This window comes from Marinobacter sp. EVN1 (genome assembly GCF_000475375.1).
Classification (GTDB): Bacteria; Pseudomonadota; Gammaproteobacteria; order Pseudomonadales; family Oleiphilaceae; genus Marinobacter; species Marinobacter nauticus.
Genome location: NZ_AXCB01000020.1, coordinates 112,490 through 169,247, shown reverse-complemented (window position 1 = coordinate 169,247; position 56,758 = coordinate 112,490). Strand labels below are relative to the sequence as shown.

Sequence of the window (56,758 nt, the reverse complement as noted above, 5' to 3'; positions counted from 1 at the left end):
AAGCTGTGCTGTCGGCCGTACCCTGGTTGCAGGTCGGCCTGGGCGCAACGGTGGTACTTCTGGCCGCCATGGTGCCCTGGGCAACGGACCGGATGCTGACCGCCATGGATCAGCAGATACTGGCGGTGGATGTGCGGGGCGAATTTGTTGGCGACAGCCAGACGGCTATTGAGCGAGCGGCCGGCGCCTGGATTGGCAAAAGCTATTTCGCCACCGATCTGGCTGACATCAAGGCTGAACTGGAACGGCGCCCCTGGGTGGCGTCGGCAGCGATAAAGCGAGTCTGGCCAGGCCGTCTTGAAATCGATATTCGGGAAAAGAAGCCACTGGCCTACTGGACCGATGGTCGACTGGTGAGCCGTTCAGGCGAACTGTTCTCGCCGCCGAATCCGGAGGTGGCCGGAAAGCTGCCCCGTCTGGCTGGGCCGGATGAGCGGGTCAGGGACGTGATCGGTATGGCCCGGACCATGAGCGAGCAGTTGGTGGGATATGGCCTGGGTTTTGCCGGACTGGCGCTGGAGCAACGTGGCGCCTGGACCCTGACTCTCAGCAATGGCATCGAAGTGGTGCTGGGGCGAGATCAGGTAGAACAACGGTTTGAACGCTTTATCACCGTTTATGAGAACCGTCTGGCCTCGCGGGTTGATGAGGTCAGCCGGATAGATGTCCGCTACTCGAACGGGGTGGCGGTGCAGTGGAAGACGGACGTGGCTCAGGCTGCTCCGAAATCCTGATAACGATTACTACGAACCTGGGGTTTGGTGAAACACATGTCATCGGTTGAAACGGAAAACATGATTGTCGGCCTGGATATTGGAACCTCCAAGGTGGTGGCGATAGTCGGCAAGCGCAAGATGGATGGAACCATCGAAGTGGTCGGTATCGGTTCACACCCGTCCCGGGGGCTCAAACGCGGTGTTGTGGTGAACATTGAAACCACGGTACAGGCCATTCAGCGCGCGGTTGAAGAGGCCGAACTGATGGCGGGTTGTCGCATTCATTCGGTGTACGCCGGTATTGCTGGCAGCCACATCAAGAGCCTCAATTCCCACGGCATCGTGGCGATCCGGGACCGGGAAGTCACCCAGGCGGATATTGACCGGGTGATTGACGCTGCCCAGGCGGTGGCGATTCCGGCGGACCAGAAAATCCTGCACATCCTGCCTCAGGAGTTCGTCATCGATAACCAGGAAGGTATCAAGGAACCGATGGGGATGTCCGGTGTGCGGCTGGAGGCCAAAGTTCACCTGGTGACCTGTGCCGTGAATGCGGCCCAGAACATCGAGAAGTGTGTCAAACGCTGCGGGCTGGAAGTGGACGACATCATTCTGGAACAACTGGCTTCCAGCCACGCCATCCTGACCGAGGATGAAAAGGAATTGGGCGTCTGTGTGGTGGATATCGGTGGTGGTACAACCGACATTGCCGTGTTCACGGGCGGGGCAATTCGCCATACCGCCGTCATCCCGATCGCCGGTGACCAGGTGACCAATGACATTGCCATGGCGTTGCGCACGCCCACCCAGAATGCCGAGGAAATCAAGATCAAGTACGCCTGCGCCCTGACCCAACTGGCGGGTGCGGAAGAAACCATCAAGGTTCCCAGCGTGGGAGACCGGGCTCCGCGGGATCTTTCGCGTCAGGCTCTGGCGGAGGTCGTTGAGCCCCGCTATGAGGAGCTGTTCACGCTGGTGCAGTCTGAGTTGCGCCGGTCCGGGTTCGAGGATCTGATCCCGGCAGGCATCGTGATTACAGGCGGCTCGTCCACCATGGAAGGGGTGGTGGAGCTGGCTGAAGAAATCTTCCACATGCCGGTAAGACTGGCCTGTCCGCAGGCGGTTTCCGGTATGACGGAAGTGGTCAACAACCCGATATACGCCACTGGCGTCGGATTGTTGATCCATGGCTTCCGGCAAATGGATCTTGGCCGGGCGCCGGTGCTCAAGGGGGAGGAGGCTCCCTCGCTGGTTGAGCGCATGAAAGCCTGGTTCACCGGTCATTTCTGACGGTGTTCCGGTTGCAGTACACGAAGGTCTCTCGAAAAAAACACAACGATTGAAGCAACCGGCCTGGAAAGGCCGGACACAGCACGAAGGAGTAGGGGAAATGTTTGAACTCGTTGATAATGTTCAGCAGAACGCAGTTATCAAGGTCGTCGGTGTTGGCGGTGGCGGTGGCAACGCCGTTCGTCACATGCTCAACAGCGACGTGGAAGGCGTTGAATTTATCTGCGCCAACACAGATGCCCAGGCCCTGAAGGACCTGGACGCACGTCAGATTATTCAGCTGGGTGGCAACATCACCAAGGGCCTGGGTGCGGGTGCCAATCCGGAAGTCGGTCGCCAGTCTGCACTGGAAGATCGCGACCGTATTGCCGAAGCTCTGAGCGGCTCCGATATGGTGTTCATCACCGCCGGCATGGGTGGCGGTACCGGCACCGGAGCAGCCCCCGTGGTTGCTGAAGTTGCCCGTGAGCTGGGTATCCTTACGGTTGCGGTGGTTACCAAGCCGTTCCAGTTTGAAGGCGGCAAGCGCATGAGCGTGGCTGAAGCCGGTCTGAAGGAACTGGAAGAGAGCGTTGACTCCCTGATTACCATTCCCAATGAAAAGCTGTTGGCAGTCATGGGCAAGAAAACCAGCCTGCTGGATGCCTTTGCCTCCGCCAATGATGTGTTGCTGGGTGCGGTTCAGGGCATTGCTGACCTGATTACCCGCAACGGTATGATCAACGTCGACTTTGCCGACGTGAAAACGGTTATGTCCGAGATGGGCATGGCGATGATGGGTACCGGTCGCGCCACCGGCGAGAATCGTGCGCGTGAAGCTGCAGAAGCCGCGGTTCGCAGCCCGCTGCTCGAAGATATCAACCTGCAGGGTGCCAAGGGTATTCTGGTCAATATCACCGCTGGTATGGACCTGAACCTGGGCGAGTTCTCCGAAGTGGGCGACATTGTGCGCGAATTCGCGTCCGATTCAGCCACTGTGGTGGTCGGCACTGTGATCGATCCGGAAATGACCGACGAGCTCAAGGTTACTGTTGTGGCGACTGGCCTGGGTGGCGAGCGCGAGAAACCGACCAAGGTGGTGGACAACACCCGTACCCTCGATGGCAAGACCGATTACAACCAGCTGGATCGTCCGGCCGTGTTGCGTCGTCGTGCGGTTGCCCAGGGTAATGTGGCGCTGGATCAGAGCAAAGAAAGCGAAGAGCAGGGTGTGGACTATCTCGATATTCCCGCATTCCTTCGCCGGCAGGCTGATTGATAATCTGTTTCAACCGTGGCAGAGCTGGCTTTACTGTGAATCAGAAAGCAAAAGCTTCCGCCTAAGTTGAGCTGATACGCCATAGCTCATGACTATTGCAAAAGTTAAGTAAAGTCATGTTGGTTAAATGGTACTCAGTCTTGAATTCTGATATTCTCCGGGCAGTTTTTTGCTCAGAATATCGACTTTTTGTGACGGAATAATGAACCGATGATCAGACAACGGACACTCAAAAACACCATCCGCGCGACCGGTGTTGGCCTGCATTCCGGGGAAAAGGTATACCTGACCCTGAAGCCAGCACCCGTCGACACGGGGATCATCTTCCGCCGCACGGACCTCGACCCGATGGTCGAAATCCGTGCCTGTGCGGAGAATGTGGGTGAGACCATGCTGTCCACGACGCTGGTAAAAGACGGTGTCCGTGTGGCGACGGTAGAGCATCTGCTCTCCGCCATGGCTGGTCTCGGCATCGACAACTGTTTTGTCGAGCTCAGCGCTGCAGAAGTGCCGATCATGGATGGCTCTGCCGGGCCGTTCGTCTTCCTGCTTCAGTCTGCCGGTATCTCCGAGCAGGAAGCGGCCAAGCGTTTTATCCGCATCAAGCGCGAAGTCACTGTGGAAGAGGGCGACAAAAAAGCCACCTTCCTGCCGTTCGAAGGCTTCAAGGTGAGCTTCGGGATTGATTTTGATCACCCGGTCTTCAAGGGCCGTGCCCAGACAGCGACCGTGGACTTTTCCAGCACCTCCTTTGTGAAGGAAGTGTCCCGCGCCAGAACCTTCGGGTTCATGCGTGATATCGAAAAGCTGCGAGCGATGAACCTGGCACTGGGTGGCAGCGTGGATAATGCGATTGTGGTGGACGACTACAAGATCCTCAATGAGGACGGTCTCCGCTACGATGACGAGTTCGTCAAGCACAAGGTACTGGATGCCATCGGCGATCTCTATCTGTTGGGCAACAGCCTGATTGGTGAGTTCCGTGGTATCAAATCAGGTCACGACCTGAACAACAAGCTGCTGCGCAAGCTCAGGGCAGAAGAAGATGCATGGGAAGTAGTGACCTTCGATGATGAAGCCACTGCGCCTATCTCTTACATGAAACCTGTGCTGGCGGCGGGTTAAGGCGGGAAGCCTTAATCCCGGACGTGGCTGGCGAGTTTTTCGAGAACCTCGCGTAGAGCTTTATCCTTCGTGTGCCCGGCTTCCTCCTGGAGGAGCCGGGCATTTTCTTTGCTGAGCGGCTCTTTTACCAGTTTGCGTCGGCTGGCGAATCTGGGTGGGCTGACCTTGATTCTGACCTTCCAGACGTAGCGGAACAGTTCATTCTCCCTCAGTGCCGACATGATCTCGTGCTGGCGGAAGCGCAGTCGCGTGGCTTTGCTCGCGTTATCAGTGGACAGCACCAGTTCCCCCTCCCGGCAGCTGACAAATCGGGTACCCTCGGACAGTTCTGCGGGAATGGCCGCGAGTACCAGTTGTTCGGCCTGCAGGTGCAGTTCGGCTTTGGACATCAGCTCTTTCAGCGTATTGTTGCCAGCCGACCCTTTGCCAAAGATCATTTTTTGATCATTTTTTTCCGTCATGGTCGCTTTTTTCTCGACGAGCCTGTTTACGATTGGTTACACTTCGGCACGCTTTGTGCGTAGCGCCATTGTTACTCTCGTTTTACATTGTCACGAGTGAGAGAGTCTACCGGGCGCTGCGATTATTCAGTACGTAGTTGTTGCCAAGGATAGCAGACCCGCTCGGAATATTTCCGGGTCGCAGCACTACAGGGATACGGTTGCGGCTCAACAATGAAACCGAAAGACGATATGAACGTAATTTTCGTAGGCAAACGTCACGGTCAGTCCAGGGCAATACCGCTGAATGGGCCGCTGTTGTGTGGCCTGGTCTTTCTGGTGTTGGCCACGCTGGCGGCAGCCGGATGGGCTGGCTATCAGGTGGCGATCAGTCAGTTTGAAGCTCGGCAACCCACCGAGTCTGAGCTTGTGGCCGGCTGGAAAGAAAGGCTGCAAGATCAGAAGGACGAAGTCGCCCGGGTTCGTGAGAACGTGCAGCAGCAGATTGATGCGCTGACCCTTCGGCTGGGCCAGATTCAGGGTCGTCTGCTGCGCCTGGATGCGCTCGGCCAGCGATTCGTGGAAACCGGCATGGTCGCCAGCGATGAATTCAATTTTGACAAGCCGGCAGCGGTTGGTGGCCCCGAAGAAGATGCGCTACCCGGGGATTCCTACACGGCTCCCGAGCTGACGGACATGATCAATCAGCTGGAACAGCAGATCAACGATCGTGAAAAGCAACTGCGCCTGCTCGATAAAGTCGCTTCCCGCAAAAAGCTGGAAGATGAGCTCTATGTGCAGGGGCGGCCGATCACCTGGGGCTGGCTCTCGTCCAAATACGGATACCGCTCGGATCCTTTTACCGGAAAACGTACATGGCATGCCGGTGTTGATCTGGCCGGCAAGGAAGGCAGCGACATTATTGCCGTGGCCGCCGGTGTTGTAACCTGGGCGGACGAACGCTATGGCTACGGAAACCTGGTTGAAATCGACCACGGTGATGGCCTGGTTACCCGCTATGCCCACGCCAAGACCATCAAAGTTGAGGTTGGGGATGTGGTGCAGAAAAGCCAGGTTGTTGCATTGATGGGCAGCACCGGTCGTTCCACCGGCCCCCACGTGCATTTTGAAGTTATCCGCAATGGTAAATCCGAAAATCCGGTGAAATACATCCAGCGTGCAAGCCGCTGATTCCATTCCCGTGAACCCCGCCTTTTGTCCTGTCGCCAAATAAGGTTAGAATGCCGGCTTCCTCCGTTTAACTGAAGAAGCAGTGGTCTATGTTCACAAAGCTTGCAACCAAGATGTTCGGCAGTAAGAACGCCAGAGAAATCAAGAGGATGCGCAAAGTTGTCACGCGCATCAATGAACTTGAAGAACAGTTTGGCGCGTTGTCTGACACCGAGTTGCAAGGCAAGACTGCTGAGTTCCGGCGCAGGCTTGATGAAGGCGAAGCGCTGGACAGCCTGCTGCCGGAAGTCTTTGCCACGGTGCGGGAGGCCAGCCGCCGGGTGATGGGCATGCGCCACTACGATGTTCAGCTCATCGGCGGCATGACCCTGCACGAGGGCCGAATCGCCGAAATGAAGACCGGTGAAGGTAAAACCCTGGTGGCAACCGCCGCAGTCTACCTGAATGCGCTTCCCGGCAAAGGCGTGCACGTCGTAACCGTGAACGATTACCTGGCCCGCCGTGATGCCGACTGGATGGGCAAGCTGTACCGTTTTCTGGGCATGCAGGTGGGGGTAGTGGCGTCTGGCCAGCCACAGGAAGAAAAGCGTGCCGCCTACCAGGCCGATATCACCTACGGTACCAATAACGAGTTCGGTTTCGACTACCTGCGCGACAACATGGCCTTCAGTATTGAGGACAAGGTTCAGCGCGGTCTCCACTTTGCCATTGTTGATGAAGTGGATTCCATCCTGATCGACGAGGCCCGTACCCCGCTCATTATTTCCGGTGCCGCCGAGGATTCTTCCAAGCTGTATCAGGCCGTCAATGCTCTGGTGCCGAGTCTTGAGAAGGGCGAGGTCAGTGAGGAAGGTGAATCCTCCGGTGACTTTACCATTGACGAGAAATCGCGCCAGGTTGAACTGACCGAAGCCGGTCACGAGAAGGTCGAAGATCTGCTGCTTGGCCAGGGCTTGCTGAAAGAGGGCGAAAGCCTGTATTCGGCTGCCAATCTGAGCCTGCTGCACCATGTACACTCGGCACTCCGCGCCCACCACCTGTTCCAGAAAGACGTGGATTACATTGTTCAGGGCGGTCAGGTGGTGATCGTGGACGAACACACCGGCCGAACCATGCCCGGTCGCCGGTGGAGCGAAGGTTTGCATCAGGCGATTGAAGCAAAAGAAGGGCTCAAGATTCAGGCCGAAAGCCAGACGCTGGCGTCGACTACCTTCCAGAACTATTTCCGTCTGTACGACAAGCTGGCCGGTATGACCGGTACGGCGGATACCGAGGCCTTCGAATTCCGCCAGATCTACGGCCTGGACGTGGTGGTGATTCCGCCGAATAAACCGATCCAGCGGATTGATTACAACGACCTGGTGTACCTGACCCAGGAAGAGAAATTCCACGCCATTATCGATGAAATCAAGGATGTGACCGCAGAAGGGCGGCCTATTCTGGTGGGTACGGCGTCCATCGAGGCCTCCGAGCTTCTGTCCATGCTGCTGAAGAAGGCGCGGATTGACCACAAGATCCTGAACGCCAAACAGCACGAATCCGAAGCCCTGATTATTGCCCAGGCCGGGCGGCCGGGTGCGGTTACCATTGCCACCAACATGGCGGGTAGGGGTACCGATATTGTCCTCGGTGGTAACTGGGAATATGAAGTCGCAGCCCTGGATAATCCCTCGGAAGAGGAAGTGGCTCGCATGAAGGCGGAGTGGACTGAGCGCCACAACCAGGTACTGGACGCCGGCGGCCTGCACATCATCGGTACCGAGCGCCACGAATCCCGCCGGATTGATAACCAGCTCCGCGGTCGTGCCGGTCGCCAGGGCGATCCGGGTTCCTCCCGATTCTTCCTGTCGCTGGAAGACAACCTGATGCGGATCTTTGCGCCGGAGCGCGTGAAGAATCTGATGCAGGCCATGGGCATGAAGAAAGGTGAAGCCATCGAGCACCGGATGGTCACCAATGCCATTGAAAAGTCGCAGCGCAAGGTCGAAGGCCGCAACTTCGATATGCGTAAAACGCTGCTTGAATACGACGACGTGGCCAACGATCAGCGTACGGTCATCTACGAGCAGCGCAACGAGGTGATGGCGTCCAACGACATTTCCGAGATGATCGATACCATCCGCGAAGACGTGGTGGATTCGGTGGTCAGTGAGTTTATTCCGCCGCAAAGCATGCCCGAGCAGTGGGATGTGCAGGGGCTGGAGGCTCAGCTGCAGTCCGAGATGGCAATTGAGCTGCCCATCCAGCAGTGGCTGAAGGACGACAACAAGCTGTATGAAGATAATCTTCGCCAGAAGATTCTTGATGCCATTGTGGCTGAGTACAAGGCCAAGGAAGAAGTGGCCGGTGCCGAGGCCATGCGCAAGTTCGAGAAGCAGGTGTTCCTGCAGGTGCTCGATACCCTGTGGAAGGAGCACTTGTCCAACATGGATCACCTGCGCCGGGGTATCCATCTGCGTGGCTACGCCCAGAAGAACCCGAAGCAGGAATACAAGCGCGAGGCGTTTAACCTGTTCGAAACCATGCTCGATACCATGAAGCGTGACGTTACCCGGGTGCTGTGCCACGTGCGGGTTCAGAGCCAGGAAGAAATGGCGGAAATTGAACGTCGACGCAAGGAAGAGCTGGAGCGGGAAATGGCTCGCGCCAAACTCCGCCACGAGCAGGCCAGTGCCGCCCAGGCAGAAGGGGAGGGTGACGGTGGCCAGCAGGGCCAGCAGACCACCCCGGAGACCTTTGTCCGCCAGGAGCGCAAGGTCGGCCGAAACGAGCCCTGCCCCTGCGGGTCTGGCAAAAAGTACAAGCAGTGCTGCGGAAAGGTGAGCTGACCAGCCACCGAGTAGCCGGAAACCAGAACCCGCAATTCGCCAGTACGCTGGCGCTTGCGGGTTCTGTCGTTTGAAGATCAGGAAAAATCAAGGAGACAGGCATGGCGGTAGGTCCCGGAACCTTACCCGATTTCTTCCCGGTGGCGGGAATCAAGCTGGGCATTGCCAGTGCGGGGATCAAGAAGCCCGGCAGAAAAGACATAGTGGTGTTTGAGCTGGCGCCGGAAACCCGCGTAGCGGGTATTTTTACCCGCAACCAGTTCTGTGCGGCCCCAGTGGTCCTCAGCCGCCGTCACCTGTCCCAGGAGGTTCCGCGCTATCTGCTGATCAATACCGGCAATGCCAACGCCGGTACCGGCGAACGGGGCCTGGCGGACGCCGCGGCCTGCTGCGAGGCGCTGGCGAAAGAGGCGGGCATTTCTGCCAGCCAGGTATTGCCGTTCTCTACCGGGGTGATTGGAGAGCCATTGCCGGTTGCCAAGATCGTCAGTGCGCTGCCTGCGGCTCTGGCCGAAACCCGGGAAGACCGCTGGGCAGAGGCGGCATCCGGCATCATGACCACCGATACCCGCCCTAAAGGCACTTCGCGGCAGCTGGATCTGGATGGCCACCGGGTAACCATTTCCGGAATCAGCAAGGGCGCGGGTATGATTCGCCCCAACATGGCCACCATGCTCGGCTTCATCGCCACCGATGCCCGTCTGACGCCGGAGGTTTTGCAAACGCTGGCTTCTGAGCTTGGCGAGAAGTCTTTTAACCGCATTACCATTGATGGCGACACCTCCACCAATGATGCCTGCATGCTGATGGCCAGCGGCCAGTATGGCGGGCCTGAAATTGCCGCCGATAGCCCGCTGCTGCCGGCATTGCGGGCGGCCCTGCAGGAGGTGTACCTGGAACTGGCCCACGCCATTGTCCGGGATGGAGAGGGCGCCACCAAATTTGTGACCATCGATGTCAGTGGCGCAGCCAACCAGCAAGAAGCGCTGGATGTGGCCTACACCGTGGCGCACTCCCCGCTGGTGAAAACAGCCCTGTTCGCCTCAGACCCGAACTGGGGGCGTATCCTGGCGGCCGTTGGCCGTGCCGGCGTGGAGAATCTGGATTTGAACGCCCTGGAAATCTACCTGGGCGATGTCTGCCTGGTGCGCAATGGTGGTCGCGCCGACGATTACTCCGAGGCTCGAGGCCAGGCGGTGATGGATCAGGAAGAGATCACCATTGCCATTGACCTGAAGCGGGGCACTGTTCGGGAAACGGTCTGGACCTGTGATTTTTCCCATGATTACGTGACTATCAATGCTGAATACCGTACCTGAGACTGCCGACGGCCGCCCCGCTGCCCGCAAGACCGTTCATGTGGCGGTGGGCGTGATCGTTCGCGATGGTCGTGTCCTGATTGCACGGCGCCCGGACACCGCCCATCAGGGGGGCTTGCTGGAGTTTCCGGGCGGCAAGGTGGAGCCCGGAGAAACTGTCCAGCAGGCCCTGTGTCGGGAAATCGCCGAAGAGACCGGGCTGGTGCTGACTGAGGATAGCCTGGAGCCAGTGATTGGCATACGCCATGACTACGGCGACAAGTGTGTGTTTCTTGATGTCTGGTCAAGCCACGCGGCTCAGGGCGAGCCGGAGGGCAGAGAAGGTCAGCCGGTCAGCTGGCTGGCTCCGGAGGCGCTCAAGGACGAAGAGTTTCCCGCCGCCAACCGGCCTATCATCAGGGCGCTGCGATTGCCCCACCGGCTTGCGATTACCGGAACGATTGAGGAAGCGCCGGCAGGCCTGGCCAGACTCGGTGCCGCTCTCGACCGGGGGCAGCCGGATTCACTGGTGGTGCTTCGCGCTCCGACCCTCTCAGGGGCTGCGTACCTTGAGCTGGCCGCAGCGGCTCTGGGCGGGTGCCGGGAAAGGGGCCTCGGGTTGATTCTGCATGGGGCGGCAGACCTGTGTCGGGCCGTTCCAGACGTCCAGGGCGTTCACCTGCCCTGGCGCGAGGCGCAGCAGTATTCAGAACGCCCTTTCAGCGACGATTACTGGTTGGGTGTGTCCTGCCATAGTGCTGAGCAATTGCGCCATGCAGAGCGCCTGGGGGCGGATTACGTGGTCCTGGGAAATGTACTGGAGACGCCCAGCCATCCGGGGCAGCCCGGAATCGGGTGGGCTGCTTTTCAGGCGTTGGCCGCAACGGCAAATGTGCCGGTTTACGGTATCGGAGGTCTCGGACCTGAGCACCAGTCCCGGGCCCGCGCGCTTGGTGGCCAGGGCGTGGCTGGTATCGGTTTCTGGTGGTAGCCATCTGTGGCCCGGGGCGATTACGGATTCCAACCAGGCCCGGGCCATGCCAAAGTAACCTCTTCAACAGATCAATCGGAGTTTTCTGTGACAAAACTGACCCATCTGGATGACAAGGGTGAAGCCCGAATGGTGGATGTCACCGACAAAGCGGTGACGGAACGTGAGGCCAGAGCCGAAGCCTGTGTCCGGATGGCTCCGGAAACCCTGAGAATGATCCTGGAAGGTGAGCACCCCAAGGGGGATGTGCTGGCGACGGCCAGAATAGCAGGCATCATGGCTGCGAAACGAACCCACGACCTGATTCCCCTGTGCCATGCGCTTAACCTGACCTCCGTGAAAGTCGAACTGAGGGCTGGCAATGATGGCGCCTCCGTGGCGATCGAGACCCGGTGCAAACTGGCCGGTCAGACCGGTGTTGAAATGGAAGCGCTGACGGCCGCGAGTGTGGCCGCCCTGACCATTTACGATATGTGTAAGGCGGTCGACAAAGGTATGGTGATCGATAATCTGCGTCTGCTGGAAAAGAAAGGCGGCCGCTCCGGCCACTGGCAGGCCCGGGAGCAATGATCTGAAGCTTGGCGGCGACCGTAACCTTTCGGGTACTGCATAATCCGGAGGGGAACTGTGTCGACACTACGCCAGGCAAGCAGCCGCATGATAGAATGCCCGCCCAATTTGTCCGAACCACGAGGAAACACAGTGGCTGTTCGTTACATTGAAACCTGCCGTTTGCCCACCCCCTTTGGTGTGTTTGATATGCACGGCTTTGAGGAGCCGGACACCGGGAAGGAGCATGTGGCGCTGACGTTGGGGGACATTGATAGCGCAGAACCACTGCTGGCACGGACCCACTCGGAGTGTCTGACGGGCGATGCCCTGTACAGCATGCGTTGTGACTGTGGTTATCAGCTGGAAGAAGCGTTGCGCAGTATCGCCCGGGAGGGTCGGGGTATTCTGATGTACTTGCGGCAGGAAGGCCGCGGTATCGGATTGCTGAACAAGATCCGGGCCTACCGTCTGCAGGACCAGGGCGCCGACACAGTGGAAGCGAATGAGCGTCTGGGCTTTGGCGCAGATCTCCGGGATTACAGCATGTGCAAGGACATGCTTGAGCACCTGGGCATCAAAAGCCTGCGATTGATGACCAACAATCCGCGCAAGGTGAAGGCGCTGGAATCCTACGGCATTAACATTGCCGAGCGAGTGCCTCTGCATGTGGGCCGCAATCCGCACAACGAGCACTACCTGAATACCAAGCAGAGCAAACTGGGCCACTGGCTGGAAACCCACCAGGATGACGACCCGGTCTGATCGGCCTCTGGCGGATCAGTTGTGATCCGCCTTCGTTCCCGAGTTATTTAGCCGCCACCACTGTCGGGTATCCGAGCTGCTCCATTCGCGTGGCAATGCTGCGAAGAATGCCTTCGGCATCCAGCCCACAGTCCCGCAGTAATTCCTTATGCTGACCGTGTTCAACGAACGCATCTGGCAGTCCCAGTTGTAATACCGGCATGGAAACCTGGCGGGCATTCAGGAATTCCGTCACCGCGCTGCCGGCGCCACCGGCAATAACGTTTTCTTCCAGGGTGACCAGCAGGTCGTGGGTTTCCGCCAGTTCCAGTACCAGGGCCTCATCCAGAGGCTTGACGAAGCGCATGTCGGCGACCGTGGCGCCCAAGGCTTCTGCTGCCTCCAGTCCCGGCGCCAACAGGGTGCCGAAATTAAGGATGGCAATACCGCTACCGTCGCGTACGCGCCGGCCCTTGCCGATGGGCAGTGGGGTGAGTTGCTGCTGGATTTCGGCCCCAGGTCCGGTACCCCGGGGGTAGCGAACGGCAGCCGGGCCGCTGTATTCAAGGCCGGTGTGCAGTAGCTGCCGGGTTTCGTTTTCGTCCGACGGCGTCATCACCAGCATGTTGGGAATGCAGCGTAGATAGCTGATGTCGAAGGCGCCAGCGTGGGTGGGGCCGTCCTCGCCGACCAGGCCCGCACGATCAATGGCAAACAGGACATCCAGGTTCTGGATGGCGACATCGTGTACCAACTGGTCATAGGCTCGCTGCAGAAATGTTGAGTAAATGGCCACGACCGGCTTGGCACCATCGCAAGCCAGACCTGCCGCCAGGGTGACCGCATGCTGCTCGGCAATGGCGACATCAAAATAGCGATCCGGGAAACGCTCTGAAAAGGCCAGCAGGTCTGAACCCTCGCACATGGCGGGGGTAATTCCGGCTACCCGGCTGTCCTGTTCGGCGGCATCGCATAGCCACTGCCCGAAGACGTTGGCATATTTCGGGCTGGCCGGTTTCGGCTTCACCGGTTCCGGCTTGCTGGCGGGCACCGGTTCAATCTTGTTGATGGCATGGTAGCCAATCGGGTCCGCTTCGGCAGGGGCAAAACCTTTGCCTTTGGTTGTGACCACGTGGAGGAACTGCGGGCCTTCCAGCTCACGGATGTTCTCCAGGGTTTCCACCAGCAAGGGCAGGTCGTGGCCGTCGATGGGGCCAATATAGTTGAACCCCAGCTCCTCAAACAGCGTGCCGGGCGCAATCATACCCTTGAAATGTTCTTCGGTTTTCTTTGCCAGGGCCATCAGGTGAGGGGTGCCTTTGAGCACCTTCTTGCTGCTGTCGCGCACCTGATTGTAGGTACGGCTGGAGAGCAGCTTGGCGAAATAGTTGGAAAGCCCGCCGACGTTGCGTGAAATCGACATGTCGTTGTCGTTCAGCACCACCAGCATGTCGGCATGAAGGTGTCCGGCATGATTCAGGGCTTCAAAGGCCATGCCTGCGGTCATGGCACCATCCCCGATAACGGCAATGCTCTTTCGGCCGGTTTTCTGCATCCGGGCGGCGATTGCCATGCCCAGTGCCGCGCTGATGGATGTGCTCGAATGACCTACGCCGAAGGTGTCGTACTCGCTCTCTGCCCGTTTCGGGAAGCCGGCCAGGCCTCCTTTACGGCGAATGCTACCCATTTGTTCCTTGCGACCGGTCAGAATCTTGTGGGGATAGGCCTGGTGGCCGACGTCCCATACCAGCCGGTCTTCGGGGGTATTGAAAACGTAGTGCAGGGCCACCGTCAGTTCGAGCACGCCAAGGCCAGCGCCGAAATGACCACCGGTCTGGCCCACTGACCACAGCAAGAACGCTCGCAATTCCCTGGCCAGCCGGGGCAAGTCCTCCGCTGGCAGTTCACGCAGCTGGGATGGCACGTCTATCCGGTCGAGCAACGGCGTATTGGGTCGCTGCGACGGGATTTCCCTGAAAATGTATGTGTCCTGCATCAGCTCGGGTCTTTATCGGAATGTGGGTTCTATGGCTGGCATTATAAGGGAACAGGCGGCCCGGTTTCATACATCCCGGGCCAGTTGTTACAAAATGGTGATGCTTGGCCTTGAAATGGTTCAGTGGCTGCGTGCCACCACGTAGTCAGCCATGGCCCTCAGGGTGTCGGCTTCCGAGTCGAAGCTCTCCAGTGCGCTCAGAGCTTCATCAAGCAGTCGGGCCAGGTGCTGGCGAGCTCCCTCGATACCCAGTAATGCCGGATACGTGGGTTTTGCCCTGGCGGCATCAGAGCCCTGGCGTTTTCCGATGACCTCGGTGTCGCCCTCAATATCCAGAAGATCGTCCTGCACCTGAAACGCGAGCCCCAGTGCGCTGGCGTAATCCGTCAGGTTGCTCAACTGGCACTCGGTCACGGTTTCAGAGGTTAGTGCGCCCAGGCGAACACTGGCTTCGATCAGGGCGCCGGTTTTGTGCCGGTGCATGGCTTCCAGTTGCGCCACGCTCAGCTGTCGCCCAACGGATTCCAGATCAATGGCCTGACCGCCAACCATGCCTTGATGACCGCTGGCCCGGGCCAGCTCCGAGATCATGGTCACGCGTTGTCGATCTGACAACGCCGGCGCATCGGACAGCAACGCAAATGCCAGTGTTTGCAACGCGTCCCCGGCCAGAATGGCCGAAGCCTCGTCAAAGGCAATGTGAGCGGTCGGTCGGCCCCTGCGGAGATCGTCATCGTCCATGGCCGGCAAGTCATCGTGGACCAGGGAATAGGCGTGAATCAGTTCCAGAGCGCAGGCTGGCGCCAGGGCCGTGCTTTCGTCGCTGCCCATGGCTCGGGCGGCAGCCATGCACAGGGCCGGACGCACTCGTTTGCCGCCGCCCAGAACGCTGTAACGCATGGTTTCCTGGAGCCGTTCTGAGGTGGCGTGGCGGGCAAGGCAGCGGTCCAGCTCCCGATCAACCTGTTGGCGGCACTGGTCCAGATAGGCCTCCGCCTGGCGGATGCGATGGTCCATCACTGCTCGTCGTCTGCTGAGAAAGGCCGGGTTTCCAGTGTGCCGTCACTGTTCTGCACCAGCTGCTCGACCCGCTGTTCGGCGGATTTCAGGGCACTCTGGCACTCCCGTGTCAGCTTGACGCCGCGCTCGAAAGCCGCCAGTGATTGTTCCAGGGACAGTTCGCCCTGTTCCAGGTCACGAACCAGTTGTTCCAGTTCGTTCAGGGATTTCTCAAAGTCGGCTATGGAAGCGCTGCTGGTGTTCTCGTCGGCCATGGGGCGACCTCCGGTCGGGTGTTTCGGAAATTGCGCGGATTATAACAGAGTCGGTTTGCTATCGCTGCCAGCTGAATGGCCGTTTTTCCAGGGCCTGGGCATTGGGTCCCCAGGATTGTTCTGTCACCCTGACTTCGCCCTGTGCGTCCAGTGTGACGATGGTAGTGGCCCGTGTGCCGTAGTCACTGCCGACAATGAACGGTGACGATAGAAATCGTTCGGTCTCAATGCCTACGCCAGTATCGGGAAGCATGGCGTCGGGCGCCGGGCTGGTGTCCTGAAGCAAAGGCAGGAGTTGGTTGTGCAAGTCTTCGGTACGGTGGCTCGCAGCTTCAACCGCGGTGGCAAAGGCCTTTCTCAGGCGCAGCAGTTTCGGCCAGGGTGTCTGTAAAAGATGATTGCTAAGACCAAAGCTGCCTCGGAAGAGTTGGCGCCCGGGGTGCGCGTCGCGGTTGCTGTAATACCAGCCACCGCGTTCTGTCAGAGACACCAGATTAAAGCCAGCGTACCGATCGGGTTCGCTGTTTAGAGCAGCGCCCAATACGCTGGCGGGTTCAGCCAGGGCACGAACGGGCAGTTCGCCGCGGCTGGAGCGACCGGTTTCGGGGCTACCCTCCCGCACATTGGTAACAGCGGCAACCTGACCGTTCGCGCTGATGGCCAGCCAGGTGCCGCCAGAAGCCAGGTCTCTCCCGGCCAGCAAATGCTGACCGCTGTCGGCCTGCCACCAGTCCATGGCGGCCGTGGGACGGCGGAAGAATTCATCCCGGTTGGCAGCAACCACCAGGGGAAAGCGGGGGTTCTGGCCGATGGCAAAAGCAATTAGGCACATGGGTGAACGGAATTCCTTGGATGCGTGGGCTGAAGTTGCTGGCATTCCTGCGTATCATACCAGCCTGATCTGAGCCGGGGTGGTCTGTAACCATGAGCATGATAGGCATCATCGTACTGTATCTTTTATTGGGCGCATTGGCAGGCACCATGGCCGGTCTCTTTGGCATCGGTGGCGGTCTGGTGATTGTGCCGGTACTGATCTTCAGTTTCGGGCTGCAGGGGATTAGCCCGGAGATTGCAGCCCATCTTGCCGTGGGGACGTCTCTGGCCACCATTGTCTTTACCTCCATCAGTTCCATACGTACCCACCACCAGCATGGCGCAGTGCGCTGGGATCTGTTTCGCCCCATGACCTTTGGTATTGTGGTTGGTGCTGTGCTTGGTGCCTGGACAGCTGCGATGCTGAGTGGCCCGGTGCTGGAAACCATTATCGGGGTGTTCGTCATTCTGGTGGCACTGAAGATGATTCTTGAGGTCAATCCGAAGCCGGGGCGGGATGTTCCGGGCACCACCGGGCTCGGGGCAGCCGGCGGTATCATTGGCTGGGCATCGGCCATCTTCGGAATTGGTGGTGGCACTCTGACCGTGCCCTATTTGAGTTGGTGCAACGTCAAAATGCAGCAGGCGGTGGCGACTTCGGCTGCTTGCGGCTTCCCGATTGCAGTTGCGGGCGCCCTGGCCAATGTCTGGACCGGCTGGCAGGATCCCGATCTGCCCGAGTTGAGTCTTGGTTTTATCTACCTGCCGGCGTTGGTGGGTGTGGTTGCCACCAGTGTGTTCTTTGCACGAATCGGCGCCGGGTTGGCCCATCGTCTGGATGGGCGCCTGCTCAAACGCATCTTTGCCATTATGCTGGTTCTGGTTGGTTTACGGTTTCTTCTGAGCTGAGAGAGCATTCATGCTGCAACATCCACAGTTTGACCCGGTGGCGATCGCCCTTGGGCCGTTGAAAATTCACTGGTACGGCCTGACCTATCTGGTCGGGTTTGCTGCTGGCTGGTGGCTGGGCCGTCTTCGGTCCCGCAAGCCCTGGTCGCCACTGCAGGAAGAGCAGGTGGGTGATCTGCTGTTCTATATGGCCCTGGGCGTGATTCTCGGTGGCCGCTTTGGCTATGTAGTGTTTTACAACTTCGATGCCTTTATTGCGGACCCGCTCTGGTTGCTCCGGGTCTGGGAAGGCGGTATGTCTTTCCATGGCGGGTTGCTGGGGGTAATGCTGGCCATGTGGTGGTATGGCCGAAAAACCGGAGCCGGGTTCTGGAAAATCGCCGATTTTGTCGCGCCCTTGGTCCCGGTCGGGCTGGGTGCCGGGCGAATCGGAAATTTCATAAACGGCGAACTCTGGGGCAAACCGACAGACGTAGCCTGGGGCATGGTCTTTCCGCAGGCGCCAGACAGCCTTGCCAGGCATCCGTCACAGTTATATCAGTTCGCGCTGGAAGGCGTACTCCTGTTCGTGATTCTCTGGTGGTTCTCCTCAAGGCCCCGCCCGAGAATGGCAGTGTCCGGCCTGTTTCTGGTGTGCTATGGCATCTTCCGTTTCCTGGTGGAGTTCGTTCGCCAGCCAGATCCACAGTTGGGTTACCTGGCCTTTGACTGGTTGACGATGGGGCAGGTGCTCTCTGCACCGATGATTGCCGCCGGCGCCGCCCTGATGTTCCTTGCTTATCGGAGAAACGTCCAATGAAAGCCTATCTCGATCTGATGCAGGATGTTGTCGATAACGGATTCGACAAAGGTGATCGCACCGGCGTGGGCACCCGCTCGGTGTTCGGCCGCCAGATGCGTTTCAATCTGCAGGACGGTTTCCCGCTGGTGACCACCAAGAAGGTCCACCTGCGCAGCATCATTTATGAACTCTTGTGGTTCCTCAAGGGCTCCACCGACAACACCTGGCTGACGGAACGCAAAGTCAGCATCTGGAATGAGTGGGCACTGGAAAACGGCGATCTCGGTCCGATCTACGGCAAGCAGTGGCGCAGCTGGCAATGCCACGACGGCCGCGTGATTGACCAGATCAGCGAGGTGATCGAGCAGATTCGCACCAAGCCCAACTCCCGGCGCCTGATCGTCTCCGCCTGGAATCCGGCCGAGCTGCCGGATGAGTCTATCAGTCCGCAGGACAACGTGCGGGAGGGGCGTATGGCCCTGGCGCCTTGCCACTGTCTGTTTCAGTTCTATGTCGCCGACGGCAAGTTGTCTTGCCAGCTCTATCAGCGCAGCGCCGACCTGTTCCTGGGCGTGCCCTTCAATATTGCGTCCTATGCCTTGCTGACCCATATGATTGCGCAGCAGTGTGATCTGGGGGTGGGTGAGTTCGTGCACACGTTTGGTGATTGCCACTTGTACCGGAATCATCTGACGGACGACATCGTATTTGAACAGCTCCGGCGTGAACCCCGCGCGCTGCCGAAGCTGGTCATCAAACGTAAACCGGAATCCATCTTTGGCTACGAGCTGGAAGATTTCGAGTTCGAAGGTTACGACCCGTACCCCGTGATCAAAGCCCCTATAGCGATTTGAGCAAGGAACCCGTTATGCGCAAGGCCCTTATCGTAGCCATGGCCCGAAACCGGGTGATCGGCCGGAATAACAAGCTGCCCTGGTATCTGCCAGGTGATCTGCGCTACTTCAAGCAGGCCACCATGGGCAAGCCCATTATCATGGGTAGAAAGACCTGGGACTCCATCGGCCGGCCTTTGCCCGGGCGGATGAACGTGGTGATTTCCAGAAATCCGGAATGGCAGGCGCCAGCCGGAACCGTTGCCGCGGCATCGCTGAGTGAAGCGTTGGTGAAAGCCGAAGCCCAGGCGGAGCTGGAAGGTGGTGATGAAGTGATGATTATTGGTGGTGGCCAGATCTATGCCGAAGCGCTGCCAATGGTCGACCGGATATACATCACCCAGGTGCACGCCGAGGTGGACGGAGATGCTTTCTTTCCGGAAGTGAACTGGGACGAGTGGGAAGAGATCGGACGCGAAGATTTCTCCGCGTCTGACAACAATCCTTACGACTACAGCTTTGTCGTCTACCAGCGTAGCCGGTCAGAGTGACCGGCTAGCCAATCAGGCCTCAGCGCGGAGCGCGCTTGGGGCCTTTTCCAGCAGGCTTGCCGCCCTTGCCGGCGGGCTTGCCACCTTTCGGCCCGCTCTTGCGGAAGCCGGGTTTGCCATCCTTGCTGAACTTTTTGCCAGGGCCTCCTTTGCGGAAGCCGCCTTTGCCCGGAGGCGGACCTTTGCGATCCCGGCGAGGCGCGGCGGAAATCTCCGGCAGTGCTTCCGGTTGTTCCAGTGGCAGAGAATCCGGCTGGGAGGCTTCCAGCAGGCAGGCCATGGCGCCGGCGATGGCGGCCATGTCCATGTCGTTACGTTCGGCGATCTCGTCCAGCAGGGCGATGGCCTTTGCCGCGCGAGGATCGTCGGTGAAGCCCAGCAGCTGCGCCTCAAACTGTTCTACCCGCATTTTCTGCAGGGCGGCAGGTGACGGCAGCTGGTACGGTTCCATCGGGGAGTTGGTGGCCCGCTCCAGAGTGCGCAGCCAGCTGCGCTCACGCGGAGTCACCAGCAGGATAGCCTTGCCGGTGCGACCGGCACGGCCGGTACGGCCAACCCGGTGGATGTAGGCCTCGGTGTCGTAGGGCACGTCGTAGTTGATAACGTGAGTAATCCGGGGCACGTCCAGACCACGGGCGGCGACGTCGGTGGCAATGATGATGTCTTTCTTGCCACGCTTGAGGTCTTCAACGGTCTGTTCGCGTTGGCGCTGGTTCAGGTCGCCGCTCAGGGGCGCCACAGCGTGGCCGCGTGCGGACAGTTTTTCTGCCAGCATGGTGGTTTCGGCCTTGGTGCGCACGAAAATGATCGAGGCGTCAAAAGGCTCCACTTCCAGAATGCGGGTCAGCGCATCCAGCTTGCGCTCGGCGTAGACCGGCAGCACAAACTGAGCGATGCGTTCAACCGTGCGGGTTTCGCTCTCGATTCTTACTTCGGTAGCGTTTTTCAGGTAAGTCTGGGCCACTTTCTTGATCTGTGGCGGCATGGTGGCCGAGAAGAGCGCGCGCTGGCAGGTGTCCGGCGTCTTCGCCAGGATGGCTTCCACGTCATCAATGAAGCCCATGCGCAGCATTTCGTCGGCTTCGTCCAGTACCAGTGCCTTCAGGCCGTCCAGCTTCAGGGTGCCCTTGCGCAGATGGTCGAGCATGCGGCCAGGTGTGCCCACAATAACCTGGGCGCCACGCTTGAGGCCGCGAATCTGTGGTGAGAAATCCTGGCCACCGTAAATTGGCAGAACATGAAAATTGCGGAACTTGCTGGCGTAGGTGGTGAACGCTTCCGCGACCTGAATCGCCAGCTCCCGGGTAGGGGCCAGCACCAGAATCTGTGGCTCGGCCACGTTAGCATCAATCCGGCTCAGCAATGGCAGGGCGAAGGCTGCGGTCTTGCCGGTGCCTGTCTGGGCGACGCCCAACAGGTGGTTGCCGGCCAGCAGAGCAGGGATGGATTGCGCCTGGATGGGCGACGGGGTTTCATAGCCAACGGCGGAGACGGCTTCCAGTACTGCTGGATCCAGCCCCAGTTCGGCAAAAGACAATTCTGACATGAATGTACTCGGTATTCGGAGGGTATCGCACTGCAAAGGCAATGCATGATTTTGGCGCATTATAGTCTGTTTGGGGTGGTTTTTATACGACTATTGCCAGGCAATCGATAGGTAGTTGCCGGGGCCGGCCTATTGTCAGGCTTCGACAAGTGGTGCAGTCTTACCGGTTTGCAGGCTAATGAACAGGATCTAAAACAAATGACGTTCGATGACCTTCTCGGTAATGTCCGGAATAACTGCGAAGTGGTGATACCGTCAGACTGGGGCCAGGGACGTGCCACGTTCGGCGGCCTGGTCGCGGCCCTGGTGTTTGAGGTGATGGCATCAAAAGTGGCGGATGATCGCGCCATGCGGGCTCTTCAGGTGTCTTTTGTCGGCCCCGTAGAGCCGGATGTGCCGGCCCGTGTTGAGGCCGAAGTCCTGCGTGAAGGCAAGGCAGTATCCCAGGTCCAGGGACGGATCCTTCAGAATGGCGAGCCCCGCCTTGTCTGTCTGGCCAGTTTCGGGGGAGACCGTGAGTCTGCTGTCCGAGTGGCGCCGACATCGGCGCCGGAAGCGGTGCCGGTAGAGCAATGTCAGTCACTTCCGTATATCCCGAAAGTGACGCCGGAGTTTACCCGTCATATCGAAATGCGCTGGGCGTTTGGCCATATGCCATTCTCCGGTAAGGGCGGGCGCGAAATGGGGGGCTGGATGAAGTTCCGGGAAGCCCCGGAGACTATGACCGACGCCCACATTGTTGCTCTGGTAGATGCCTGGCCACCGGCGCTGTTGCCGCATCTCAAGGGGCCGGCGCCAGCCAGTTCCCTGAGCTGGGCGCTGGAGATTGTCCATCCCCGGCCTGCCATGAAGCCGGATGACTGGCTGCTGTACCGGGCAACCATCGACCAGGCTGGCGCCGGATATGGTCACACTCATGCTGGTATCTGGACTCCGGCCGGTGAACTGGTGGCCCTGAGCCGGCAAACGGTTACAGTCTTCGGCTGAGTGAGGCGGGCCTGGCTATCAGGCCGCCATCTCGGCTTTGAGCGCGTCCAGAATGACCCGGGCAAACTGTCGGGGGGAATCTTCCTGCAGGAAATGTCCGCCGTTGAGGGTGATATGGGGCTGGCCGAAGGCTCCGGGGATTCGCCGCTGCATATAACGGTCGCCACCCCGGGTAATCGGGTCGCCGCTGCTGAAGCAGGTGATAAAGGGTTTGCGCCATTTTTCCAGCACGCGCCAGGCTTCCCGGTTGGCGGCGCTGGCCGGGTCGTTGGGTGAGGTTGGCACCAGTGCCGGGAACGCCCGGGCACCGGCTTTGTAATCCGGTGTCGGGAAGGGCGCCTCGTAGGCGGCTATTTCGGCCGGGCTTAGTGACCGTTCGGTACCAAGCTGGACAATCCGGCCTATCGGAAACCAGGGGCTATGGCTGGCAAACGCCTTCCAGAGTCTGAAGACGGCCGGTACCCGGGTGTCCCCCGTTGGCAGCATGCCGTTGCCGACAATGATCCGGCTGAACCGACGATGATGCTCTGCGGCCAGCCTTAATCCCAGCAGTGAGCCCCAGTTCTGACACACCAGCGTGACGTTGGTCAGGTCCAGTGTTTCAAGCCAGTGGGTCAGCCAGCGCATGTGGCTGTCATAACTGTAGTCGCTGACATCGGCGGGTTTGTCTGACTTGCCAAAACCAATCAGATCGGGCGCCAGCACCCGATGGCCCGCTTCGGCGACAAGCGGAATCATGTGCCGGTAGAGATAGGACCAGGATGGCTCCCCGTGAAGCATCACCACTGGGTCTGCGTGGGCGGGTCCTTCGTCTACATAGTGCATCCGAAGACCTGGCTCAACATCCAGATAGTGTGCTGAAAAGGGGTAATCCGGGAGGCCTGCGAAGCGGGCTTCGTCGGTTCTCAGAATACGCATGCCATCGACTGTCCTGACTGAGTGGTTGCGTGATTATCGGTACGACAATCGTCGAAGGTCAGGATAAATCAGATGGGAATTTTGTGTGTTTGAGTTGCGTAACAGAGCGTTGCCAGTTTGAATCAGGATGCGATGTCAAACAGGCGTTCTGGGTTTTCCACCTGGGCCAGAGCCTCGTCGCAGCAGTTCACCGCGCCGCAATCGTCCGCGGAGCACAGGCCGATGGTGTTGCACTCAATGGCCTGATGGGCGTCGCCCTGGTTACGGAAAATTCTGGCGCGGGAGAGAATGGAATGGCAATGCCCGCACAACAGGGTGGGCACGGCGCTCCCCTGGGCCAGGATGGCAGTGTAATGGTTGTTGTCTGTCATAGTTATCCTCCTGATCAGATCACAGTAAGGGCGAAGTGTGACATTTCAAAGTCAGTCCGGGCCTGGGCCCTGCACTTCGGCTTCCGCAGTTGTACGTATCAGGCGTCAGGATCGACCAACGGCCGGCGGTTGGAGCGCTTGTCCTCCCAGTCGAGTTGCTTGGGGTCGTACCAGCCAAGTCCGTCCAGAACCCGTTGGCGAGTGTATTCAGACAGCGTGGGCCAGAGCTCCTGGAAATCCTCCAGGCCGCGATCCCGCAATCGTTGCTGCTTGCCACTCAGGCGGCTGATGGTTCTGGGCAGGTGCAGGGCCTCGCCCAACTGGCCGGGCACGAGTACCTCCTGGCCCATCACCTTGCGACGATGGGTTCGGGCTGCCAGCACTTTCTGCAGTTCCAGTGCGGCCTCCAGCGCGCTCTCCACGGTAAAGTTGTCTGCTTCCAACCACATAACCTGTATTGTTGGCTGATTGATAACCAACCACTATAACGCGAACCCCACTACACTGGCCACGCTATCGTGGTAGTCTGCTTTCCCTATCAGCCCCGATGGGCATGTTCTGGACAGGAATTGTTTAACTATGTACGCAAAACTTGAAACACGGACTTTTCTTGCGATGCTGCTCGGTGTGTCGCTTGCGTTCATTCTGTTGATGAAGCCGTTCTTTGGCCCGATCTTCTGGGCGGTGGCCATTGCGCTGATTTTCCATCCGGTGCAGCAGTTGCTGGTACGCAGACTTGGCGACCGGCCGACACTAAACGCCCTGATTACACTGTTCGTGTGTATGGTGATCGTGGTGATTCCGGTGCTGGTACTGGGCGCGGCGCTGATCGCGGAAGGTATGGGGATCTACCAGAAGATCCAGGCCGGAGAGATCCGGCCGGGGGAATACATTGATCAGGTTAACCAGTCGTTTCCTGCCATCCAGGCCTTTCTGGCCCAGTTTGACATCAATTTTGCGGATCTGAGGGACCGCGCCGTTAATGCCTTTCTGGGGGGGAGTCAATTTCTGGCCAAGCAGGCCCTGGGCATCGGGCAGAACACCTTTCAGTTCTTTCTGGGTCTGGCTCTGATGGTTTACCTGGCCTTTTTCCTGATCCGTGATGGCCAGAAACTGATAGAGCTGATGATTCGCGCCTTGCCGCTGGGTGATGAGCGTGAGCGCCTGTTGTTTGCCAAATTCGCGGAAGTCACCCGTGCCACGGTCAAGGGTAACCTGCTGATCGCCATCATTCAGGGGGCGCTTGGTGGCATAATCTTCTGGATACTTGGCATTACCGGAGCCTTGCTGTGGGGGGTGGTCATGGCCATCGTCTCATTGCTGCCAGCCGTCGGGGCTGCGATTGTCTGGGTGCCGGCGGCCATCTATCTGGCTGCCGTGGGGGACATTGTGCCGGCCATCATTCTGACCGCCTATGGGGTGGTGGTGATTGGTCTGGCGGATAACCTGCTCCGGCCTGTGCTGGTAGGGCGGGACACCAAAATGCCGGACTATCTCGTGCTTTTGTCCACCCTGGGCGGCATTGTTATGTTCGGCATCAATGGTTTTGTCATGGGTCCGCTGGTGGCGGCGCTTTTCATGGCGTTCTGGGGCATTTTTATCCGTGAATTTGGCCAGTATCACTATGCCGATCCGGCAAATCCCGAGAATGGTCCGGCCCGCGAAGATTAAATTATGTTATGGTCTAGGAAGCGCTGATACGTAGAGGAAGGCGCCACACTATAAAAACAGAACAGCAGATGTCACAGAGATATCCAGGAGTAGATCAGGTGAGAACCATGAAAACAGTCACCCGTCACATCGGCAGGACGGCGCTGGCGGTCGGAACGGTCGCCCTGCTGGGTCTGGCACCCGTTGCCCAGGCCAATGAAGTGGTCGCGCTCAAGCACGCGCTTTATGGCGCCGGTTACGACATCACCAATGTCAGCCCGAGCATGGATGACAAGACCAGGGCGGAACTGACCCGCTTCCAGAAAGACAACGGCCTTGAGGCAACCGGTATTCTGAACGAGGAAACCGAGCGTGCTCTGGGGCTGATCACCGTGCAGCAGGCGGCCGCTGATGCGGGCCAGTCTGCGCCGGCGGCAACTGCGCAGGCGGCACCGGCAGAACCGGCTCCAGCTGAGACCGAGTCTTCTGCCGAAGACACCATCGAAGAAGACGAAGATGGTGGCTGGTCGCTCTGGTAAACGCCAGTCCCCGGATAAAAAAAAGCCCGCAAGGCAAACACTTTGCGGGCTTTTTTGTGGTCCAGATTCAGTCCAGCTTGCTCAAATCCCGAACCGCACCTTTATCGGCACTGGTGGCCAGCAGTGCGTAGGCTTTGAGGGCGGCGGATACCTTCCGGTCCCTCGGTAACTCCGGTTTCCAGCCCCTGGCGTCGCGTGCTTCCCGTCGCTGTGCCAGTTCTTCCTTACTGACCTGAACATTGATAGATCGGTTGGGGATGTCGATCAGAATGGTATCGCCATCCTCAATCAGACCAATCGCGCCACCGGCAGCAGCTTCCGGCGAAGCATGGCCGATGGAGAGCCCTGAAGTTCCGCCGGAGAACCGGCCATCGGTCAGCAGTGCACAGTCCTTGCCCAGCCCCTTGGATTTCAGGTAGCTGGTCGGGTAGAGCATTTCCTGCATTCCTGGACCGCCTTTGGGCCCTTCGTACCGAATGATCACCACATCACCGGCCTTGACCTCGTCACCCAGAATGCCGGCCACGGCGGAATCCTGGCTTTCGAAGACCCGGGCCTTGCCCTCGAAGACGTAGATGCTTTCATCAACGCCCGCGGTTTTCACCACGCAGCCATCCTGGGCGATATTGCCATACAGTACCGCCAGACCGCCTTCTGAAGAATAAGCGTGTTCCACGGAGCGGATGCAGCCGTCTTCACGGTCGCCATCGAGGCTTGGCCAGCGGGTGCTCTGGCTGAAGGCTGTCTGAGTCGGAATACCGGCGGGGCCAGCTTTGTAGAATTCGATCACTTCGGGTGTTGGCGAGCGCATGATGTCCCAGGTTTCCAGGGCTTCACGCATGGTTTTGCTGTGAGCCGTGGGCAGGTCGACGTTAATCAGGCCGCCGCGCTCCAGTTCACCCAGAATGCCCATGATACCGCCGGCGCGGTGCACGTCTTCCATGTGGTACTTGGGGGAGTTGGGAGCAACCTTACACAGCTGCGGAACCTTGCGGGACAAGCGATCGATATCGGCCATGGAGAATTCAACACCGCCCTCCTGTGCCGCAGCCAACAGGTGCAGGATGGTGTTGGTGGAGCCGCCCATGGCAATGTCCATGGTCATGGCGTTCTCGAATGCTTCCACAGAGGCGATGCTGCGCGGCAGAACGCTGGCATCGTTCTGCTCGTAATAGCGTTTGGCATTCTCCACAATCTGACGACCGGCTTTCAGGAACAACTGTTCCCGGTCGGCATGGGTGGCCAGCATGGAGCCATTGCCGGGCAGGGCCAGGCCGATGGCTTCGGTCAGACAGTTCATGGAATTGGCGGTGAACATGCCGGAGCAGGAACCGCACGTAGGGCAGGCGCTGCGTTCGTATTCCTCGACCATCTCATCGGTCGCCGTTGGATCGGCGGCGATGACCATGGCATCCACCAGGTCGAGCTTGTGTTCAGAAAGCTTGGTTTTTCCGGCTTCCATCGGGCCGCCGGAAACAAAAATGGTGGGAATGTTCAGGCGCATGGCGGCCATTAGCATGCCCGGGGTAATCTTGTCGCAATTGGAGATGCACACCAGCGCATCGGCGCAGTGGGCGTTGACCATGTATTCCACCGAGTCGGCGATGATTTCCCGCGACGGCAGGGAGTAAAGCATGCCATCGTGCCCCATGGCGATACCATCATCTACAGCAATGGTGTTGAACTCTTTGGCAACACCGCCGGCCGCTTCGATCTCGCGGCAAACCAGCTGGCCCAGGTCTTTCAGGTGAACGTGCCCGGGCACAAACTGGGTAAAGGAGTTGGCAACGGCGATGATGGGTTTGCCGAAGTCCTCGTTCTTCATGCCGGTGGCACGCCAGAGGGCGCGGGCACCGGCCATATTGCGGCCGGCGGTAGAAGTGTGGGAACGATACTGGGGCATGGTAGGCGGTTCTCTCCCTAGGTTATCGGATAAAGTGAAAGACCAGAGGATAACAGATTCGACGCCGCTCGCATGGCTGTTTTCCCGAGTGGTGATTACAATACGTAACATGTGATGCCCGTTTATTATCCAGCAGTTCAGGGGAGTCTGCCTATGGGCGGCCAGGAAAGCCTGCCATTACGTCGTCTTAAAAGTTTTCAGCCTTTGGGCCGTCTGACTGACGATCAGCTTGTGTTGTTGGCCAGCCGGGCTGAGCGCAGAACCCACGGACCAGGGCAGAGGGTCATGGAACGGGGCGTTCGGGATGGTCTGGATTATTTTCTGATTTCCGGCGCCGTGGAGCTGCAATCGGTTGATGGTCGTAAGTCGACCATTGAGGCTGAGACCGACAAAGCTCTCAATCCAGTAGCCCGTCTGCAGCCCCGGATGTATGACGTTACTGCGGTCAAACCCTGCGAGTTTCTGGTGATCGAGCAGGAAGTGCTGAACCAGATGCTGAGGGCGGCGCCCATTTCCCAGGTGGAAATGGACTCGTCCGATCACGACGAAGATCAGAGCGAAGAGCACCATCTGTTGATGGAGTTCTACTCTGAGCTGCGGTCCAATCAGGTCCAGCTGCCGAGTGTGCCGGATGTGGCCTGGAAAGTCCGGCGGGTGGTGGACCGGGAGGACTCGTCGGCCACCGAGGTCGCTTCTGCGGTGTCGGCAGACCCGGCCATGGCGGCCAAGCTGGTACGTTCCTGCAACAGTCCGCTCTATCGCGGTTTCAGCGATGTCCGCAATGTGCGTGAGGCCGTGGTTCGTCTGGGCATGCGAACCACCCGGCAATTAGTGACGGTGTTCGCCATGCGCGAGGTGTTCAAGACCCGTCGGGCGCCATTGCAGAAAGAAATGGAGCAGCTATGGCGCCATTCCCGGGAGGTGGCGGCGCTGTGCTGGGTGCTGGCGGACCACGCCACACGCATTGATCCTGAGGAAGCCTTACTGGCGGGGTTGCTGCATGATATCGGGGTGGTTCCTGTACTGGTGCAGGCCGAGCACCACGTCAATCTGTTCGCCGATGACAGAAACCTGCACCATGCCATCGACGAACTCCGCGCCGATGTCGGGTGTGCGGTACTTGAGAACTGGGCGTTCCCGAAAGCTTTCGTGGAGGCGGTGCGTCATGCGGAAGACTGGCATCATGAGTGCCGGGAAACTGCGCCCCAACTGGTTGATGTGGTGATTGTTGCCCAACTGCATTCGATGATTGGCTCCAGCCAGAATGAGGGGCTTCCAGCCTTTGATCAGGTGCCGGCATGGCGCCGGCTGGGCGAGTTGGAATTGAATGCTTCCAGAAGTCTGCAACTGCTGAGTGAGGCCCGGGAACGGGTGGATGAAGTGCAGAAGCTTCTTTCGATTCGATAGACCAAGCCGCAGCAGGAGCCTGGCCAGTAGTGACTGAAAAACTTATGAACGTACCGCTGTTTCCATTGAATTCAATCATACTCCCCGGGGGGCGAATCCCCCTGCAGCTGTTCGAGCCCCGTTATATCGACATGCTCACCCGTTGCCTGAAGGAAGATCGCGGCTTTGTGGTGGTTTTGTTGCGGGAAGGTGCCGAGACCGAAGCCCGGGCCTCGTTCTACGACATGGGTACCTACGTCCGGATCATCGACTTCCAGCAACTGGATAACGGTTTGCTGGGTATCACCGTTGAGGGAGATTGCAAGGTTTCCGTCGTCCGTAGCTGGCAGCAGGAGGATGGCCTCAATGTCGGCGATGTGGAGTGCCTGATTGCCGAGGCCGAGAGCGATGTGCCGGAACGCTACCATGAGTTGCCCTCGGTTTTGCGGGCACTGTTCCGGCATCCGGTGGTCAAGGATCTGGAAATGGATGTGGATTATGACGATGCCCGCCATATTGGCTGGAGGCTGACCGAATTGCTGCCGCTGGATAAGCAGGAAAAACAGCGGCTGGCGGAATTACAGGATCCGCTTGAACGGCTTGACCGACTGCAACAGTTGCTGGAAGCGCTGGAACAGGGCGGCTGACGGTTATAGCTGAGGGGCGTAACTCACCACGGCAGTTTCCCAGTTACCCATCATGTAGATGGCCACGAAAGCCAGCCAGCCGATTCCGGCGGCCCAGGTCAAGCTGTCCGGGCTCAGCGCCACCCTGTCATATCGGCTGTAACTGGCCCGTGTCGCACCGGTGATCGCGAGCCCCAGAAACAGGCCTCCAAGCACATCCGTGAACCAGTGCACGCCGAGATACAGTCGGCTCAGGGCTACCGGCAGCAAGGGTAGTGACAGAAACAGGTAATGTTGCCAGCGCTGGTGTTTGCGGTTTTCGCCCGCGACGAAGCTGGCTGCCAGGGTAACCAGCACGGTCATACCGGCCGTATGCCCACTGGGGTAAGCGCCGGAGCTTGGTGCCGAGAGCACCTGATCTGGCCGGCTGATGCCGATACCTGCTTTCAGCAGCCAAACGCTGATCCCGGTGATGGCTGCTGCAGTGGCAATATGAATGGCGGCTGCGTAGTAGCCCCGGAACGCCAGCAAGAGGACGGCAAACACGGCGGCAGCGAACAGGACCGGGGGATCTCCCAGCAAGGTGAACGCTACCATCGGAAGATCCAGTAGGGGTTGGCGCAGAGCGCCGAACCATTGCAGCACTTGCTGGTTCATAAAGGCCAGCTCATCACTGACTCCGACCAACTGTGCCAGCCCAAGAAACAATGCGAGCGAGGTGGCCGTCATTAGCAGTGAGGGCAGAGGAAATTCCCCCTGCTGAGCCGGCCGCTCGCTGCTGTACAGACGCCAGAACCGGTGTGTTGCGTCGTATTGACTCATCCGGGATTCCAGCCATTGATAGAGCCAGCTCCCTTCACCAACGCCGAGCCGAATCCGCAAAACAATCAGATAGACAACCACCAGTGCCGCACCACTGACCGCAAGTACCAGATAGAAATGGGGTGGGGGTTTGATCTCGCTGCTCATGGCCGAGCCTACGAAAAATCCCGGCAGGACATACACCAGGGCCCAGCCCGCGGCTGATAGCAGATTGAAGGTGAGAAAACGCTGCCAGGACATGGTCAGCGCACCGGCAATCAGGGGAATGACCGGGCGTATCGGCCCAACAAAACGGCCAATGACCACGCTTTTTCCTCCGTGGGCGCGAAAAAAGCTCTCTCCGCGGGCAATGAGCCCCGGGTATCGACTGAATGGCCAGACGGTATTCAGACGCCCCTTGAACAGGCGGCCGATGGCGAAGCTGATCGCATCCCCTGCCACGGCACCAAGGCCGGCCCACAGCAGGGCGTCGGACAAGGGCAGGCCGCTCTTGCCGGCAAGCGCGGCAAATGCGAACAATAAAGCCACTCCAGGTATGATAATGCCGGCAACCGCCAGCGATTCTATCAGCGCGGTCAGGAACAGGGCGGCAATCAGCCAGCCCGGATTGGCGGCTACCCAGGAAGTAACGTCGGTGAGCCAGGTCGCGGTCATGCCTTGACAGGCTCTCCCGGGCTGAACCAGGCAGAATCCGCTCCTCGCTTCCTGGCTTCGAGCATGGCGGTGACGGCGCGGTCACGCAATGAATGGGTGCTGGTGTCGCCGTTGCCCCGGGTGGTGCAGCCGAGGCTGACCGATATTTTGCCAACCTGGGCCCAGTCATGTTCACTGAGGGTCCTGCGAATGCGCTCTGCAATGACCCGTACCCCTTCCTCCGGCGTAAACGGCAGGATCAGGAAGAACTCCGATCCGTTGATACTGTAGAGCGAATCCCCGGCCCGGATGATTTCAAACAGGGTACCTGTAACGTCGCGTAGCAGCGTTTGCAGGCCGGCCTTACCGTGCAGGTCGCGAATTTCGTCGGCATGGTCGATGTTCAGACTGACGACCGACAATGGGTGGCCGGTGGCAATGGCACGACTGATTTCCTTCTGCAGTGTCTCATCCAGAAAACGGGCGTTATGGGCTCCGGTGGCGGGGTCGGTAATGGCAAGATCCTGGGCCGATTGCGCCATATGGTCGTAGTGCCAGATATACAGGGCGGTCACTGCCAGCAGTGCTATAAGGCCGGCTGTCGTCATCAGGGCAGTGTCTATGGATGTCGACAGCCAGGTGACAGCCAGCACCGGCACCAGCAGCATCGCTGAGAGCATTAGTCCATGCCGCAGGGGCAAAATCAGCAGGTTCAGCGAAAGCAAAGGCATGGCCCAGTGGCTGATGCCCGGGGCATCCATTGTCAGTACCGCTGCAACCAGACCACTGTTAAGGCCGGCGAGAATGACCAGGTGGCCGGGCGCGGAGAGCTGCTGGCGACGGCATAGCCAGGTATAGACCAGGCCGGCAACCAGTAAGGCGGTCATGGCCAGGGCCAGATAGAACAGCTGGTAAAAGCCGTAACGCAGGTTCTGCAGTGCCAGCGCGGCGGTGAACAGCGCCGCCAGGCCGTAGCCAAAGGCGTGGGTCCAGGTTCGGAGTCGGGTCTCGGTCATTGCGTTGCCTCCCTGCCGGAAGGTTCAGTCAGTCCGCTGGCCTCTGGGGGTACCGGGTTGCTGTAGGTCTGGGTCCGGTTACCGCCCTGCTGTTGGGCGCGCCGCAGGGCGTTGGCAACGCTCTGTTGCAGGCTGTCGGCATCGTCGCCGATATTGAGCCCGGCCACGCCGGTGCTGACCGTAAGCTTCAGGCCGTGCGAATCCATCAGCGTGCACAGGCCGCGGCGAACCTGTTCTGCAGTGCGGGCTGCCTCGGCAGTATTGGCGCCGGGGAGAATCACCAGAAACTGAAGGTCGGCCACCCGGTAATAGGTATCGAAATCCCGAAGCTGAGAGTGCAGGTAGCGGCCGATGCGTGGCAGGATCGCGCGAATGTCTTCGTCCGGATCGACGTCGCTCAGGTGAGTATCCAGCCCGATCATCATCACCGACATGTTGGTGCCTTCCCGCTCGCTGCGCTGTATTTCCTTGTGCAGGTCGGCTGACAGGTATTCCCGGCTGGCTGCCTGGGTAAGCTCATCGGTACGGCGCAGGGGCGCAAGCTGCCGGGATTTGTACTCGCGCATGAACACCAGAATGGCTCCGAGGAGCGTGGTCAGTACCAGTGCAGTCATCATCTGGTGCCTGTCCGGGAGGGCTATCGCCCACTGGGTGCCGGCCAGCACTAGGAAAATGAAGATAACAGTAACAATGGCGGCCAGATAGACCGGCGCCATGGCAAACAGTACCAGCGGTAGGGCATAGAGCCAGTGGCTGAGTGGCCAGGGGCCCAGCCAGATGGCCGATACCAGCGCCAGAATCAGGGCTGTCAGAAAGAATGCCCGTAATTGTGGCCAGGGGGCATTTTGATGTGTTTTGCCCTGATGGGTGCCCGCAAGGCAAAGACCAGCCGCAGCTGCAGCTGCCACTGCCGCCAGCAGTTCCCCCATGAACAGACAGAGCCCGGTGGTCAGGCCAAAGGCAATAAACCCGCTGCGGGAAAACTTGCCGGGAAGAAATTTTTCGGCGGTTTGGGGCATTGAGTCTGTCCTTTGCTGGCGCATCCATTTGAACCTGTGCAGCGCTATAATAGTCGTTTGGGGTGCGGACTTGAAACGGGAAAGGTAAAGTAACCCTCCCGTTTTGGAATCAGCTTGCAGAATTAAGGGTAAATCAATGGATGTAGCAGCCTACATGACGGAGCTCGGCCAGCAGGCCAGGGCCGCTTCCCGGGAAGTCGCCCGGTCCTCCACTGCCGTGCGGAATCAGGCACTTCTGGCCACCGCCGCCGCCCTGGACGCCGCCAGATCCGAGCTTGCCACGGCTAACAGCAAGGATCTGGAGCGTGGCCGGGAAAACGGACTCGACAGTGCCATGCTGGATCGCCTGGAGCTTACCTCTCAGCGCATCGATGCCATGATTGAGGGTTTGCGCCAGGTGGCTGCGCTCCCGGACCCTGTGGGTGTGATTACCGATATGACCTATCGCCCGTCGGGTATTCAGGTAGGCAAGATGCGGGTGCCACTGGGGGTAATCGGTATCATTTACGAGTCGCGGCCCAATGTCACGGTCGAGGCTGCCAGCCTGTGCCTGAAATCCGGCAACGCAACCATTCTGCGCGGCGGCTCCGAGGCGATTCACTCCAACCAGGCCATTGCCCGTTGTCTCAAACAGGGCCTGAGCGAGGCGGGGTTGCCGGAAACTGCAGTCCAGGTGGTCAGCACCACCGACAGGGCCGCTGTGGGTGAGCTGATCACCATGCCTCAGTTCGTGGATGTAATTGTTCCCCGCGGCGGTAAGGGCCTGATCGAGCGTATCAGTCGGGACGCCCGTGTGCCGGTAATCAAGCATCTGGATGGTGTGTGTCATGTTTACATCGACAGCCATGCCGACCCGGAGAAGGCGCTGAAGGTAGCGGTTAATGCCAAAACCCAGCGTTACGGGACCTGCAATACCATGGAAACCCTGCTGGTTGATGACGAGGTGGCGGAGGACTTGTTGCCGCTGCTGGCGGAACAGTTCCGAAGCAAAACCGTGGAGTTGCGGGGGTGCCGGCGCACCTGTGCCATTCTCGGAGATATTGTCGAAGCCACCGAGGAAGACTGGCACGCGGAATACCTTGCCCCCATTCTGGCGGTGAAGGTGGTTGACGGACTGGATGGTGCCATTGAGCATATCAATCGCTACAGCTCCCAGCACACCGACAGCATTATCACCGAAAACTACACCCGTGCCCGTCGGTTCCTGACGGAGGTGGATTCCAGTTCTGTCATGGTCAATGCCTCAACCCGATTTGCCGATGGCTTCGAGTATGGCCTGGGCGCTGAGATTGGTATTTCCACCGATAAGATCCATGCCCGTGGGCCGGTCGGTCTGGAAGGGCTTACCTCACAGAAGTACGTGGTGTTCGGTGACGGCCATATCCGGACCTGACACCATGCATGTGATCTACGGCGGCACCTTTGACCCGATTCACCACGGTCACCTCCGGCTGGCGCTGGAAGTGTCCGAGGCGCTGGAGGTGAGCCAGGTGCACCTGGTGCCCAGCCATATCCCGCCGCATCGGGGTAGCACCGGAGCCAGTTCGGCGCAGCGTCTGGAGATGATCCGGCAGGCCATCGCCGGCGAACCCGCGCTGGCGCTGGACGAGCAGGAGGTGCACCGGGGCGGAGCCTCATACACCGCCGATACATTGCGCCAGCTTCGGGCCGAGCTGGGGCCGGATTGTCCTCTGGTGATGGTGGTCGGTACCGACGCTTTCTCATCGTTTGACCGCTGGCGCGAGTGGCAGGAGATCCCCGGGCTTGCCCATATCGTGGTGGTGCGCCGCCCCGGCTCGGAACTGCCGGTGGGCAGCGAGGCAGCGCAGTTGGTAGCAGAGCGCTGTGTGGGTTCAGCGTCGGAGCTGCATTCGCGGCCGGCGGGCCTGGTATTGGAGCTGGCGCCGCCGTTGCTGGACATTTCCGCCACGGGTATTCGACGGCGTATCGCGGCGGGTCGGTCGCCACGCTACCTCACCCCGGATGACGTCTGCCAGAGTATCCGCGCCTGGGGGCTCTACGGTGCCCGGCCCGTTGAAAGCCAATAGGAGTTATTCACAGGCGTCTTTGATGCTACAATCGCGTCTGAATATCATTGATCGGGTGGCCATACCGGCCAGTACCCGTACTACAGGGTAATTATGCAGGCTGAACAACTGAAAGATCTGGTCGTTAACGCACTGGAAAATATCAAGGCTCAGGACATCAGTGTGATTGATGTTCGCGACCGCACCAGCGTGACCGATTTTATGGTTCTGGCATCCGGTACCTCCAACCGACATGTAAAATCCCTCGCGGATTCGGTGGTGATCGAGGCCAAAGAGCAGGGTGTACGTGCATCCAATGTTGAAGGTGAAGGCGGCAGTGACTGGATCCTGGTTGATCTGGGTGACGTGGTTGTTCACGTGATGATGCCTGCTACCCGGGAGTTCTACGATCTGGAGCGCTTCTGGCGTGATGCTCCGGATCTCGGTGCTGCGGGCAGCGAGTAGTCATGCGCCTGCGTCTGATCTGTGTGGGGCAGAAAATGCCCGACTGGGTCACTGCGGGGTACAACGACTACGCTCGCCGGATGCCGCCCGAGTTGCCCCTTGAACTGACTGAAATCCCCATGGCCCACCGGGGCAAAAATCCCGACATCTCCCGACTGATGCAGCGGGAAAGCGACGCGATACTGTCTGCAGCAGGCACCCGTGACCGCGTGGTGGCTCTGGAGGTGGGTGGGCGCCCCTGGTCAACGGAAAAACTCGCCTCACAGCTGGAAAACTGGCAACAGGACGGCCGGGATGTCGCTTTTCTGGTCGGCGGCCCCGACGGCCTGGCGGATGCCTGTCGACAGCGGGCGGATCAGCAATGGTCACTGTCGCCTCTTACCTTGCCCCACCCTCTGGTGAGAATCCTCTTGGCTGAGCAACTCTACCGGGCCTGGAGCATCACCCGTAACCACCCTTACCACCGGGCCTAGGAACAGACATGGTCTGGGGCGAACTGAAAAATACCGCAGCGGAGCGTCGGCTGTTCCAGCGCCGGGCCATGGTGATGCTGGTGTTCGTCCTGGTGCTGATGACCGGGTTGCTGGCTCGGATGTACCAGTTGCAGATCGTTGAGCACGAGATTTACACCACGCTGTCTGACAAAAACCGGGTTCAGGTACAGTCGGTACCGCCTCCCCGAGGCCTGGTGTACGACCGGAATAACGTTCTGCTGGCGGAGAATCGCCCGGTATTCAGCCTGACGGTAGTGCCGGAGCGCGTTGGCGACATGGATGCAACCCTGGCGCGCCTGAGCGACATCCTGAGTATTGCCGATGAAGATCTGGAACGATTCCAGCGCCGACTGCGGGAGCCGCGACGTCCGTTCCAGGCGATCCCCCTGAGTTACGATCTCGACGAAGCCGAAATTGCCCGCATGGCAGTGCACCGGCATCAGTTTCCCGGGGTGGAGGTTGAGGCCGAACTGGTTCGCTACTATCCCCATAGCGAGCTGACCGCCCATGCCCTGGGGTTTGTCGGCCGTATCAATCGCGACGAACTCCAGCGTATCGATCCGGTCAATTACGCGGGGACCAACTACATCGGCAAATCCGGCATTGAGCGTTTCTACGAGGAGGCGCTTCACGGTCAGGTGGGCTACCAGCATGTAGAAACCAACGCCCGTGGCCGGATCTTGCGGGTGCTTGAGCGAGTAAATCCTGTTCCGGGCGAAGACCTCCAGCTCCATCTTGATTTGCGGCTCCAGCGTCGGGCGCATGAGCTGATGGAGGGCAGGCGAGGTGCGATCATTGCTATCGAACCCAAGACCGGCGGGATTCTGGCGCTTGCCAGTGTGCCCGGTTTTGATGCCAATAAATTTGTGACCGGTATCAGTGTCAATGATTATCGCGAATTGAGTCAGAGTATCGATAAGCCATTGTTTAACAGGGCGCTCCGTGGCCAGTACCCCCCTGCGTCGACCATCAAGCCCATGATGGCTGTTGCAGCGCTGGACAGCGGCGCAACGGATAAAGACCGTAGAATCTGGGACCCGGGATACTTCCAGCTCCGTGAGGGCGGGAGGCGTTTTCGGAACTGGAATCGCTCTGGTGATGGCTGGGTGGATCTGAAGTACTCGATGGCGAGATCCAATGATGTTTACTTTTACGCAGTGGGCGTTGATATGGGGGTGGATGTCATGTCTTCCTATCTGGCCCGGTTCGGCTTTGGTGAGGATGCCACCCTGGATGTGTCCGGTGCTTTGACCGGGTTGTTGCCGACCGCAGACTGGAAAAGGGCCGTGAGAAATGAACCCTGGTATCCCGGAGACTCAGTCAACATGAGCATTGGACAGGGTTTTTTGCTGGCAACGCCCATGCAACTGGCAACAGCTACAGCATTGATTGCCAATCGCGGAGCCTGGGTTGAGCCCAGGTTGCTTAAGGATGTTCACGGCGACAGTCCAGTGGAGGAATTCCTGCCGGAGCAGACGCATGAGCAGCTTGAACTGAAGGATCCTGACGATTGGGAATATGTCGTCGATACCATGGAAGAAGTGATGCACGGTGCCAGGGGGACGGGGCGAAGCGCTGGTCGAGGCGCAAGCTACCGAATGGCTGGAAAAACGGGCACGGCCCAGGTATTCAGTCTTGGTCAGGATGAGGAGTACGACGAAGAGCAGATAAGGGAACGACTTCGGGACCACGCGCTGTTTGTCGGGTTTGCGCCAGCGGATGACCCCAAGATCGCAGTGGCGGTTATCGTTGAAAATGGTGGCAGTGGCAGCGGCGCCGCGGCTCCGGTTGCCCGGGCCTTGTTTGATGCCTGGCTGGAGGAGTTTCCGGCGGAGCAGGCAGAACCTGTGATCAGCGATTCCAGCGCGGCCGGGGGAGACAACTGATGGCCGGTAGCAAATTGTGGAGCAGTCAGACTGGCAGCGATCTGGGGCGCAACCGCAGTATCTGGTCAGCGTTGCATCTGGACCCGATTCTCCTGGGGCTTCTGTTGTTACTCGTCGGTGGCGGCCTTTTTGTGCTTTACAGTGGTGCTGACCGGAATATTGATGTGGTCAAGGCACAGGGCATTCGCCTGGGCGTTGCCTTTGTGGTGATGTTCGTATTCGCTCAGTTGGATCCGGCGGTCTTTCGCCGATGGGCACCCTGGCTCTACGGCTTGGGGCTGATCGGGCTGGTCGCCGTGTTGCTGGTGGGTGTCGGTGCCAAAGGGGCGCAACGCTGGCTGGCGTTGCCTGGCCTGCCCCGGTTTCAGCCTTCCGAGTTCATGAAGCTGGTGGTGCCGATGATGGCAGCCTGGTATCTGTCTCGTTATTACCTGCCACCGACCTTCCCCAGGGTGATGACGGGGCTGGTGATCGTTCTGCTGCCGATGTTCCTGATCATCCAGCAACCGGATCTCGGTACCTCCTTGCTGGTCGGCATGGCCGGCATTTTCGTGGTGTTTTTTGCCGGTATCAGCTGGAAGTTGATTGCCGCGTTCCTCGCCATGGTCTCGGTTTCTGCCCCGCTGATGTGGTTCTTCGTCATGCGGGAATATCAGAAGCAGCGGGTATTGACGCTGTTGGACCCTCAGAGTGATCCGCTCGGAGCCGGCTGGAACATTATCCAGTCGAAAACCGCGATCGGTTCCGGCGGTATGGAGGGCAAGGGCTGGTTGCAGGGTACCCAGTCACACCTGGAGTTTTTGCCGGAAAGCCACACCGACTTTATTGTCGCGGTGCTGGCAGAGGAGTTCGGTTTTATCGGTATGTTGCTGCTGTTGACGGTGTACTTCCTGATTATCCTGCGTTGTCTCTATATCTCGGTTACCGCCCAGGACTCCTTCAGCCGGTTGGTGGCCGGAGCGCTGACGATGACGTTCTTTATCTATATCTTCGTCAACATCGGAATGGTGAGCGGCCTGTTGCCAGTGGTCGGTGTGCCTTTGCCGTTGATCAGCTATGGCGGCACCTCAAGTGTCACTTTGATGGCGGCGTTCGGCGTGCTGATGTCGATTCACACCCATCGCCGGATGATCACCGCCTGAACCAGTAATGATGGCTGCCCGGTAATGGTGTATACACAAGGGAACCCGTTACAATGTTGCTGGTCAGTAATGGCGGTATCAATACACAGGTTTTGGGGTAGTGAACAGACATGGTCAAGGTCTCTGACAAACGGATTCCCGCACTGGCTTTAGCTGCCTTGCTGGCCGGCTGTGCCAGCAGTCCTGAAGTTGACCACTCGTCACGCTACACCATTAAGCAGGATCGGGCTCCTTCGGGCAGCTTTGACGCCAGTGGCCTGGCCGATGCCACACCCCGTTATGAGCAGCCACGGACGGCTGGCAACAAGTCGCCCTATACGGTCTGGGGCAAGCGCTATCATGTGATGGACAGTAACGACGGCTACGTGCAGCGCGGCACCGCGAGCTGGTATGGCGAGAAGTTTCACGGCCACAAGACCTCCAACGGTGAAGTGTTCGACATGTATGCCATGTCGGCGGCACACAAATCCCTTCGGATTCCGGGTTACGCGCGAGTGACCAATCTCGACAACGGCCGCTCGGTGATTGTCCGTGTGAACGATCGCGGCCCCTTCCACGGGGATCGGCTGATCGATCTGTCCTATGCCGCGGCCAAGAAGCTCGGCTATCAATCCCGTGGTACCGCCAGGGTTGAAGTGGCCGCTATTACGGTGCGTCCGGACGGCGCCATGTTTCTGGCTGGCAAGCCGTTTGATGCCGCTGGCCAGGCTCCGGTGGTTGCCTCACAGGCTTCCGGAACAACAGAGCTGGCCGCCGGTGAGGGGCTGTTTGTCCAGCTCGGCGCATTCAGTCAGCGGGATCCGGCTGAGGCCATGCGCGAGCGTCTGCTGGGAGTGCTGGATAATCCTGTGAGGGTCCGGGAGATCACCACTGATAATGGCCGGTTCCATCGGGTTCAGGTGGGGCCATTCAAGAGCGAGGGCGACGCGCGCTACGCTCAGAACCTTCTGGAATCCAGAGGGTTCCGGCAGTCCATTGTACTGACCGATTCGCACTGAACCGACTGAGTTCAGAACCAACATAAGACAAGCATCTGACGACGAATGAAACTATCCATGGCTTTCAAGACTGTAACTCGAACCCTGTTTCTGGTTTTCTCCCTGTTGCTGATGAGCGGGCAGGCCTCGGCGCAGGCGGTACTGATCCCGTCGCCGCCGCAGATTGCCGGTAGCTCCTGGGTATTGATGGACCCGCTCAGTGGTCGTGTGATCATGGAGCACAACAGCAATGAGCGTTTGCCACCAGCGAGCCTGACCAAAATGATGACGGCCTATATTGTCGAGCGCGAGCTGGATGAAGGCCGTATCTCCATGTCGGATATGGTACCTATCAGTGTCAAGGCCTGGCGCACAGAGGGGTCCAGAACCTTCGTGCAGGAGGGCACCTCGGTGTCCGTTGAGGATCTGCTCAAGGGTGTGATTATCCAGTCTGGCAACGATGCGTCTGTGGCGTTGGCCGAGTTTGTGGCCGGCAGTGAAGGGGCTTTCGTGGACATCATGAACCAACAGGCGCAACTGCTGGGCATGAAAGATACCCACTTCGAAAACGCCACCGGCCTGCCCTCCGCAGACCATTTCTCAACCGCCTACGATCTTGCGATCCTGGCACGGCATATTATCCAGGACTACCCGGAAAACTACCCGCTGTATGCGCAGAAGCACTTCACCTACAACAATATTCGTCAGCCCAACCGAAACAGCCTGCTATGGCGGGATGACAGCGTTGATGGTTTGAAAACCGGGCACACGGAAGAGGCCGGTTATTGTCTGGTGGCATCGGCCAAGCGGGGTGAGACCCGGCTGATTGCTACGGTTATGGGAACCAGCAGCTCTGAGGCCCGGGCCCAGGAAGTGCAGAAAATGCTCAACTACGGCTTCCGTTACTTTGAAACCGAGCGGCTGTTCCGTGCCGGTCAGGAGCTGATGGCGTCCAGAGTGTGGGGCGGTCAGGCGGATGAGGTGTCGGTAGGCATGCCGGAGGATATCTATGTCACCATTCCCCGTGGCTCCCGCGAGCAACTGGAATCGGTGGTCGACCTTGATTCCGTGATAAAAGCGCCCATTAAGGTGGGAGATGAGCTGGGCCGCGTTCGTGTGGTTCTGGATGGTGAAACCCTGGTGGATGAGCCGGTGCTGGCACTTACCGAAGTGCCTGAAGGCGGTTTGTTCAAGCGCATCTGGGACGCCATCAAGCTGTTTTTTGTTCAACTGTTTAACTGAGGTTGAGGCGCTGTTTGCCTTAGCCGGGAGTAATGTGCGGCATGACTGAGCCGAAAGCACCAAAAATCGAGTTTCCCTGTGACTATGTCATCAAGGTGATTGGCAATGCCGCGCCCGATTTCACCGAATTTGTGGTGGAGGTCGTTGAGCAGCATGCCCCGGGACTGTCTGAAGCGGACATCTCGGTGAACGACAGCAGCAAAGGCCGGTTTTCTTCGGTTCAGCTGAAAATTGTGGCGACCGGTGAAGATCAGCTCAAAGCACTCTTTGAAGAGCTTAAGGCCAGTGGCCGCGTTCACATGGTGCTGTAACGGTGGCTGACCTCATCGTACGGTCACTGGGGCAACAGCCCTACATGGAAACCTGGGAAGCGATGAAATCGTTCACCGCCAACCGGGACGAGGCCACCGTGGATGAGCTCTGGTGCCTGGAGCATCCCAGGGTGTTTACCCAGGGGCAGGCGGGCAAAGCCGAGCATATCCTTCTGCCAGGAGACATTCCGGTAATTCAGGTGGATCGTGGTGGTCAGGTGACCTATCACGGCCCCGGGCAGCTGGTGATCTACCTGCTGATTGATCTGACCCGGCGTAAACTCGGGGTGCGTAACCTGGTCAGTGCCATTGAGCAGGCGATTGTCCGTACCCTGGCCCAAGGCGGCATCGAAGCAGCACCGCGGTCAGATGCACCGGGTGTCTATGTGAATGGCGCCAAGATTGCGTCCTTGGGTTTGAGGGTCCGCCGGGGCTGCTCCTTCCATGGCCTGGCTTTGAATGTGAACATGGACATGGAACCCTTCTCCCGAATCAACCCTTGTGGCTACGCGGGTATGTCCATGTGCCAAGTCAGTGATTTTGAGGTCGGAGCCTCGGTCTATGACCTGGAACGCCGGCTGGTGAGCGAGCTGGTCGAAGGCCTGGGCCATTGTCAGGTGGAGCAACGTCAGGGCTGGTGAAGCGCCTCAGTAGCCTGACACACGCGATTTCTCCCCAGCGTCTTGGCCTGATACAGCGCCTCATCGGCCCGTTGCAGCAGGCGATCGATCGACTCCGACCCCTGTATACAGGCCACGCCGATGCTGATGGTGGCGGTCACTCGCTTGCCCGCGCAGTCAATGGCCTGGCTCGCCACGGCTGAACGGATTCGCTCTGCCGTAGCGGCGGCTTCGGTCAGGGCGGTTTCGGGGAGTAGTACCAGAAACTCTTCTCCGCCCCAGCGGGCGATGGTGTCCACCTTGCGGCTCTGGCCGGTCACGGTGCGGGCAACCAACACGATCATGTCGTCGCCCGCCTGGTGACCGTAGCTGTCGTTTACATTCTTGAACAGGTCGATATCCATCAGCAGAACCGAGAAGCTGCGACCGTTACGCAGGTAGCGCTGATACTCTGTTTCCAGTTGTTCCAAACCTTCGCGGCGATTGGCCAGGCTGGTGAGCGCGTCGTGCTTGGCGGCGTACTCGAATTCTGCGGCCAGCCGGATCAAGCCTAGCTTGCTCCGCCGCCGGCTCTGGTCGAGGATGTAGCAAGTGGCCATTTCGAAAGCCAGCACGATGATCATGGAAAGCCGGAAGCTGGTACTGTAGGGCGAGTCAAAAACCATATCCCCCAACGGACTGAACAGAAATAATACGGCCAGCCATCCGCCCACACAGGCCAGTATGCCGACTCTGGCTTCACTGATGTAGAAGATTATGGGGGGATAGGCGAACAGCCAGATGATGGCCGAGCCGTCTTCAACCGCCTGAATGGCCAGGTAGGTAAACAGAGCGATAATCAGGGTAATGAATGCCCGGCGCTGGAGGGTTTTGTGGCCCAGGCTCAGAAAGACGATCGCATTAATGGCCAGAAGGGCGGCGAAGGCCAGCAGCAGCCGTGAAGTTAACGGGTCCCCGTGGCCGGACGAGCGCCAGGCAAAAAACACAAGCAACGGCACTGCCGCACAGGTGAGGCCGTTGATCAGGGCCGGTACCGGTATTTCGCCTTTAACGCGAAACTGCGACAGCTCGGCGTCTGGCGTTCTTGAAGCGGGCTGATTCATGTGTGGGTGGTATTGTTGTAGTTGATAAATATCACAGAAACCCTGTCAACCAATACTAGACCGCTTTGTGATCTGTGACTGTGTCAAAACGTAACCGATGTCACGAACTCTTTTAAATTGGTCGAAGTTTATACACATTGGCTGCAGGGGCAGCGCCGGCGCGACGACTGGGTTAGGTAGTCGCGCGCCCAGATCCGTATAATGGTCAGATGCATTGCAGGCGTTCACATTTCCTGACAGAAACAGGTCTTTCATGTCTTCCAGCCGACCCGGAAAATCCGTCTCCCGTATCAAGACCGGCAGCTTTGAGCGCAGGTTGTCGCTGACCAGAGCCGGACTGTTCGCAGGCACGCGCATGGCGTCCCATATGGCGACTAACTGGTTCAGCAACAAGGAAACCCGGGAGCAGCGGCATCGGGCAATGCTCTCCAGTCAGGCCCGGTTTCTGGTGGACGAACTTGGTCGGCTCAAGGGCAGTGTGGTCAAGATCGGCCAGGTCATGGCGCTGTACGGCGAGCATTTTCTCCCCGAAGAAGTCACTGAGGCGCTGCACACTCTGGAAGACCAGACCACCTCTCTGGAGTGGCCGGCCATCGAGCGGGTGCTCAAAGCCGAACTGGGGGAGAGCCGGCTTTCTGAACTCGATATTGACCCGGAGCCTATAGGAGCCGCTTCACTTGGCCAGGTTCATCGTGCGGTACGCCGTAGCGACGGGTTGGAGCTTGTGCTCAAAGTGCAGTACCCCGGTGTTGCCGATGCCGTCGACAGTGATCTGAACGCTGTGGCTCATCTGCTCAAAGTGGCGCGGCTGGTCAGCTTCGGCCCTGAATTCAACGACTGGCTGGAAGAAGTCCGGGAAATGATGCACCGGGAAGTGGATTACCGGCTGGAGGCCCGTACCACCGAAAAGTTCCGCCAGATGCTTAGCCATGATCCACGCTTTGTGGTGCCAAGAGTGCTGGCAGAATTTTCAACGGATCATATTATTGCCTCGACCTATGAGCACGGCCATTCTGTCAGTTCAGTGGCGGTTCGTGAGTTGCCACTGGAGCGACGCAGTGCTCTGGGCCAGGCAGCTCTGGAATTATTTTTCCGGGAACTATTCGAATGGGGAGAGATCCAGACCGACCCGAATTTCGGCAACTACCGGATCCGAATTGCCGGCGAACAGGGGGGGGATTCGGAAACTGACCGGATTGTCCTGCTGGATTTTGGCGCCGTGCAGAGTTACTCGTCTGACTTTCTGCAGCCGGTCATCCAGATGATCAGGGCTTCCTACGAGGAGGACTTGGAGCAGGTTGTTGAGGGCGGAATCAAGCTCAGATTCATGAGCCGGGACTGGCCGGCGGAAGTGCTGGACAAGTTTGGCAAGGTCTGTATGTCAGTACTGGAACCCCTGGCGAAGGATCGCAGTCAGTGGCCGGATTATGCCGTCAATAGCCATGGCCAGTACCGCTGGAAACAGAGCGATTTGCCCTCGAGAGTGGCCAAGCAGGCCGCCAGGTCCGCCATCAGCCGCTATTTTCGTGTCCCCCCCAAGGAATTCGTGTTCCTCAATCGAAAACTGATCGGGGTTTACACCTTCATTGCGGTGTTGCACTCCGAGTTCAACGGCGAGGACTTGTTGAGAAAATACCTTTACGGGAGCGGTGCTGCCTAGCCGGACGCGGTCAGCACCACCCAGATGACAAAGGCATAGCGCAGTCCCTTACCAATCCCCACCAGAACAACAAAGTTCAGCCAGGGGACTCGCATGATGCCGCCCACCAGGGTCAGCGCATCGCCGCCAATGGGCAACCAGCCCAGCAGCAGCGACCACTGACCGTATCGATTGAACCGGTTTCGTGCCTTGTGTAATTGAAGTTCACTGACGGGAAACCAGCGTTTGTGCTTAAAGCGATCCACTTGCCGGCCGATAAGCCCATTAACCACTGACCCCAGAGTATTTCCCATGGTTGCCCAGAACCACAACCAGAACAGGGGATAATTCTGGCTGACCAGGGTGCCGAGCAGTATTTCCGAATACGCAGGCAGCAGCGTTGCCGCGGCAAAAGATGTCAGGAACAGGGTCAGGTAGGCCAAAAACGCCTCCATGCTCTAGGATGTTGGTTAAGCCTCACAGAAAAAGGTTTCGATGTACATGAAACAACTCTCTCTGCGCGTAAAACTCTACGCCCTGGTGATTGCACTGCTGCTGACCATGGGTGTGAGTATTGTTATCACCGCCCAGCTCTCCCTCGGTTCCATGGAGGAGCGGCTGACCCGGGAAACCCGGGGCACGGTGCAACGTATTGTAATGGATCAGCTTAGTGCGACCGCAGGGAAATACGGTGAGCTGGTGACCGGGGTATTCGAAACCGCCTACCAGACGCCTGAAGTGGTTCGCAGCCTGATTACCCGAAATATCGAAGCGGACAGCTCCGGAAGGATCAGCCGGCGCGACCTTCAGGAAAACATTGGGGCTGTGCTCGAGGAACAGAAGCATCTGAGTTCGATTTACGCCCAGTTTGAGCCGGATGGTTACGACGGCCAGGACATTTACTTTACCGGCGGCGTGGAAGAACACAGCAGTGATGAGGGTACCCTTGAGATCTACTACTATCGGGACCCGGCCGGCAATGTGGTGTTCAGCAGAACCGAAGACCCTGCCACCAAATACCTGGACAACCGCAATGAGTTCGGGATCCGTGAAGCCGAATGGTATCTGTGTTCCCGCGATTCTCTAAAGCCCTGCCTGATGGAGCCCTATGAGTATGAGATTGAAGAGGGCTACTCCGAGCTGATGACCAGCCTGGTGGTGCCGGTGATCAGTGACGGCGAGTTTGCCGGGGTGGTCGGTTCCGACATCAACCTGTCGACGCTGCAGTCGACCATTGCCGGTGTCAGCGAGGAACTCTTTGACGGCCAGTCACGGGTCACATTATTGAGCGAGAAAGGCCTGATTGCTGCTTCCAGTCATTATCAGGAGCATCTGGGCCGGCCACTGCGGGAAGCACTGCCGGATCTGGCTCGCGAGTTTACGGCGTTGCACCGCAACGGTGGCAGCTTCGACAACGGTGAGATTCTCGCCGTGTCGTATCCCGTCAAGGTCGCGTTACCGGGTGCTGAATGGTCGCTGTTGATTGAATTGCCCCGCGATACGGCCCTGGCCAGTGTGAATGAAATAACGGCGTTGCTGTCAGACGAAGTAACCAGCACGGCCACCCGCCAAACCATGGTGGGCATTGTGGTGGTCGTGCTTGCGATTGCCGTATTGGTGTTGCTGGTACGTTCGGTTACCCGGCCGCTGGACGAAATCCGTAAGCGCATGCGCAATCTGGCCAGTGCCGAGGGCGATCTTACCCGTGAGCTGGATATTGATACCCATGCCGAGTTGATTGACCTTGCTGGCGGCTTTAATGCCTTCCTGGCCCGCCTGAGGGAAATGATCAACGACCTCAAAGATGTGAATGCCCAGGTGCGGGGGCAGGCCTCGGATGTGGGCGCCATTGCACGGGATACCGATGAACAGACCGCCCGCCAGCACCAGGATATCGACAGTGTGGTAACCGCCATGAATGAAATGTCGGCGGCGGCCGGAGAAGTGGCCGGCTTTGCTGGCGAGGCAGCGGATAATGCCCGGGCGGCGCGGGATGGCATTAAATTTACCCAGGATACTCTGGGTACGGCGTTGCGGGGCGTGGATGCACTGGCCGGCGATATGGATCAGGCCAGCTCGGCCATTGGTCATGTGGCCCAGCGCAGTGAGGAAATCAACCGGATTCTGGAAGTGATCCGAGGCATTGCCGAGCAGACCAATCTGCTGGCACTGAATGCCGCTATCGAGGCTGCACGGGCCGGAGAGCAGGGGCGTGGCTTTGCGGTGGTAGCCGATGAAGTGCGCACGCTGGCGTCCCGAACCCGCGAATCCACGGATGAGATCAGTGGCATGATTGAGCGCCTGAAAGGCGACGTGGACGGTGCGGTAACGGTCATTGGAACCGGGGTGGAGCGAGCCACCAGCGCGGTAGAGGGTACCCGGGAAGCCAGTCACTCGCTGGCCACAGTGGTTGAGCGTATCGCCACGATTGTTGAGCATGTCACCCAGGTGGCCACCGCCGCTGAGGAGCAGAGTTCGGTGAGCGAGGAAATAAACCGGAACCTGACCCACATCGGCGACGCAGCCAACGATCTGCGGGAGTTGGCGCAGCGGGTCCGCCAGAGTGGCGATGCGCTCGATGGCCAGGTTCAGGTGCTGGATCGCGAACTGGGCCGCCTGAAAACCTGAGGCTGGCCCTTCGACGAGCGATATCGGTATCGTCAGCTACTATCACGATCATGGCGAGGATCAATTTTCAATTGGTGCTCGCCATGCCATTATTGCGACATTATAAATGCGCTGAGTGCCAGCCACTCGCAACCCTTTGAGTCAGGAGGTATGTATGGAGCAGGTCACGATTTATGGCCGTTCAAGTTGTGGTTTTTGCGTTCGGGCAAGGGACCTGTGTGAATCCAGAAACATCCCCTACGTGTGGGTGGACATGATCGAAAAAGGTATGAGCAAACAGGACATTGCCGACCGTATCGGCCATCCGGTCTACACGGTGCCTCAGATTCTGGTGGGTTCCGAGTATGTGGGTGGCTTCGACGATTTCTCGGCGTATGTGCGCCGCCACGAGGCGCAAACGGCCAGTTAAACCTCAGCGCTTGTGGCGTAATAAAAAGCCCGGCAACTTGGCCGGGCTCTTTTTGTGGAACTGCTGGGGTGGATCAGATTTCGAACTCGGTCCTCAGTTTCTTCTCCACCAGTTGGTTCTTCAGCTTGGCAACCCTGGGCAGACCGTCGTCAAACGGCGGGAAGCTTTCGCCGGCGATCAGCGGCTGCAGGTAGTCCCGGCAATCCTGAGTGATGCCAAAGCCGTTGTCTGTGATGTAGTGGATCGGCATTTTCTTTTCCTGGTTGGCTACCTCGCTGAGGTTGGCCTCGCCGATTGACCAGCGATAAGGCTTGGCCTGATCCCGCACGATGGTGGGCATCAGAGCCTGTTTGCCTGCCAGGGCCATTTCCACCGCAGCCTTGCCAACCGCGTAGGCCTGCTCCACATCAGTGGCCGAGGCAATGTGCCTGGCTGCACGCTGCAGATAGTCTGCCACTGCCCAGTGGTATTTGTGGCCCAGCGCCTGTTTCACCATATTGGCCAGGGCCGGGGCAACACCGCCAAGCTGGGTGTGGCCGAAGGCATCCTTGGCGCCGGCATCGGCAACGAAGCGGCCGTCTTCGTATTGGGCACCTTCAGACGCCACCACCACGCAGTAACCGTAATCCCTCACGCACTGATCCACTCGCTCCAGGAATTTCTCCCGGTTGAAGGGAATCTCCGGGAACAGGATGACGTGAGGCGGCTCGCCTTCGCTCTGTCCGGCCAGTCCGCCAGCGGCAGCAATCCAGCCGGCGTGGCGACCCATCACTTCCAGAATGAAGACCTTGGTGGAGGTTTCACACATGGATTTGATATCCAGGCTGGCTTCGAGGGTGGATGTGGCAATGTACTTGGCCACGGAACCAAAGCCGGGACAGCAGTCGGTGAAGGGAAGGTCGTTGTCGACCGTTTTGGGCACGCCAATGCAGGTGATCGGGTAACCCATACGATCGGCCAGTTGGGAGACCTTATAGGCGGTATCCTGGGAATCACCGCCGCCGTTGTAGAAGAAGTAACCGATGTCGTGGGCCCGGAACACTTCAATCAGGCGCTCGTATTCGCGCTGGTTCTCGGAAATGTTCTTGAGCTTGTAGCGGCAGGAACCAAAAGCCCCGCCTGGCGTGTGGATGAGGGCCTGGATGGCGTCGTCAGATTCCAGACTGGTATCAATCAGCTCTTCTTTCAAAGCACCGATGATGCCGTTGCGGCCGGCATAGACCTTGCCGATCTGGTCCGGATGTTTGCGTGCGGTCTGGATAACACCGCAAGCACTGGCATTGATAACGGCGGTGACCCCGCCAGACTGGGCATAAAATGCGTTCTTGATAGCCATCTCGGGCTGAAGCCTCCTGCTGGTTCAACGATGGCGCAGATGATACGCCAAACACCGCGGTTTTTCATGAGCATATGCCGGCTCTTGACCGCGCAGAAAGTATGGTAGAGGCTTGGCAGGTTTCAAACCGGAGGCACAACCTTAATGCATATACATATTCTGGGCATTTGCGGCACGTTCATGGGCAGTCTGGCGGTGATCGCCCGGGAGCTGGGGCATAAGGTGACCGGTTCGGACCAGGGCGTTTACCCTCCCATGAGTACTCAGCTGGAGGCCCAGGGCATTTCGTTGACAGAAGGTTACCGGCCCGAGAACCTGGAGCCGAATCCGGATCTGGTGCTGATCGGGAATGCCATGTCCCGGGGTAACCCTGAAGTGGAAGCAGTGCTCAACCGGCGCATTGATTATATGTCTGGCCCCGAATGGCTCGCCCGGGAGGTCCTGCGCCACCGGTGGGTGATGGCCGTAGCCGGTACCCATGGCAAAACCACCACAACGGCCATGCTGCTGTGGATTCTCGACCAGGCCGGCTTTGATGCCGGTTACCTGATAGGCGGTGTGCCTCAGGACTTTCCGGTGTCTGCCCGGCTGGGCAGCAGTGATTTCTTTGTGATCGAGGCGGATGAGTACGACAGCGCGTTCTTTGACAAGCGCTCCAAGTTTATCCACTACCGCCCGAATACCCTGATTCTGAATAACCTGGAATTCGACCACGCCGACATTTTCGAAAACGTGGAAGCCATCGAGCGTCAGTTCCATAACCTTGTCCGTACCGTACCGTCTCAGGGGCTGATCATTCGACCTGCCCTGGACAGTCACCTGGATAATGCTCTGGAGATGGGGAGCTGGAGTCCGGTGCAGGATACGGCCATCGGCAGCGAGATCAGCCGCACGGCGGACTGGCGGGCTGAGCTTCTGGCTGAGGATGGCAGCCGCTTCATGGTCATCCACCATGAGCAGCCGGTTGCGACTCTGAAATGGGGGCTGACCGGTTTGCACAATGTGCGTAATGCCCTGTCGGCGATTGCCGCTGCCCGTCATGTGGGCGTTACGCCTGACCATGCGGTGGCGGCGTTGTGCCGGTTCTCTGGAGTGAAGCGCAGAATGGAGCTGGTGGGCGAAATCGGCGGTGTGCGCGTATACGACGACTTTGCCCATCATCCAACCGCGATTGCGTCTACCCTGGAGGGATTGCGCAATCGGGTGGGAGATGAGCCCATCCTGGCCATTATCGAACCCCGCTCCAATACCATGAAGCAGGGTGTGCACAAGCAGACGCTGATTCCGAGTGCCGCACTGGCGGATCGGGTGCTTTGGGGCAATCTCAGTGATATGGACTGGTTGCCGGAACTGGTGGGGAGCTGGCAGGCGGAACATGGTGAGCTGGATCATCACAGGGTGGAGGCGTCGGTGGAGGAACTGATTGAGAAGGCGCTGGAGGGACTGCCAGAGACCTGTCATATCGTGATCATGAGTAATGGCGGTTTTGGCGGCATTCATCGGAAACTGGTGGCGGAACTGGAGAAGCGTCGTGGCTGAACAATCACCGGTTGTTAATCTGGCGTTTACCGGCGCGTCGGGAGCCCAGTACGGGCTTCGTCTGTTGCAGTGCCTGGTAGCCAACGGTTGCCGTGTGAACGTGATGATCAGTCAGGCGGCCCAGGTGGTGATCGCGACTGAAACCGATTTTCGGCTGCCGGGTTCCACGCCTGCCATGGCAGAGGCCTTGTCGGACTTCGCCGGTGCGCAGCCCGGTCAGGTACAGGTCTTTGGCCGGGAGGAGTGGTTTTCTCCACCGGCTTCCGGTTCCGGCGAGAAGGCGCCGCTGGTAATTTGCCCCTGCAGCACCGGCACGCTCTCGGCACTGGCGACCGGCGCCAGCAACAATCTGATCGAGCGCGCCGGCGACGTGGCCCTGAAAGAGCGCCGCAAGCTGATTCTGGTGTTGCGTGAGACGCCCTATTCTGAGGTGCACCTGGAAAACATGCTCAGGCTTACCCGTATGGGTGCGGTAATGATGCCGGCGAGCCCCGGGTTCTATCACAACCCGCAGTCGGTGGATGATCTGGTCGATTTTATGGTGGCCCGGATTCTCGACCATCTGGATCTTCCGCAAACCCTGGTACCTCGCTGGGGCGAAAAGAAAGCCGACTGATCCGTTCCGGGGCGATGGTTTTGGCCAAAGCGATTGATGGTTTTCACCATTGAGCGAAACCCCGCCCCGCCACAGACTTGCTGAACACAATGATAAACCAACCCGTTTACCGAGGTTCAGCAATGATTCCACGTACTCTTTTCGACGCCGATCTTGAAGGCTTCCGCGATTCCGTTCGCAAGTTTCTGGAGCAGGAAGCGGCTCCGTATCATGACCAATGGGAAAAAGATGGTCAGGTCAGCCGCGAGCTCTGGCAGAAAGCAGGTGAGCTGGGCTTCCTGTGCCCGATGCTGCCGGAAGAGTACGGCGGTGTGGGGGCCGATTTCCGTTACTCCGCAGTGATTATGGAAGAGATCTCCCGGGCCGGATTGTCTGGCATTGGCTGGGGGCTGCACTCCGATATCGTGGCGCCTTATATCCTGAACTACGGCTCAGAAGAGCAGAAACAGAAGTATCTGCCGAAAATGGCTTCAGGTGAAATGATTACTGCCATCGCCATGACTGAACCGGGCGCGGGTTCCGACCTGCAAGGCGTAAAAACCACGGCGATTCGCCAGGGTGACCACTACATTCTGAATGGCTCGAAAACCTTTATCACCAACGGCCAGTTGGCGGATCTGGTGATTGTCGTTGCCAAGACCGACCCCAAAGAAGGTGCCAAGGGGACCAGCTTGTTGCTGGTCGAAACCGCCTGGGAGGGCTTTGAAAAAGGCCAGAACCTGAACAAGGTGGGGATGAAAGCCCAGGACACCTCCGAGCTGTTCTTCCAGGATGTGAAAGTACCGGCAGACAACCTGCTGGGCAGCATGGAAGGGCAGGGCTTTTTCCAGTTGATGCAGGAGTTGCCGGCCGAGCGTCTGCAGGTGGCCCTGACCGCCGTAGCCGCCGCCGAGGCGGCCTGGCAGTGGACCCTGGATTACGTGAAAGAACGCAAAGCCTTCGGTAAACCCGTCATCGCTTTCCAGAACACCCGCTTCAAGCTGGCTGAACTGAAGGCCGAAATCACGGCCGCCCGTGTGTTCACTGACCGTTGCCTGGAGCTGCACCTCGACAAGAAACTGGATATCCCGACGGCGGCCATGCTCAAGCAGCACACTACCGACCTTCAATGCAAGGTGATGGACGAATGCGTTCAGCTGCACGGTGGCTACGGCTACATGTGGGAGTATCCGATTGCCCGGGCGTGGGCCGATTCGCGCGTGCAGCGGATCTACGCCGGCACCAACGAAATCATGAAAGAAATCGTGGCGCGGTCGTTCTGACGAATTGTCCCGATTTGCAGGCCCCGGCACATTCCGGGGCCTGCTCGTTACCAAACTTTACAATTTGCCAAGCCTGTCAAGGTCTCCCGGCGGCACATCTCCTAAAGTAGCGGCACAACCTCTAACAAGGATAAATGGTTGCCGCGATGAAACGTCTGATCAGTGTTACCGTTCCTCTGCTGTCACTTGCGATCGCCGGCTGTGGTGATGAATCCGATGACCTGCCGGTTGATGGCCGGGAGTTCGATGGTGTTACCTACAGTGAGCGAGCGCCCTACCAGGGGCGGGTAATCGACGGTTACCTCAACAATGCCCGGGTCTGGCTGGATCTTGACGACAATGGTCAGTACACCGCAGGGCCGGTGGAGATTGAGCTGGACAGCGGTAATACCCACATACTCGAGGACGGCGAGCCAACCGTGATGAGCGGTCCCGGCGGGCGGTTTTCCATGGACGTTTCCGCGCTGGATGTTTCGCCCTCGATCGGCGCAAACCTGGACCCCAGGGATTATCCGCTTTATGCCCTCGCGATTCCCGGCCAGACCCTGGAGGAGCGTAGCTACGGCGATGAGGCGGTCAGCCGGGCGTTTTTGATGTCAGCCAGCCCCGGCGTAACCAATATTACCCCCCTGACTACGCTGGCCCGTTTCCGGAGCTTGGCCGGACAGTGGAATGCAGAAAATCCGATTCCGGATAACCGGTTCGCTGATCTGGACGGTATCAACCTGTGGAAGGATTACATTCTTGCCAATGATGACCGGGCTCACGCCTATGCCCGGGCGTTGGCGCGGTTCATGGCCAGCCAGATTCCTGATGGCTACAACGATTACCTGGCAGGGAATGGTAGTGACGGCAGCGAAGCCAGTCTGTTACCGCGTGACGGGGTGTACCTGCTTGGTTATTCGGTGGTGCAGAACGTTGATGAGGTTATTGCCATTGTCGATGCCGCTGTGTCCGGTGGCAACTACGGCAATGTGGATACCGATACGCTGGTACTGCCGGATGTTGATGTGGAAGTAAGCAATCCCAGGCTTCTGGTGAGTCAGCGGATTTCGGCACGGCCAACCCGATCAGACGTACTGCCTACCAATACCTCTGATCTCGGAGCCTCGGCTGAGCTGTTTTTTGAATACAGTGAAGGTGGCAGGCTGCTGGCTGTATCCAGCCGGGGCTGCATGGGTATTTCATTGCCAGAGATGGCCCGTTTGTTTCAGGCCGATGGCTATATGACCAATCTGAAGACCCAGTGGCTGCCATCTTCCTCCCTTTCGCCCCAAAGTGCCGTCTGGTACGACGAGGAGGGCGTGCACGAGCGTCTGGAGTTTGCCTGGGAGAATGGCACGGCCAGTCTTGATACCGTCACTACGTGTCACGAGCAGACGCTAGGGGTAACGCCAGGGGGAACCGAGCTGGATGGTATCGGTGACATCAGCTGGGTTTGGGATGGGCAGGCCGGGTCTCTGGTGGAGTCCGTGCCCGGCAGGGCTGATGATCGCGTGCTGACGTTAGAGGTGGCCAATTCGCCAGCGGACATTCTGGATGGCGAGCAGTCGCCACGGGATCTGGTCAGTGGGTATCGGCTGACCGCGGGCGGTGGCCTGGAAGCAGCCGTTCAGTTTGCAGGTGGTGGAGCCTCCTGCGCGCCCCAGGGTGTTGCGCCTAACGATACCGAGCGCAACGGCCAGTATGCGACCCGTCTGTTTCCCTTCTCATTTACCAGTGACGTTGCCGCTTCCGATCTTTTCGGGGCTGGCGCCTATGAATACGATCTTGATGAGCGCAATGGCGTCTCTTTTGCCCGCTTGCTCCGGTTCCCGTTCCTGGATCGGGCGACCGCAAATCGGCCAGAAGTGGATTCCGCGAACGGGGCGTTCCAGTGGCAGCTCTTTTACGACGCACTGAACAGCGAAGAGCTGGATATGCAGCGTCCGAACCTGCTCAAGACGGCGTATCTGGTCGATTTCGTTGCGACATCCGATTGCGGTGACGGTCCTCTCGACCGGCCGGGCCGGGCGTATTCCACAGTGGAGTACGAGTACCAGAGCCTCTCGGACTATCTGTTGGACAGGCTGTCGGAGTAAGGCGGTTTGCGGAAAGGGTGATGGATGTTCTGTCTGTCGTCCTTTCAGACAGCACAAAATGCTCGGCGTAAATACGGCGAGTTGGACATCGGATATTGCTGATTTTTTCGGGATTTTTGATTTCTTAGGCCATTTTCTGGGGAAGAAAATGGTGCCGAGGAGAGGACTTGAACCTCCACGGGGTTGCCCCCACTAGCACCTGAAGCTAGCGTGTCTACCAATTTCACCACCTCGGCAGGTGATTTGCAGATTCGCGTATAGTTTATTGAAAACCTAGCGTTTCTGCCAGTGGTGAGGAGTTGCCCCTCAACCGATGGCGCGTACTTTAATGATTCGTTCGGGTGCTGTCAAACATTTTTTTCAAAAAAGTTTCGGCGGCAGAGTCTGACGATTTCAGGGTATTTGTGCCTATATTGGCGCCCTTGTTAGGCAGCATTCCCATCCCAACGTTATACTGCATCAAACACGAATGATGCCGCACGGTTTGCGGTGAGACAGAAAGGATCCGAATGGTTTCCAGGAAGAACAAACAAAGTGACCCTCATGCCCAGCGTGAGGCCCAGAAATATGACAACCCCATCCAGAGCCGGGAGTACATTCTCCAGCATCTGAAAGAGCGGGGCGCGCCGGCCACGCACGAGACCCTGTGTCAGGAACTCGGGCAGACGTCCGCGGAAGGGATTGAAGCGTTGCGCCGTCGTCTGATTGCGATGTGCCGTGATGGACAGTTGATCTGTAACCGCCGTGATGCGTTTCTGCCGATAGAAGAAGCGGATCTGGTCACCGGGCGTGTGGTTGGACATCGTGATGGTTTCGGGTTTCTGATCCCCGATGATGGTGGCTCCGATCTGTTTCTGACCGCCCGGCAGATGCGCCAGGTGTTCCACGGTGACCGGGTGGCCGCCCGGGTGGATCAGGTGGATGATCGTGGGCGCCGGGAAGGCAAGATTGTGGAAGTGCTGGAGCATCGTACTTCCCAGATTGTCGGTCGGTTCTTTAAAGAAAGCGGCATCGCTTTTGTGGTGCCGGAGAACGCCCGGATCAATCACGAGATACTGGTTCCGGATGAGCAGGCGGGTAAGGCGGTTCACGGCCAGTATGTGGTGGTGGAGATTATTCGTCAGCCGACGATTCGAACCCAGCCTACCGGCCAGGTCATTGAGATTCTGGGCGAGCACATGGCGCCGGGAATGGAAATAGATGTTGCCATTCGTTCCTACGAAATCCCCCATAGCTGGCCGCCCGCCGTAGGTGAGCAAGCAGCCTCGATTCCGGCGGAAGTGGCAGAGAAAGACAAGGCAAACCGGGTGGATATCCGCAACATGCGCCTGGTGACTATCGACGACGAGAGCGCCCGCGACTTCGATGATGCCATTTACTGCGAGCCTCGCCCCCGTGGCGGCTATCGGTTGGTGGTGGCCATCGCTGATGTGTCTCATTATGTCCGCCCGGGGTCGCCACTGGATGAAGAGGCCATTCAGCGCGGTAACTCGGTGTATTTCCCGGACCATGTGGTGCCCATGTTGCCGGAGAAACTCTCCAATGGCCTGTGTTCCCTGAACCCGGATGTCGACCGCCTGTGCATGGTGGCCGACATGACCATCAGTGCCGCCGGCAACCTCAGCGGCTATACCTTCTATCAGGCCGTAATGCGCAGCCATGCCCGGCTGACCTACAACAAGGTCAGTGCCATGCTGGAGCATCCGGATACGGAGCAGGGCTACAAACTCAGCGCCCACTATGCGGATCTGCTGCCGCATCTGCACAACCTGTATGGCCTCTACAAGTTGTTGCGAAAGGCTCGCACCGAGCGTGGGGCCATTGATTTCGAGACCACGGAAACCAAGATTGTTTTCGATGCCCAGCGCAAGATTGAGGAAATTGTTCCGGTGCACCGGAACGATGCCCACAAGATTGTCGAAGAGTGCATGCTGTGCGCCAATGTGGCGACGGCCCGCTTCCTCAAGAAGCACAAGAT

The 56,758-nt window shown here is 58.7% G+C and carries 52 protein-coding genes, 1 tRNA gene and 1 pseudogene (2 of these 54 cut by a window edge); 37 read left to right on the top strand and 17 right to left on the bottom strand.

Features of this window, described 5'->3' with window-relative positions:
• From Q674_RS31180 to lpxC, 4 genes and pseudogenes are all read left to right on the top strand, one after another.
• Positions 1-734: the 3' portion of a cell division protein FtsQ/DivIB gene (locus Q674_RS31180; RefSeq protein WP_011785908.1), read on the top strand. Its footprint begins 106 nt before the window's first position; the window shows 734 of its 840 coding nt (coding positions 107-840); its start codon lies beyond the left edge, outside the window; it ends in the stop codon at positions 732-734.
• A 36-nt stretch (positions 735-770) separates the two neighbouring features.
• Positions 771-2,006, top strand: coding sequence for a cell division protein FtsA (ftsA, locus tag Q674_RS31175; protein WP_011785907.1), 1,236 nt, complete (start codon positions 771-773; stop codon positions 2,004-2,006).
• Between the two features lie 100 nt (positions 2,007-2,106).
• A pseudogene (gene ftsZ / locus Q674_RS31170) lies at positions 2,107-3,096 on the top strand (cell division protein FtsZ); the annotation flags it as partial.
• Positions 3,097-3,474: 378 nt separating this feature from the next.
• Positions 3,475-4,389, top strand: a complete 915-nt coding sequence (gene lpxC / locus Q674_RS31165; RefSeq protein WP_011785905.1) for a UDP-3-O-acyl-N-acetylglucosamine deacetylase — start codon at positions 3,475-3,477, stop codon at positions 4,387-4,389.
• 11 nt (positions 4,390-4,400) lie between these two features.
• Here lpxC and Q674_RS31160 read toward each other — a convergent pair whose 3' ends face one another.
• The gene (locus Q674_RS31160) at positions 4,401-4,850 is read right to left on the bottom strand and encodes a DUF721 domain-containing protein (protein ID WP_023008913.1); all 450 of its coding nucleotides are present in this window, start codon (positions 4,848-4,850) and stop codon (positions 4,401-4,403) included.
• A gap of 231 nt (positions 4,851-5,081) precedes the next feature.
• Here Q674_RS31160 and Q674_RS31155 point away from each other — a divergent pair, with 231 nt between their 5' ends.
• The 6 genes from Q674_RS31155 to ribA all read left to right on the top strand — a co-directional run bounded on the left by Q674_RS31155 (position 5,082) and on the right by ribA (position 12,451).
• Positions 5,082-6,020, top strand: coding sequence for a M23 family metallopeptidase (locus Q674_RS31155; RefSeq protein ID WP_227501214.1), 939 nt, complete (start codon positions 5,082-5,084; stop codon positions 6,018-6,020).
• Positions 6,021-6,109: 89 nt separating this feature from the next.
• A complete protein-coding gene (gene secA / locus Q674_RS31150; RefSeq protein WP_023008911.1) occupies positions 6,110-8,848 on the top strand; it encodes a preprotein translocase subunit SecA in 2,739 nt (912 codons plus the stop codon).
• A gap of 101 nt (positions 8,849-8,949) precedes the next feature.
• Positions 8,950-10,167: a bifunctional glutamate N-acetyltransferase/amino-acid acetyltransferase ArgJ gene (argJ, locus tag Q674_RS31145; RefSeq protein ID WP_023008910.1), complete on the top strand. Its 1,218-nt coding sequence runs from the start codon at positions 8,950-8,952 to the stop codon at positions 10,165-10,167.
• Complete coding sequence (locus tag Q674_RS31140; RefSeq protein ID WP_023008909.1) at positions 10,148-11,137, top strand: Nudix family hydrolase; 990 nt, start codon at positions 10,148-10,150, stop codon at positions 11,135-11,137. The genes argJ and Q674_RS31140 overlap by 20 nt, the downstream gene beginning before the upstream one ends.
• An 87-nt stretch (positions 11,138-11,224) precedes the next feature.
• On the top strand, positions 11,225-11,707 hold the full coding sequence (moaC, locus tag Q674_RS31135) for a cyclic pyranopterin monophosphate synthase MoaC (RefSeq protein WP_031210140.1): 483 nt from the start codon (positions 11,225-11,227) through the stop codon (positions 11,705-11,707).
• A gap of 132 nt (positions 11,708-11,839) precedes the next feature.
• On the top strand, positions 11,840-12,451 hold the full coding sequence (ribA, locus tag Q674_RS31130; RefSeq protein WP_014420644.1) for a GTP cyclohydrolase II: 612 nt from the start codon (positions 11,840-11,842) through the stop codon (positions 12,449-12,451).
• 43 nt (positions 12,452-12,494) lie between these two features.
• Here ribA and dxs read toward each other — a convergent pair whose 3' ends face one another.
• The 4 genes from dxs to Q674_RS31110 all read right to left on the bottom strand — a co-directional run bounded on the left by dxs (position 12,495) and on the right by Q674_RS31110 (position 16,532).
• Entirely contained in the window at positions 12,495-14,426 is a 1,932-nt protein-coding gene (gene dxs / locus Q674_RS31125; RefSeq protein WP_023008908.1) for a 1-deoxy-D-xylulose-5-phosphate synthase, read from the bottom strand.
• Between the two features lie 120 nt (positions 14,427-14,546).
• Positions 14,547-15,443 (bottom strand): (2E,6E)-farnesyl diphosphate synthase, encoded by an 897-nt coding sequence (gene ispA, locus Q674_RS31120; protein ID WP_014420646.1) that lies wholly within the window; start codon positions 15,441-15,443, stop codon positions 14,547-14,549.
• Positions 15,443-15,700, bottom strand: a complete 258-nt coding sequence (locus tag Q674_RS31115) for an exodeoxyribonuclease VII small subunit (RefSeq protein WP_023008907.1) — start codon at positions 15,698-15,700, stop codon at positions 15,443-15,445. Before Q674_RS31115 ends, ispA begins: the two co-directional genes overlap by 1 nt.
• A gap of 58 nt (positions 15,701-15,758) precedes the next feature.
• Positions 15,759-16,532, bottom strand: coding sequence for an NRDE family protein (locus Q674_RS31110; RefSeq protein ID WP_023008906.1), 774 nt, complete (start codon positions 16,530-16,532; stop codon positions 15,759-15,761).
• Between the two features lie 92 nt (positions 16,533-16,624).
• On the opposite strand from Q674_RS31110, the gene Q674_RS31105 reads away from it, so the two are divergent.
• From Q674_RS31105 to Q674_RS31090, 4 genes are read left to right on the top strand one after another with little or no spacing between them, the layout of a single operon-like run.
• Entirely contained in the window at positions 16,625-17,422 is a 798-nt protein-coding gene (locus tag Q674_RS31105; protein WP_023008905.1) for a sulfite exporter TauE/SafE family protein, read from the top strand.
• 10 nt (positions 17,423-17,432) lie between these two features.
• Positions 17,433-18,221, top strand: a complete 789-nt coding sequence (lgt, locus tag Q674_RS31100; protein ID WP_023008904.1) for a prolipoprotein diacylglyceryl transferase — start codon at positions 17,433-17,435, stop codon at positions 18,219-18,221.
• Entirely contained in the window at positions 18,218-19,057 is an 840-nt protein-coding gene (locus tag Q674_RS31095) for a thymidylate synthase (RefSeq protein WP_023008903.1), read from the top strand. Before lgt ends, Q674_RS31095 begins: the two co-directional genes overlap by 4 nt.
• 14 nt (positions 19,058-19,071) lie before the next feature.
• Entirely contained in the window at positions 19,072-19,587 is a 516-nt protein-coding gene (locus Q674_RS31090) for a dihydrofolate reductase (protein WP_023008902.1), read from the top strand.
• A 19-nt stretch (positions 19,588-19,606) separates the two neighbouring features.
• On the opposite strand, the gene Q674_RS31085 is transcribed toward Q674_RS31090, so the two are convergent.
• Positions 19,607-21,133, bottom strand: a complete 1,527-nt coding sequence (locus Q674_RS31085) for a DEAD/DEAH box helicase (protein ID WP_022991977.1) — start codon at positions 21,131-21,133, stop codon at positions 19,607-19,609.
• A 198-nt stretch (positions 21,134-21,331) separates the two neighbouring features.
• Between Q674_RS31085 and Q674_RS31080 the strand changes: the two genes are divergently transcribed.
• On the top strand, positions 21,332-22,120 hold the full coding sequence (locus Q674_RS31080; RefSeq protein ID WP_023008901.1) for an acyl-CoA thioesterase: 789 nt from the start codon (positions 21,332-21,334) through the stop codon (positions 22,118-22,120).
• An 18-nt stretch (positions 22,121-22,138) separates the two neighbouring features.
• On the opposite strand, the gene Q674_RS31075 is transcribed toward Q674_RS31080, so the two are convergent.
• From Q674_RS31075 to Q674_RS31065, 3 genes are all read right to left on the bottom strand, one after another.
• Positions 22,139-23,038, bottom strand: coding sequence for a haloalkane dehalogenase (locus tag Q674_RS31075; RefSeq protein ID WP_014420652.1), 900 nt, complete (start codon positions 23,036-23,038; stop codon positions 22,139-22,141).
• 122 nt (positions 23,039-23,160) lie between these two features.
• Complete coding sequence (locus tag Q674_RS31070) at positions 23,161-23,409, bottom strand: hypothetical protein (RefSeq protein ID WP_011785886.1); 249 nt, start codon at positions 23,407-23,409, stop codon at positions 23,161-23,163.
• A 98-nt stretch (positions 23,410-23,507) separates the two neighbouring features.
• Positions 23,508-23,858 carry a hypothetical protein gene (locus tag Q674_RS31065; RefSeq protein WP_014420653.1) on the bottom strand — a complete coding sequence of 117 codons (351 nt, stop codon included), beginning with the start codon at positions 23,856-23,858 and terminating at the stop codon, positions 23,508-23,510.
• A 130-nt stretch (positions 23,859-23,988) separates the two neighbouring features.
• Here Q674_RS31065 and Q674_RS31060 point away from each other — a divergent pair, with 130 nt between their 5' ends.
• Together Q674_RS31060 and Q674_RS31055 are read left to right on the top strand one after the other, a co-directional pair.
• Complete coding sequence (locus tag Q674_RS31060; protein WP_022991975.1) at positions 23,989-25,080, top strand: AI-2E family transporter; 1,092 nt, start codon at positions 23,989-23,991, stop codon at positions 25,078-25,080.
• 107 nt (positions 25,081-25,187) lie between these two features.
• Complete coding sequence (locus Q674_RS31055; RefSeq protein WP_022991974.1) at positions 25,188-25,598, top strand: peptidoglycan-binding domain-containing protein; 411 nt, start codon at positions 25,188-25,190, stop codon at positions 25,596-25,598.
• 67 nt (positions 25,599-25,665) lie between these two features.
• Here Q674_RS31055 and ilvD read toward each other — a convergent pair whose 3' ends face one another.
• Positions 25,666-27,501 carry a dihydroxy-acid dehydratase gene (gene ilvD, locus Q674_RS31050; RefSeq protein ID WP_023008900.1) on the bottom strand — a complete coding sequence of 612 codons (1,836 nt, stop codon included), beginning with the start codon at positions 27,499-27,501 and terminating at the stop codon, positions 25,666-25,668.
• Between the two features lie 153 nt (positions 27,502-27,654).
• Between ilvD and Q674_RS31045 the strand changes: the two genes are divergently transcribed.
• Positions 27,655-28,908: an HDOD domain-containing protein gene (locus Q674_RS31045; RefSeq protein ID WP_014420656.1), complete on the top strand. Its 1,254-nt coding sequence runs from the start codon at positions 27,655-27,657 to the stop codon at positions 28,906-28,908.
• A 44-nt stretch (positions 28,909-28,952) separates the two neighbouring features.
• On the top strand, positions 28,953-29,534 hold the full coding sequence (locus tag Q674_RS31040) for an LON peptidase substrate-binding domain-containing protein (protein ID WP_014420657.1): 582 nt from the start codon (positions 28,953-28,955) through the stop codon (positions 29,532-29,534).
• A 3-nt stretch (positions 29,535-29,537) separates the two neighbouring features.
• Here the strand turns inward: Q674_RS31040 and Q674_RS31035 are convergent, their stop codons facing one another.
• The 3 genes from Q674_RS31035 to Q674_RS31025 are packed head-to-tail and all read right to left on the bottom strand — an operon-like array spanning position 29,538 to position 33,003.
• The gene (locus Q674_RS31035; protein ID WP_023008899.1) at positions 29,538-30,989 is read right to left on the bottom strand and encodes a bifunctional DedA family/phosphatase PAP2 family protein; all 1,452 of its coding nucleotides are present in this window, start codon (positions 30,987-30,989) and stop codon (positions 29,538-29,540) included.
• Positions 30,986-31,984, bottom strand: coding sequence for a GGDEF domain-containing protein (locus Q674_RS31030; RefSeq protein WP_011785878.1), 999 nt, complete (start codon positions 31,982-31,984; stop codon positions 30,986-30,988). The genes Q674_RS31035 and Q674_RS31030 overlap by 4 nt, the downstream gene beginning before the upstream one ends.
• The gene (locus tag Q674_RS31025) at positions 31,981-33,003 is read right to left on the bottom strand and encodes a GGDEF domain-containing protein (protein WP_023008898.1); all 1,023 of its coding nucleotides are present in this window, start codon (positions 33,001-33,003) and stop codon (positions 31,981-31,983) included. Before Q674_RS31025 ends, Q674_RS31030 begins: the two co-directional genes overlap by 4 nt.
• Before the next feature lie 136 nt (positions 33,004-33,139).
• On the opposite strand from Q674_RS31025, the gene Q674_RS31020 reads away from it, so the two are divergent.
• The 10 genes from Q674_RS31020 (at position 33,140) to lipB (ending at position 42,188) form a co-directional block, all read left to right on the top strand.
• A complete protein-coding gene (locus Q674_RS31020) occupies positions 33,140-34,396 on the top strand; it encodes a glutamate-5-semialdehyde dehydrogenase (protein ID WP_011785876.1) in 1,257 nt (418 codons plus the stop codon).
• 4 nt (positions 34,397-34,400) lie between these two features.
• A complete protein-coding gene (gene nadD, locus Q674_RS31015; protein ID WP_023008897.1) occupies positions 34,401-35,051 on the top strand; it encodes a nicotinate-nucleotide adenylyltransferase in 651 nt (216 codons plus the stop codon).
• Positions 35,052-35,144: 93 nt separating this feature from the next.
• On the top strand, positions 35,145-35,495 hold the full coding sequence (rsfS, locus tag Q674_RS31010) for a ribosome silencing factor (RefSeq protein ID WP_011785874.1): 351 nt from the start codon (positions 35,145-35,147) through the stop codon (positions 35,493-35,495).
• 2 nt (positions 35,496-35,497) lie between these two features.
• On the top strand, positions 35,498-35,968 hold the full coding sequence (gene rlmH, locus Q674_RS31005; protein ID WP_023008896.1) for a 23S rRNA (pseudouridine(1915)-N(3))-methyltransferase RlmH: 471 nt from the start codon (positions 35,498-35,500) through the stop codon (positions 35,966-35,968).
• A gap of 8 nt (positions 35,969-35,976) precedes the next feature.
• Positions 35,977-37,875: a penicillin-binding protein 2 gene (mrdA, locus tag Q674_RS31000; RefSeq protein ID WP_023008895.1), complete on the top strand. Its 1,899-nt coding sequence runs from the start codon at positions 35,977-35,979 to the stop codon at positions 37,873-37,875.
• On the top strand, positions 37,875-39,017 hold the full coding sequence (gene rodA / locus Q674_RS30995; protein WP_023008894.1) for a rod shape-determining protein RodA: 1,143 nt from the start codon (positions 37,875-37,877) through the stop codon (positions 39,015-39,017). The genes mrdA and rodA overlap by 1 nt, the downstream gene beginning before the upstream one ends.
• Before the next feature lie 110 nt (positions 39,018-39,127).
• Positions 39,128-40,015 (top strand): septal ring lytic transglycosylase RlpA family protein, encoded by an 888-nt coding sequence (locus Q674_RS30990; RefSeq protein WP_011785870.1) that lies wholly within the window; start codon positions 39,128-39,130, stop codon positions 40,013-40,015.
• Between the two features lie 57 nt (positions 40,016-40,072).
• Positions 40,073-41,236 (top strand): D-alanyl-D-alanine carboxypeptidase family protein, encoded by a 1,164-nt coding sequence (locus tag Q674_RS30985; protein ID WP_023008893.1) that lies wholly within the window; start codon positions 40,073-40,075, stop codon positions 41,234-41,236.
• 32 nt (positions 41,237-41,268) lie between these two features.
• The gene (locus Q674_RS30980) at positions 41,269-41,547 is read left to right on the top strand and encodes a YbeD family protein (protein WP_370228928.1); all 279 of its coding nucleotides are present in this window, start codon (positions 41,269-41,271) and stop codon (positions 41,545-41,547) included.
• Positions 41,548-41,549: 2 nt separating this feature from the next.
• Positions 41,550-42,188, top strand: a complete 639-nt coding sequence (lipB, locus tag Q674_RS30975; protein WP_031210134.1) for a lipoyl(octanoyl) transferase LipB — start codon at positions 41,550-41,552, stop codon at positions 42,186-42,188.
• Here the strand turns inward: lipB and Q674_RS30970 are convergent.
• The gene (locus Q674_RS30970; protein ID WP_023008891.1) at positions 42,176-43,270 is read right to left on the bottom strand and encodes a GGDEF domain-containing protein; all 1,095 of its coding nucleotides are present in this window, start codon (positions 43,268-43,270) and stop codon (positions 42,176-42,178) included. The genes lipB and Q674_RS30970 overlap by 13 nt on opposite strands.
• 253 nt (positions 43,271-43,523) lie before the next feature.
• Here Q674_RS30970 and Q674_RS30965 point away from each other — a divergent pair, with 253 nt between their 5' ends.
• Complete coding sequence (locus Q674_RS30965; RefSeq protein WP_031210133.1) at positions 43,524-44,930, top strand: ABC1 kinase family protein; 1,407 nt, start codon at positions 43,524-43,526, stop codon at positions 44,928-44,930.
• On the opposite strand, the gene Q674_RS30960 is transcribed toward Q674_RS30965, so the two are convergent.
• On the bottom strand, positions 44,927-45,352 hold the full coding sequence (locus Q674_RS30960) for a YqaA family protein (protein ID WP_031210131.1): 426 nt from the start codon (positions 45,350-45,352) through the stop codon (positions 44,927-44,929). The genes Q674_RS30965 and Q674_RS30960 overlap by 4 nt on opposite strands.
• Before the next feature lie 58 nt (positions 45,353-45,410).
• Between Q674_RS30960 and Q674_RS30955 the strand changes: the two genes are divergently transcribed.
• Positions 45,411-47,537, top strand: coding sequence for a methyl-accepting chemotaxis protein (locus Q674_RS30955; RefSeq protein WP_031210130.1), 2,127 nt, complete (start codon positions 45,411-45,413; stop codon positions 47,535-47,537).
• Between the two features lie 154 nt (positions 47,538-47,691).
• Positions 47,692-47,946 (top strand): GrxA family glutaredoxin, encoded by a 255-nt coding sequence (locus Q674_RS30950; protein ID WP_011785863.1) that lies wholly within the window; start codon positions 47,692-47,694, stop codon positions 47,944-47,946.
• A gap of 73 nt (positions 47,947-48,019) precedes the next feature.
• On the opposite strand, the gene Q674_RS30945 is transcribed toward Q674_RS30950, so the two are convergent.
• Positions 48,020-49,282 carry a 6-phosphofructokinase gene (locus Q674_RS30945; RefSeq protein ID WP_023008886.1) on the bottom strand — a complete coding sequence of 421 codons (1,263 nt, stop codon included), beginning with the start codon at positions 49,280-49,282 and terminating at the stop codon, positions 48,020-48,022.
• 144 nt (positions 49,283-49,426) lie between these two features.
• On the opposite strand from Q674_RS30945, the gene mpl reads away from it, so the two are divergent.
• The 4 genes from mpl (at position 49,427) to Q674_RS30925 (ending at position 54,780) form a co-directional block, all read left to right on the top strand.
• On the top strand, positions 49,427-50,821 hold the full coding sequence (mpl, locus tag Q674_RS30940; protein WP_023008885.1) for a UDP-N-acetylmuramate:L-alanyl-gamma-D-glutamyl-meso-diaminopimelate ligase: 1,395 nt from the start codon (positions 49,427-49,429) through the stop codon (positions 50,819-50,821).
• Positions 50,814-51,437, top strand: coding sequence for a flavin prenyltransferase UbiX (locus Q674_RS30935; protein ID WP_023008884.1), 624 nt, complete (start codon positions 50,814-50,816; stop codon positions 51,435-51,437). The genes mpl and Q674_RS30935 overlap by 8 nt, the downstream gene beginning before the upstream one ends.
• Before the next feature lie 122 nt (positions 51,438-51,559).
• Positions 51,560-52,699 (top strand): acyl-CoA dehydrogenase family protein, encoded by a 1,140-nt coding sequence (locus Q674_RS30930; protein ID WP_011785859.1) that lies wholly within the window; start codon positions 51,560-51,562, stop codon positions 52,697-52,699.
• Between the two features lie 146 nt (positions 52,700-52,845).
• A complete protein-coding gene (locus tag Q674_RS30925) occupies positions 52,846-54,780 on the top strand; it encodes a hypothetical protein (RefSeq protein WP_031210128.1) in 1,935 nt (644 codons plus the stop codon).
• A 149-nt stretch (positions 54,781-54,929) separates the two neighbouring features.
• Here the strand turns inward: Q674_RS30925 and Q674_RS30920 are convergent.
• Positions 54,930-55,016 (bottom strand) — tRNA-Leu (locus Q674_RS30920).
• A gap of 273 nt (positions 55,017-55,289) precedes the next feature.
• Here Q674_RS30920 and rnr point away from each other — a divergent pair.
• A protein-coding gene (gene rnr / locus Q674_RS30915) for a ribonuclease R (RefSeq protein WP_023008882.1) crosses the window boundary here: on the top strand, positions 55,290-56,758 show its 5' portion. Its footprint extends 979 nt past the window's final position; only the first 1,469 of its 2,448 coding nucleotides appear in the window; the start codon lies at positions 55,290-55,292; its stop codon lies beyond the right edge, outside the window.

Bases quoted from the DNA above. Each gene is read 5' to 3' on its own strand.
- ftsA (WP_011785907.1), top strand. From the start codon at position 771: ATGTCATCGGTTGAAACGGAAAACATGATTGTCGGCCTGGATATTGGA.
- lpxC (WP_011785905.1), top strand. From the start codon at position 3,475: ATGATCAGACAACGGACACTCAAAAACACCATCCGCGCGACCGGTGTT.
- Q674_RS31160 (WP_023008913.1), bottom strand. From the start codon at position 4,850: ATGACGGAAAAAAATGATCAAAAAATGATCTTTGGCAAAGGGTCGGCT.
- Q674_RS31155 (WP_227501214.1), top strand. From the start codon at position 5,082: ATGAACGTAATTTTCGTAGGCAAACGTCACGGTCAGTCCAGGGCAATA.
- secA (WP_023008911.1), top strand. From the start codon at position 6,110: ATGTTCACAAAGCTTGCAACCAAGATGTTCGGCAGTAAGAACGCCAGA.
- argJ (WP_023008910.1), top strand. From the start codon at position 8,950: ATGGCGGTAGGTCCCGGAACCTTACCCGATTTCTTCCCGGTGGCGGGA.
- Q674_RS31140 (WP_023008909.1), top strand. From the start codon at position 10,148: ATGCTGAATACCGTACCTGAGACTGCCGACGGCCGCCCCGCTGCCCGC.
- dxs (WP_023008908.1), bottom strand. From the start codon at position 14,426: ATGCAGGACACATACATTTTCAGGGAAATCCCGTCGCAGCGACCCAAT.
- ispA (WP_014420646.1), bottom strand. From the start codon at position 15,443: ATGGACCATCGCATCCGCCAGGCGGAGGCCTATCTGGACCAGTGCCGC.
- Q674_RS31115 (WP_023008907.1), bottom strand. From the start codon at position 15,700: ATGGCCGACGAGAACACCAGCAGCGCTTCCATAGCCGACTTTGAGAAA.
- Q674_RS31110 (WP_023008906.1), bottom strand. From the start codon at position 16,532: ATGTGCCTAATTGCTTTTGCCATCGGCCAGAACCCCCGCTTTCCCCTG.
- Q674_RS31105 (WP_023008905.1), top strand. From the start codon at position 16,625: ATGAGCATGATAGGCATCATCGTACTGTATCTTTTATTGGGCGCATTG.
- lgt (WP_023008904.1), top strand. From the start codon at position 17,433: ATGCTGCAACATCCACAGTTTGACCCGGTGGCGATCGCCCTTGGGCCG.
- Q674_RS31095 (WP_023008903.1), top strand. From the start codon at position 18,218: ATGAAAGCCTATCTCGATCTGATGCAGGATGTTGTCGATAACGGATTC.
- Q674_RS31090 (WP_023008902.1), top strand. From the start codon at position 19,072: ATGCGCAAGGCCCTTATCGTAGCCATGGCCCGAAACCGGGTGATCGGC.
- Q674_RS31085 (WP_022991977.1), bottom strand. From the start codon at position 21,133: ATGTCAGAATTGTCTTTTGCCGAACTGGGGCTGGATCCAGCAGTACTG.
- Q674_RS31080 (WP_023008901.1), top strand. From the start codon at position 21,332: ATGACGTTCGATGACCTTCTCGGTAATGTCCGGAATAACTGCGAAGTG.
- Q674_RS31075 (WP_014420652.1), bottom strand. From the start codon at position 23,038: ATGCGTATTCTGAGAACCGACGAAGCCCGCTTCGCAGGCCTCCCGGAT.
- Q674_RS31070 (WP_011785886.1), bottom strand. From the start codon at position 23,409: ATGACAGACAACAACCATTACACTGCCATCCTGGCCCAGGGGAGCGCC.
- Q674_RS31065 (WP_014420653.1), bottom strand. From the start codon at position 23,858: ATGTGGTTGGAAGCAGACAACTTTACCGTGGAGAGCGCGCTGGAGGCC.
- Q674_RS31060 (WP_022991975.1), top strand. From the start codon at position 23,989: ATGTACGCAAAACTTGAAACACGGACTTTTCTTGCGATGCTGCTCGGT.
- Q674_RS31055 (WP_022991974.1), top strand. From the start codon at position 25,188: ATGAAAACAGTCACCCGTCACATCGGCAGGACGGCGCTGGCGGTCGGA.
- ilvD (WP_023008900.1), bottom strand. From the start codon at position 27,501: ATGCCCCAGTATCGTTCCCACACTTCTACCGCCGGCCGCAATATGGCC.
- Q674_RS31045 (WP_014420656.1), top strand. From the start codon at position 27,655: ATGGGCGGCCAGGAAAGCCTGCCATTACGTCGTCTTAAAAGTTTTCAG.
- Q674_RS31040 (WP_014420657.1), top strand. From the start codon at position 28,953: ATGAACGTACCGCTGTTTCCATTGAATTCAATCATACTCCCCGGGGGG.
- Q674_RS31035 (WP_023008899.1), bottom strand. From the start codon at position 30,989: ATGACCGCGACCTGGCTCACCGACGTTACTTCCTGGGTAGCCGCCAAT.
- Q674_RS31030 (WP_011785878.1), bottom strand. From the start codon at position 31,984: ATGACCGAGACCCGACTCCGAACCTGGACCCACGCCTTTGGCTACGGC.
- Q674_RS31025 (WP_023008898.1), bottom strand. From the start codon at position 33,003: ATGCCCCAAACCGCCGAAAAATTTCTTCCCGGCAAGTTTTCCCGCAGC.
- Q674_RS31020 (WP_011785876.1), top strand. From the start codon at position 33,140: ATGGATGTAGCAGCCTACATGACGGAGCTCGGCCAGCAGGCCAGGGCC.
- nadD (WP_023008897.1), top strand. From the start codon at position 34,401: ATGCATGTGATCTACGGCGGCACCTTTGACCCGATTCACCACGGTCAC.
- rsfS (WP_011785874.1), top strand. From the start codon at position 35,145: ATGCAGGCTGAACAACTGAAAGATCTGGTCGTTAACGCACTGGAAAAT.
- rlmH (WP_023008896.1), top strand. From the start codon at position 35,498: ATGCGCCTGCGTCTGATCTGTGTGGGGCAGAAAATGCCCGACTGGGTC.
- mrdA (WP_023008895.1), top strand. From the start codon at position 35,977: ATGGTCTGGGGCGAACTGAAAAATACCGCAGCGGAGCGTCGGCTGTTC.
- rodA (WP_023008894.1), top strand. From the start codon at position 37,875: ATGGCCGGTAGCAAATTGTGGAGCAGTCAGACTGGCAGCGATCTGGGG.
- Q674_RS30990 (WP_011785870.1), top strand. From the start codon at position 39,128: ATGGTCAAGGTCTCTGACAAACGGATTCCCGCACTGGCTTTAGCTGCC.
- Q674_RS30985 (WP_023008893.1), top strand. From the start codon at position 40,073: ATGGCTTTCAAGACTGTAACTCGAACCCTGTTTCTGGTTTTCTCCCTG.
- Q674_RS30980 (WP_370228928.1), top strand. From the start codon at position 41,269: ATGTGCGGCATGACTGAGCCGAAAGCACCAAAAATCGAGTTTCCCTGT.
- Q674_RS30970 (WP_023008891.1), bottom strand. From the start codon at position 43,270: ATGAATCAGCCCGCTTCAAGAACGCCAGACGCCGAGCTGTCGCAGTTT.
- Q674_RS30965 (WP_031210133.1), top strand. From the start codon at position 43,524: ATGTCTTCCAGCCGACCCGGAAAATCCGTCTCCCGTATCAAGACCGGC.
- Q674_RS30955 (WP_031210130.1), top strand. From the start codon at position 45,411: ATGAAACAACTCTCTCTGCGCGTAAAACTCTACGCCCTGGTGATTGCA.
- Q674_RS30950 (WP_011785863.1), top strand. From the start codon at position 47,692: ATGGAGCAGGTCACGATTTATGGCCGTTCAAGTTGTGGTTTTTGCGTT.
- Q674_RS30945 (WP_023008886.1), bottom strand. From the start codon at position 49,282: ATGGCTATCAAGAACGCATTTTATGCCCAGTCTGGCGGGGTCACCGCC.
- mpl (WP_023008885.1), top strand. From the start codon at position 49,427: ATGCATATACATATTCTGGGCATTTGCGGCACGTTCATGGGCAGTCTG.
- Q674_RS30930 (WP_011785859.1), top strand. From the start codon at position 51,560: ATGATTCCACGTACTCTTTTCGACGCCGATCTTGAAGGCTTCCGCGAT.
- Q674_RS30925 (WP_031210128.1), top strand. From the start codon at position 52,846: ATGAAACGTCTGATCAGTGTTACCGTTCCTCTGCTGTCACTTGCGATC.